Origin of the sequence: Halomonas salinarum, assembly GCF_012062845.1 — a bacterium.
GTDB classification, from domain to species: Bacteria; Pseudomonadota; Gammaproteobacteria; order Pseudomonadales; family Halomonadaceae; genus Onishia; species Onishia salinarum.
In genome coordinates this window covers 57,033-113,308 of record NZ_WWNB01000007.1, presented here as the reverse complement: position 1 = coordinate 113,308, position 56,276 = coordinate 57,033, and the positions used below count along the sequence as shown (strand labels likewise).

At 62.3% G+C, this 56,276-nt stretch carries 53 protein-coding genes and 1 pseudogene (2 of these 54 cut by a window edge); 47 read left to right on the top strand and 7 right to left on the bottom strand.

Annotated elements, in window-relative coordinates:
* From murG to lpxC, 7 genes are all read left to right on the top strand, one after another.
* On the top strand, positions 1–235 hold the end of the coding sequence (murG, locus tag HF027_RS07300; protein ID WP_245184586.1) for an undecaprenyldiphospho-muramoylpentapeptide beta-N-acetylglucosaminyltransferase. Its footprint begins 824 nt before the window's first position; only the last 235 of its 1,059 coding nucleotides appear in the window; its start codon lies off the left edge, out of view; its stop codon occupies positions 233–235.
* Positions 236–275: 40 nt separating this feature from the next.
* Positions 276–1,688, top strand: a complete 1,413-nt coding sequence (gene murC, locus HF027_RS07295) for a UDP-N-acetylmuramate--L-alanine ligase (RefSeq protein ID WP_168014385.1) — start codon at positions 276–278, stop codon at positions 1,686–1,688.
* Entirely contained in the window at positions 1,685–2,647 is a 963-nt protein-coding gene (locus tag HF027_RS07290) for a D-alanine--D-alanine ligase (protein ID WP_245184580.1), read from the top strand. The genes murC and HF027_RS07290 overlap by 4 nt, the downstream gene beginning before the upstream one ends.
* Positions 2,648–2,653: 6 nt before the next feature.
* Positions 2,654–3,364 (top strand): cell division protein FtsQ/DivIB, encoded by a 711-nt coding sequence (locus HF027_RS07285; RefSeq protein WP_168014287.1) that lies wholly within the window; start codon positions 2,654–2,656, stop codon positions 3,362–3,364.
* A gap of 213 nt (positions 3,365–3,577) precedes the next feature.
* On the top strand, positions 3,578–4,849 hold the full coding sequence (gene ftsA, locus HF027_RS07280; protein ID WP_136255373.1) for a cell division protein FtsA: 1,272 nt from the start codon (positions 3,578–3,580) through the stop codon (positions 4,847–4,849).
* Positions 4,850–4,882: 33 nt separating this feature from the next.
* Positions 4,883–6,058 carry a cell division protein FtsZ gene (gene ftsZ, locus HF027_RS07275; RefSeq protein WP_168014285.1) on the top strand — a complete coding sequence of 392 codons (1,176 nt, stop codon included), beginning with the start codon at positions 4,883–4,885 and terminating at the stop codon, positions 6,056–6,058.
* A 115-nt stretch (positions 6,059–6,173) separates the two neighbouring features.
* On the top strand, positions 6,174–7,085 hold the full coding sequence (lpxC, locus tag HF027_RS07270; protein ID WP_168014283.1) for a UDP-3-O-acyl-N-acetylglucosamine deacetylase: 912 nt from the start codon (positions 6,174–6,176) through the stop codon (positions 7,083–7,085).
* 226 nt (positions 7,086–7,311) lie between these two features.
* Here the strand turns inward: lpxC and HF027_RS07265 are convergent, their stop codons facing one another.
* On the bottom strand, positions 7,312–7,773 hold the full coding sequence (locus HF027_RS07265) for a DUF721 domain-containing protein (protein WP_168014281.1): 462 nt from the start codon (positions 7,771–7,773) through the stop codon (positions 7,312–7,314).
* A 64-nt stretch (positions 7,774–7,837) separates the two neighbouring features.
* Between HF027_RS07265 and HF027_RS07260 the strand changes: the two genes are divergently transcribed.
* The 4 genes from HF027_RS07260 to HF027_RS07245 all read left to right on the top strand — a co-directional run bounded on the left by HF027_RS07260 (position 7,838) and on the right by HF027_RS07245 (position 13,323).
* Positions 7,838–8,185, top strand: a complete 348-nt coding sequence (locus tag HF027_RS07260; protein ID WP_168014279.1) for a hypothetical protein — start codon at positions 7,838–7,840, stop codon at positions 8,183–8,185.
* A 91-nt stretch (positions 8,186–8,276) separates the two neighbouring features.
* Entirely contained in the window at positions 8,277–11,018 is a 2,742-nt protein-coding gene (gene secA / locus HF027_RS07255; protein WP_168014277.1) for a preprotein translocase subunit SecA, read from the top strand.
* A gap of 54 nt (positions 11,019–11,072) precedes the next feature.
* A complete protein-coding gene (argJ, locus tag HF027_RS07250; RefSeq protein ID WP_168014275.1) occupies positions 11,073–12,296 on the top strand; it encodes a bifunctional glutamate N-acetyltransferase/amino-acid acetyltransferase ArgJ in 1,224 nt (407 codons plus the stop codon).
* Between the two features lie 79 nt (positions 12,297–12,375).
* Positions 12,376–13,323, top strand: a complete 948-nt coding sequence (locus HF027_RS07245; RefSeq protein ID WP_168014273.1) for a Nudix family hydrolase — start codon at positions 12,376–12,378, stop codon at positions 13,321–13,323.
* Positions 13,324–13,514: 191 nt separating this feature from the next.
* Here HF027_RS07245 and HF027_RS07240 read toward each other — a convergent pair whose 3' ends face one another.
* Together HF027_RS07240 and HF027_RS07235 are read right to left on the bottom strand one after the other, a co-directional pair.
* Positions 13,515–14,429 (bottom strand): carbon-nitrogen hydrolase, encoded by a 915-nt coding sequence (locus HF027_RS07240; protein ID WP_168014271.1) that lies wholly within the window; start codon positions 14,427–14,429, stop codon positions 13,515–13,517.
* A gap of 4 nt (positions 14,430–14,433) precedes the next feature.
* Entirely contained in the window at positions 14,434–15,504 is a 1,071-nt protein-coding gene (locus tag HF027_RS07235; protein ID WP_168014269.1) for an agmatine deiminase family protein, read from the bottom strand.
* A gap of 180 nt (positions 15,505–15,684) precedes the next feature.
* Between HF027_RS07235 and HF027_RS07230 the strand changes: the two genes are divergently transcribed.
* Both HF027_RS07230 and HF027_RS07225 read left to right on the top strand, forming a co-directional pair.
* Positions 15,685–16,926, top strand: coding sequence for a lipoprotein-releasing ABC transporter permease subunit (locus HF027_RS07230; RefSeq protein WP_168014267.1), 1,242 nt, complete (start codon positions 15,685–15,687; stop codon positions 16,924–16,926).
* A gap of 8 nt (positions 16,927–16,934) precedes the next feature.
* Positions 16,935–17,660: an ABC transporter ATP-binding protein gene (locus HF027_RS07225; protein WP_245184578.1), complete on the top strand. Its 726-nt coding sequence runs from the start codon at positions 16,935–16,937 to the stop codon at positions 17,658–17,660.
* Positions 17,661–17,735: 75 nt separating this feature from the next.
* On the opposite strand, the gene HF027_RS07220 is transcribed toward HF027_RS07225, so the two are convergent.
* Positions 17,736–18,293 (bottom strand): DUF2062 domain-containing protein, encoded by a 558-nt coding sequence (locus HF027_RS07220; RefSeq protein ID WP_168014265.1) that lies wholly within the window; start codon positions 18,291–18,293, stop codon positions 17,736–17,738.
* Between the two features lie 129 nt (positions 18,294–18,422).
* On the opposite strand from HF027_RS07220, the gene HF027_RS07215 reads away from it, so the two are divergent.
* Genes HF027_RS07215 through murB form a run of 9 tightly spaced genes read left to right on the top strand, consistent with a single transcriptional unit; the run spans position 18,423 to position 27,291 of the window.
* On the top strand, positions 18,423–20,819 hold the full coding sequence (locus HF027_RS07215; RefSeq protein ID WP_245184576.1) for a DNA internalization-related competence protein ComEC/Rec2: 2,397 nt from the start codon (positions 18,423–18,425) through the stop codon (positions 20,817–20,819).
* A gap of 51 nt (positions 20,820–20,870) precedes the next feature.
* On the top strand, positions 20,871–21,533 hold the full coding sequence (locus HF027_RS07210; RefSeq protein WP_209316419.1) for a MotA/TolQ/ExbB proton channel family protein: 663 nt from the start codon (positions 20,871–20,873) through the stop codon (positions 21,531–21,533).
* Positions 21,530–21,958, top strand: coding sequence for an ExbD/TolR family protein (locus HF027_RS07205; RefSeq protein WP_168014263.1), 429 nt, complete (start codon positions 21,530–21,532; stop codon positions 21,956–21,958). The genes HF027_RS07210 and HF027_RS07205 overlap by 4 nt, the downstream gene beginning before the upstream one ends.
* Positions 21,955–23,694 (top strand): lipid A export permease/ATP-binding protein MsbA, encoded by a 1,740-nt coding sequence (gene msbA / locus HF027_RS07200; RefSeq protein ID WP_168014261.1) that lies wholly within the window; start codon positions 21,955–21,957, stop codon positions 23,692–23,694. The genes HF027_RS07205 and msbA overlap by 4 nt, the downstream gene beginning before the upstream one ends.
* Complete coding sequence (gene lpxK, locus HF027_RS07195; RefSeq protein ID WP_168014259.1) at positions 23,691–24,749, top strand: tetraacyldisaccharide 4'-kinase; 1,059 nt, start codon at positions 23,691–23,693, stop codon at positions 24,747–24,749. The genes msbA and lpxK overlap by 4 nt, the downstream gene beginning before the upstream one ends.
* A complete protein-coding gene (locus HF027_RS07190) occupies positions 24,749–24,973 on the top strand; it encodes a Trm112 family protein (RefSeq protein ID WP_168014257.1) in 225 nt (74 codons plus the stop codon). Before lpxK ends, HF027_RS07190 begins: the two co-directional genes overlap by 1 nt.
* Positions 24,970–25,794: a 3-deoxy-manno-octulosonate cytidylyltransferase gene (gene kdsB / locus HF027_RS07185; RefSeq protein WP_168014255.1), complete on the top strand. Its 825-nt coding sequence runs from the start codon at positions 24,970–24,972 to the stop codon at positions 25,792–25,794. Before HF027_RS07190 ends, kdsB begins: the two co-directional genes overlap by 4 nt.
* A 1-nt stretch (position 25,795) precedes the next feature.
* Entirely contained in the window at positions 25,796–26,272 is a 477-nt protein-coding gene (locus HF027_RS07180; protein WP_168014253.1) for a low molecular weight protein-tyrosine-phosphatase, read from the top strand.
* Positions 26,269–27,291 (top strand): UDP-N-acetylmuramate dehydrogenase, encoded by a 1,023-nt coding sequence (gene murB / locus HF027_RS07175; protein WP_168014251.1) that lies wholly within the window; start codon positions 26,269–26,271, stop codon positions 27,289–27,291. Before HF027_RS07180 ends, murB begins: the two co-directional genes overlap by 4 nt.
* Before the next feature lie 103 nt (positions 27,292–27,394).
* Here murB and rne read toward each other — a convergent pair whose 3' ends face one another.
* A complete protein-coding gene (gene rne / locus HF027_RS07170) occupies positions 27,395–30,895 on the bottom strand; it encodes a ribonuclease E (RefSeq protein ID WP_168014249.1) in 3,501 nt (1,166 codons plus the stop codon).
* 596 nt (positions 30,896–31,491) lie between these two features.
* On the opposite strand from rne, the gene HF027_RS07165 reads away from it, so the two are divergent.
* The 3 genes from HF027_RS07165 to sppA all read left to right on the top strand — a co-directional run bounded on the left by HF027_RS07165 (position 31,492) and on the right by sppA (position 34,386).
* Positions 31,492–32,439 carry an RluA family pseudouridine synthase gene (locus HF027_RS07165; RefSeq protein ID WP_168014247.1) on the top strand — a complete coding sequence of 316 codons (948 nt, stop codon included), beginning with the start codon at positions 31,492–31,494 and terminating at the stop codon, positions 32,437–32,439.
* Positions 32,440–32,492: 53 nt separating this feature from the next.
* Positions 32,493–33,143, top strand: coding sequence for an HAD family hydrolase (locus HF027_RS07160; RefSeq protein ID WP_168014245.1), 651 nt, complete (start codon positions 32,493–32,495; stop codon positions 33,141–33,143).
* Between the two features lie 160 nt (positions 33,144–33,303).
* Positions 33,304–34,386 (top strand): signal peptide peptidase SppA, encoded by a 1,083-nt coding sequence (gene sppA, locus HF027_RS07155; RefSeq protein WP_168014243.1) that lies wholly within the window; start codon positions 33,304–33,306, stop codon positions 34,384–34,386.
* 20 nt (positions 34,387–34,406) lie between these two features.
* Here the strand turns inward: sppA and HF027_RS07150 are convergent, their stop codons facing one another.
* Entirely contained in the window at positions 34,407–34,988 is a 582-nt protein-coding gene (locus HF027_RS07150; protein ID WP_168014241.1) for a Maf family protein, read from the bottom strand.
* A gap of 127 nt (positions 34,989–35,115) precedes the next feature.
* Here HF027_RS07150 and HF027_RS07145 point away from each other — a divergent pair, with 127 nt between their 5' ends.
* From HF027_RS07145 to HF027_RS07070, 16 genes are all read left to right on the top strand, one after another.
* On the top strand, positions 35,116–35,643 hold the full coding sequence (locus HF027_RS07145; protein ID WP_136255396.1) for a YceD family protein: 528 nt from the start codon (positions 35,116–35,118) through the stop codon (positions 35,641–35,643).
* A gap of 32 nt (positions 35,644–35,675) precedes the next feature.
* Positions 35,676–35,846 (top strand): 50S ribosomal protein L32, encoded by a 171-nt coding sequence (gene rpmF, locus HF027_RS07140; protein ID WP_112053312.1) that lies wholly within the window; start codon positions 35,676–35,678, stop codon positions 35,844–35,846.
* 36 nt (positions 35,847–35,882) lie between these two features.
* Complete coding sequence (plsX, locus tag HF027_RS07135; protein ID WP_168014239.1) at positions 35,883–36,965, top strand: phosphate acyltransferase PlsX; 1,083 nt, start codon at positions 35,883–35,885, stop codon at positions 36,963–36,965.
* Positions 36,966–36,985: 20 nt separating this feature from the next.
* Positions 36,986–37,939 (top strand): ACP S-malonyltransferase, encoded by a 954-nt coding sequence (fabD, locus tag HF027_RS07130; protein WP_168014237.1) that lies wholly within the window; start codon positions 36,986–36,988, stop codon positions 37,937–37,939.
* 45 nt (positions 37,940–37,984) lie between these two features.
* Positions 37,985–38,728 carry a 3-oxoacyl-ACP reductase FabG gene (fabG, locus tag HF027_RS07125; RefSeq protein WP_168014375.1) on the top strand — a complete coding sequence of 248 codons (744 nt, stop codon included), beginning with the start codon at positions 37,985–37,987 and terminating at the stop codon, positions 38,726–38,728.
* Positions 38,729–38,856: 128 nt separating this feature from the next.
* Positions 38,857–39,090 (top strand): acyl carrier protein, encoded by a 234-nt coding sequence (gene acpP / locus HF027_RS07120; RefSeq protein ID WP_136255400.1) that lies wholly within the window; start codon positions 38,857–38,859, stop codon positions 39,088–39,090.
* Positions 39,091–39,320: 230 nt separating this feature from the next.
* Positions 39,321–40,559 (top strand): beta-ketoacyl-ACP synthase II, encoded by a 1,239-nt coding sequence (gene fabF, locus HF027_RS07115; RefSeq protein ID WP_168014235.1) that lies wholly within the window; start codon positions 39,321–39,323, stop codon positions 40,557–40,559.
* 7 nt (positions 40,560–40,566) lie between these two features.
* On the top strand, positions 40,567–41,370 hold the full coding sequence (gene pabC, locus HF027_RS07110; protein ID WP_168014233.1) for an aminodeoxychorismate lyase: 804 nt from the start codon (positions 40,567–40,569) through the stop codon (positions 41,368–41,370).
* A gap of 29 nt (positions 41,371–41,399) precedes the next feature.
* The gene (gene mltG / locus HF027_RS07105; RefSeq protein WP_168014231.1) at positions 41,400–42,407 is read left to right on the top strand and encodes an endolytic transglycosylase MltG; all 1,008 of its coding nucleotides are present in this window, start codon (positions 41,400–41,402) and stop codon (positions 42,405–42,407) included.
* Positions 42,408–42,420: 13 nt separating this feature from the next.
* Complete coding sequence (gene tmk / locus HF027_RS07100; protein WP_168014229.1) at positions 42,421–43,089, top strand: dTMP kinase; 669 nt, start codon at positions 42,421–42,423, stop codon at positions 43,087–43,089.
* A complete protein-coding gene (locus HF027_RS07095; protein WP_245184574.1) occupies positions 43,086–44,081 on the top strand; it encodes a DNA polymerase III subunit delta' in 996 nt (331 codons plus the stop codon). Before tmk ends, HF027_RS07095 begins: the two co-directional genes overlap by 4 nt.
* 56 nt (positions 44,082–44,137) lie before the next feature.
* Positions 44,138–44,473: a PilZ domain-containing protein gene (locus HF027_RS07090; protein WP_136255405.1), complete on the top strand. Its 336-nt coding sequence runs from the start codon at positions 44,138–44,140 to the stop codon at positions 44,471–44,473.
* A gap of 38 nt (positions 44,474–44,511) precedes the next feature.
* On the top strand, positions 44,512–45,339 hold the full coding sequence (locus HF027_RS07085; RefSeq protein ID WP_168014227.1) for a TatD family hydrolase: 828 nt from the start codon (positions 44,512–44,514) through the stop codon (positions 45,337–45,339).
* A 42-nt stretch (positions 45,340–45,381) separates the two neighbouring features.
* On the top strand, positions 45,382–45,942 hold the full coding sequence (locus HF027_RS07080) for a DUF1285 domain-containing protein (RefSeq protein ID WP_168014225.1): 561 nt from the start codon (positions 45,382–45,384) through the stop codon (positions 45,940–45,942).
* Positions 45,939–48,185: an ATP-dependent helicase gene (locus tag HF027_RS07075; protein ID WP_168014223.1), complete on the top strand. Its 2,247-nt coding sequence runs from the start codon at positions 45,939–45,941 to the stop codon at positions 48,183–48,185. Before HF027_RS07080 ends, HF027_RS07075 begins: the two co-directional genes overlap by 4 nt.
* A gap of 55 nt (positions 48,186–48,240) precedes the next feature.
* A complete protein-coding gene (locus HF027_RS07070) occupies positions 48,241–49,074 on the top strand; it encodes a sulfurtransferase (RefSeq protein WP_168014221.1) in 834 nt (277 codons plus the stop codon).
* 297 nt (positions 49,075–49,371) lie between these two features.
* Here the strand turns inward: HF027_RS07070 and HF027_RS07065 are convergent, their stop codons facing one another.
* Positions 49,372–51,054: an electron transfer flavoprotein-ubiquinone oxidoreductase gene (locus HF027_RS07065; RefSeq protein ID WP_168014219.1), complete on the bottom strand. Its 1,683-nt coding sequence runs from the start codon at positions 51,052–51,054 to the stop codon at positions 49,372–49,374.
* A 476-nt stretch (positions 51,055–51,530) separates the two neighbouring features.
* On the opposite strand from HF027_RS07065, the gene HF027_RS07060 reads away from it, so the two are divergent.
* The 6 genes and pseudogenes from HF027_RS07060 to HF027_RS07040 form a co-directional block, all read left to right on the top strand.
* Positions 51,531–52,280: an electron transfer flavoprotein subunit beta/FixA family protein gene (locus HF027_RS07060; RefSeq protein ID WP_168014217.1), complete on the top strand. Its 750-nt coding sequence runs from the start codon at positions 51,531–51,533 to the stop codon at positions 52,278–52,280.
* Positions 52,281–52,294: 14 nt separating this feature from the next.
* Complete coding sequence (locus HF027_RS07055) at positions 52,295–53,233, top strand: electron transfer flavoprotein subunit alpha/FixB family protein (RefSeq protein ID WP_168014215.1); 939 nt, start codon at positions 52,295–52,297, stop codon at positions 53,231–53,233.
* A 92-nt stretch (positions 53,234–53,325) separates the two neighbouring features.
* Positions 53,326–53,421: pseudogene (locus HF027_RS15860) on the top strand (FAD-binding protein); the annotation flags it as partial.
* Positions 53,422–53,786: 365 nt separating this feature from the next.
* Complete coding sequence (locus HF027_RS07050; RefSeq protein ID WP_245184572.1) at positions 53,787–54,653, top strand: DUF3450 domain-containing protein; 867 nt, start codon at positions 53,787–53,789, stop codon at positions 54,651–54,653.
* Entirely contained in the window at positions 54,650–56,038 is a 1,389-nt protein-coding gene (locus HF027_RS07045; RefSeq protein WP_168014213.1) for a MotA/TolQ/ExbB proton channel family protein, read from the top strand. The genes HF027_RS07050 and HF027_RS07045 overlap by 4 nt, the downstream gene beginning before the upstream one ends.
* Positions 56,022–56,276 carry the beginning of a MotA/TolQ/ExbB proton channel family protein gene (locus HF027_RS07040; protein ID WP_168014211.1) on the top strand. 279 nt of this gene lie beyond the right edge of the window, so 255 of the gene's 534 nt are visible here — the first part of the coding sequence; it begins with the start codon at positions 56,022–56,024; its stop codon lies off the right edge, out of view. Before HF027_RS07045 ends, HF027_RS07040 begins: the two co-directional genes overlap by 17 nt.

Here is a 56,276-nt window from a genome sequence, read left to right as displayed (position 1 = left end):
GCATGCGGTGGATGACCACCAGACGGCCAATGCCCGGGTGCTGCTGGATGTCGGCGCCGGCGAACTGATGCCTCAGGCCGAAATTACGTCGTCCGCGCTTGCTGCGCGGCTCGAGGCGATTTTGGTGCCCAATACCCTAGCCATCATGGCAAGCCGCGCCCGGGCTAATGCCCGCTTGGACGCCGTCGATCGCCTGGTGGCTGGCTGCATGGAGATAGACAGTGAAATATCGTAAGCAATCCCCGCTGGCCGGCGGCGATGTCCGTGGCCCTGGCATGCGGCGTATCCGGCGCATTCATTTCGTCGGCATCGGCGGTGCTGGCATGTGTGGCATCGCTGAGGTGTTGGCCAATCAGGGGTATCAGGTCAGCGGTAGCGATCTAAAGGAATCGCCGGTGGTCGCCCATCTGCGCCAGTGCGGGATTCGCGTAGCGCTTGGGCATGCTGCCGAAAACGTTGAGACGGCCGATGTGGTGGTCGTCTCGACCGCTGTCGACCCGGCCAACCCGGAGATTCGCTGGGCCCAGGAGCACCGGGTGCCCGTGGTGCGCCGCGCCGAGATGCTTGCCGAACTGATGCGCTTTCGCCACGGCATTGCCGTGGCCGGCACCCATGGCAAGACAACGACGACCAGCATTGCCTCGACGCTACTCGCCGAGGGTGGGCTTGACCCGACCTTTGTGATTGGCGGCAAGCTGACCAGTGCCGGCACTAACGCACGGCTCGGCGAGGGCGATTATCTGGTCGCTGAAGCCGATGAGTCGGATGCGTCCTTTTTGCACCTGCAGCCGATGGTGTCGATTGTGACCAATATCGACGCCGATCACATGAGCACCTATGGCGGTGATTTTGAGCGGCTCAAGGACACCTTCGTCGAATTCCTTCACAACCTGCCGTTCTATGGGCTCGCCGTGCTGTGCCTCGACGACGATAACGTGCGGGGGCTGCTGGACCGGGTGCATCGTCAGTTTGTGACGTATGGCTTCAACGAGGACGCCGATTACCGTATTACCGAGTTCGTGCAGGATGCCGGTGAAGTGCGCTTTACCGCACTGCGCCCCGATGGCCAGCCGCCCCTCGAGGTGCGTCTTGCCATGCCGGGCGAGCACAATGCCCTCAACGCCCTGGCGGCGATCGCGGTGGCCTGCGATGCAGGTGTTTCAGATGCCGCCATCCTGAGCGGTCTGGCGAGCTTTGCAGGCGTCGGGCGTCGCTTCCAGGTACATGGCGACTTCAAGGCCCCTGATGGCGAGGGCGAGGTGATGCTGGTCGATGATTACGGCCATCATCCGCGTGAGGTGGACATGGTGATCCGTGCGATCCGCGCTGGCTGGCCCGAGCGGCGTCTGGTGATGGTCTACCAGCCGCATCGCTATTCGCGCACGCGTGATCTTTACGAGGACTTCGTGCGTGTGCTGTCGGGTGTCGATACCTTGGTACTGCTGGACGTCTATGCGGCCGGTGAGACGCCAATTCCTGGCGCCGAAGGCAAGACGCTGGCCGGTTCGATTCGCCAGCGTGGTCTCGTCGATCCGCTATTCGTCGAGCACAAGTCGGAACTGCCGGCTCTGCTCAAGCGCATACTGCGCCCCAACGATATACTGATTACCCAGGGCGCTGGTGACGTTGGCGGCATCGCCCTGGGGCTTGCCGAACAACGCCTCGAGCTCGATAAGGTGTCGCTATGACGGATGATGCAATGATGATGAGCGAGAGTGTCAGGCCTGAGCGGTATGGCCGAGTGGTAGTCGTCTATGGGGGCACATCCGCTGAGCGAGAAGTGTCGCTGATCAGCGGCAGTGCCATCCTTGCCTCTCTCAAGCGCAGTGGCGTCGACGCCATAGGCTATGACCTGGCCCTCAGTGGCTTGGCCGGCTTGCAGGCGCTGGCCCCGGACCGGGTCTTCATCGCCCTGCATGGCGGTGTGGGGGAAAACGGCACGCTTCAGGGGGCGCTGTCACTGCTTGAGATTCCTTTTACCGGCAGCGGCGTGCTGGCCTCTGCGCTGGGCATGGATAAACAGCGTACCAAGGCGATATGGCAGAATGCCGGGCTTCCCACGCCTGAGAGCCTGACACTCGATGCTACCGCTGACTGGCATGGCGTCTGCCGTTCGCTGGGGCTGCCGCTGATCGTCAAGCCCGTGCATGAGGGCTCGACGCTGGGCATCACCATTGTCGATAGTCCCGAGGCTCTCGAAGCAGCCTATCGCGATGCAGCGCGATTCGATGCGGCCGTGATGGCCGAACGCTTCGTCAAGGGGCCCGAATATACGGTGTCGCTGCTCGGAGACAGTGTACTGCCGGCGATACGGGTCGAGGTTCCCAGCGGCTTCTATGACTATGAAGCCAAGTATCTCTCCGACGAGACCCTCTACCATCTGCCTTGCGGGCTCTCCCCAGAGGATGAAAAGGCCCTGGGTGATTTGAGTCGTCGCTCTTTCCAGGCTATCGGGGCCGAGGGCTGGGGGCGCGTCGATGTGATGCGTGATGCTGAAGGGCGCTTCTGGCTGCTCGAGGTCAACACCGTGCCGGGCATGACCGATCACAGCCTGGTCCCGCAAGCGGCGGCCTACGCCGACATCGATTTTGACACCCTGGTGCTTCGCATCCTCGATAGCAGCCTCGCTGCCGCGCAGGAGTCGTAACCGGCAATGGAACGCACCCGAGGGCCCTGGCTTGGTCTCATTCTGCTCATGGTACTGCTGGTGGCCGGTGGCCGCGTGCTGTGGCTCTGGCTGGACCGCCCCATTGAGCGGGTCTCGATCCGGGGTGATCTTGAACTCGTCAGTGCCGATTACCTGCGCGAGCAGTTGGCACCGCTGGTAGAAGGGCAGTCCTGGCTGGCGCTTGATCTTGGCGAGCTACGTCAGCGGGTCAGAGATATTGGCTGGCTGGCCGAGGTCCGTGTGTCACGTCAATGGCCGGATGCGCTGACGCTGGAGCTTTTCGAGCAGCAGCCGGTGGCGCGCTGGCATGATGACGAGTTGCTCAACCCTCGCGGTGAGCCCTTTGCCTTTGGCTCGGTTGCCCCTCCAGAGGGGCTTCCTGACTTGGCCGGTCCAACGGGCAGTGGCGCCGAAGTCCTGGCCTATTACGACCGCCTGCAGCGACACTTTGCTGCGCTGGGCGTGACGGTTCGTCAGTTGCGCCTTGAGCCTCGGGGGGCCTGGCGCCTGCAGCTTGATAGCGGTGTTTGGATCATGTTGGGGCGCAGCGATCGTGATGCACGGCTCGCACGACTCGAGGCAGCTTGGCGGCGGCAATTGGGGAGTGAAGCGTCGCAAATTCGCTACATCGACCTGCGCTACCCGAATGGTGTGGCGGTTGCCTGGCACGGTGAGACGGCTCCGGTCGAGCCATGAGGAATGCATGACAACGGGTACCTTTTTTCGATGCAGCTCCCGTCACGTGGGAGTTCAGGGTGTTTCTTTTCAGAAAAAAACCGCTTATTGTGTGCGATGTTTTTATGCTGGGGTGGTGAAAGTAGGGAAGTTGTTCCTATAATTGTCCCAATATATATTTTATGCGGATTCACGGATGATCATCCGAACAGTTTCTAGGAGTATTCCCGACCCATGGCAGGACATTCCAACGCTTCTAATATGGTAGTCGGGCTGGATATCGGAACATCCAAGGTGGTGGCGATTGTCGGTCAGCCCAGCGATGATGGTGGCATTGAAATTGCCGGCATCGGTTCGCACCCCTCGCGGGGCATGAAGAAGGGGGTCGTGATCAACATCGAATCGACTGTCCAGTCGATTCAACGCGCCGTTGAAGAAGCCGAGTTGATGGCCGGCTGTGATATTCATTCGGTTTATGTGGGTATCGCCGGAAGCCACATCAGTTCGATGAATTCCGACGGCGTGGTCGCCATCAAGGACCGGGAAGTATCGTCATCTGATATTGAGCGCGTGATCGATTCAGCCCGGGCGAGGGCGATATCCGAAGGGCAGCGTGTGCTGCATGTGTTGCCTCAGGAATTTGCCATCGACACCCAGGAGGGCATTCGTGAGCCGCTGGGTATGTCGGGTGTTCGCCTGGAGGCCCGCGTTCATCTGGTCACGGCGGCGCTCAATGCCGTGCAGAATATCGAGAAATGCGTGCGTCGCTGTGGCCTGGAAGTCGACGACATCATTCTCGAGCAACTGGCATCAAGCCATGCGGTGCTTACCGAGGACGAACGTGAGCTCGGGGTTTGCATGGTGGATATTGGTGGCGGAACGACCGACATCGCGGTCTTTACTGAGGGGGCCATTCGCCATACGGCGGTGATCCCCATCGCCGGCGATCAGGTCACCAATGATATCGCCATGGCCTTGCGGACGCCGACGCAGTATGCCGAGAACATCAAGGTCAAGTATGCTTGCGCGCTGACGCAGTTGGCCGCAAGCGATGAAATGATCAAGGTACCGAGCGTGGGCGACCGTCCCGCCAGGGACCTGTCACGACAGGCGCTGGCTGAGGTGGTGGAGCCTCGCTATGAAGAATTGTTTACGCTGGTCCGCGAAGAGTTGCGTCGCAGCGGATTCGAAGACCTGGTCGCCGCTGGCGTAGTGTTGACCGGAGGCACCTCGCGCATGGAAGGCGTGGTCGAGCTGGCCGAAGAAATCTTCCACATGCCTGTGCGTATCGCCTGCCCGCAGAATGTTCGTGGGCTTGCCGATGTAGTCAGAAACCCGATTTATTCAACAGGAGTCGGTTTGCTACATTACGGAATGCGTGATGCCAGGCAGGGGCAGGGCCGGGTCGTTTCGGCGCAGCCGAAGAGGGAGGACGTCTCCCGGGGACTCAAGGAAGCGATGCCGGCCATAGACAGAATCAAAGGCTGGTTCAAAGGAAATTTCTGATACGGGCCGCATGCGGTCCAGGAGACGGGGCATATGTTCGAACTGGTTGATAACGCACCCTCAAGCAGCGCGGTCATCAAAGTGGTTGGAGTCGGTGGTGGCGGTGGTAATGCCGTCAATCACATGGTCGAGAGCAGCATCGAGGGCGTGGAGTTCATCTGTGCCAATACCGACGCTCAGGCTCTCAAGCGGGTCGCCGCCAAGACCGTTCTCCAATTGGGTAGTGAGATTACCAAAGGCCTGGGCGCGGGTGCCAATCCCGAAGTGGGTCGCCAGGCAGCAATGGAAGATCGTGAACGCATCGCCGAATTGCTGGAAGGTGCTGACATGGTGTTCATCACCGCCGGTATGGGCGGTGGTACAGGCACGGGTGGTGCACCGGTCGTCGCGCAGGTAGCCAAGGAACTTGGCATCCTGACGGTTGCCGTGGTGACTCGCCCCTTCCCCTTCGAAGGGCCCAAGCGCATGCGTGCGGCCGAAGAGGGAATGAAGGAGCTCTCCGAGCATGTTGACTCGCTGATCACCATCCCCAACGAGAAGCTGCTGTCGGTGCTTGGCAAGAGCGCTACCCTGTTGACGGCCTTCAGCGCTGCCAATGATGTCCTGCTGGGTGCCGTTCAGGGTATTGCCGAGCTCATCACCAGTCCTGGCATCATTAACGTCGACTTTGCCGACGTGCGTACCGTGATGTCCGAGATGGGTATGGCGATGATGGGGACCGGTGGTGCGACCGGTGAGAACCGTGCGCGTGAAGCGGCCGAGAAGGCTATTCGCAGCCCGTTGCTCGAGGACATCGACCTTCACGGTGCCCGCGGTATCCTGGTCAACATCACGGCCGGTCCCGACCTGTCCATTGGCGAGTTCAATGATGTCGGTGCTACCGTCCAGGAGTTTGCCTCTCAAGATGCCACCATCGTGGTGGGTACCTCCATCGACATGGAAATGTCGGATGAGCTTCGCGTCACCGTGGTGGCAGCGGGTCTCGATGGTCGTGCGCCCAAGACGGCGACTGCACCGCGAGAAGCAGCTGCATCGCGCCCCGAGGCCACAGATTATCGCACCCTGCAGCAACAGCCAGCGGTAGCGCGTCAGCAGGCCGCCAAGACGGCCGATCAGGAGGCCGCCAAGACACGCTCCGATCAGCGCCGTAACAAGGATATGGACGACTACCTGGATATCCCGGCATTCCTGCGCCGCCAGGCCGATTGAAGCAATCTATTGTTGACATAGGGTGCGCCGGGGTGATTTTTCTTTGTTGAAACGGGCGTTCGCTGGTATAGTGAACACCGTTTGATAACTACATGTCACGGCTCGGCGAATGCCCATGATTAAACAACGTACTCTCAAGAACACGATCCGCGCCACAGGCGTGGGTTTACATTCGGGTGAAAAGGTCTGTCTGACCCTTCGCCCGGCGCCTGCGAATACCGGTGTCATTTTCGTGCGTACCGATCTGAGCCCTGAGGTTCAGATTCCGGCCAGCGCCAATCTCGTTACCGATACCTCCTTGTGCACGGCGCTGTCACAGGGTGGCGTCAAGGTGGCCACGGTCGAGCACCTGATGTCGGCTTTTGCCGGTCTGGGCATCGATAACGTCTTTGTTGAGCTAAGTGCTGGTGAAGTGCCCATCATGGATGGCAGCGCGGGCCCCTTCGTCTTCCTGATTCAGTCGGCGGGTATCGAAGAACAGGCCGCGGCCAAGAAGTTCATTCGCATCAAGCGCGAAGTGGTGGTGCGCGATGGCGACAAGGAAGCCATTTTTCTCCCGCACCATGGCTTCAAGGTCTCCTTCGCCATCGATTTTGACCATCCTGTGTCGGAGCTGCGCGACCAGATGGCCGTCGTGGACTTTTCGACCACGTCTTTTGTCAAGGAAGTCTCCCGGGCGCGTACCTTTGGTTTCATGCGTGACCTGGAGTTTCTGCGCGCTCAGAACCTGGCGCTGGGCGGCAGCCTGGATAACGCAGTGGTGGTCGATGACTATCGAATCGTCAATGAGGGCGGCCTGCGTTACGACGATGAGTTCGTCAAGCACAAGGTGCTGGATGCCATTGGTGATCTCTACCAGCTTGGTCACAGTCTTATCGGCGAGTTCCGTGGCGTGAAGTCAGGCCATGCGCTCAACAACCAGCTTTGCCGCGCCATGCTGGCTCAGCCGGATGCCTGGGAGCTGGTGACCTTCGAGGATGCCAACCAGGTCGCCCCCATTTCCTACGCCTCACCCGCCATGGCTTGATATAGCCGGGGCTGCGCCCCTTCGCCGAGTTGTCGTCATGGAGGTCATTTCCGTGATTGGCACTATATCTTGACGCCGTTTCCTCTTCTGGAAGCGGCGTTTTTTTGTTTGGGGGCTTCTCTAGTGCTTTTCTGGTACTTCCGCTGTTTTCTTTCAAGGCAGATGGGGGTTGGCGTGCCAGGCGTGAAAGATTGAGGCGGCAGGTCAACAACTGAGGTGCGGTCGGCTAGCCCTGTTCGTCGGCATGAGACGCCAGGCGCTCGAGGGCGCGTTTCAATCGCGGGTCTTCTGTATCCTCGGCGCAGCTGGCGATTTCGCCAGCGGCACTGGTCGACAGTCGCCGGCTATGCCGTGGCGGGGCCTTCGGGGGGCGGACCGGGCGAACCTTTAGTGTAAACCCCAGTACGGCCTCGAACTCTGGCTGTTGTCTCAGTAGATCCAGCAGTCGGGGCTGTTCGTAACGAAGCCAGGTCAGCCAGACCGCTCGGTCAGTAATCAGGGTAAGTTTGCCATCCCGGTAGCCGCCCACGAACACATGCTCGCGTACCTCGAGCGGTAGGTGTTCACGAAGCACTGTCTGGGCTTTGTCGATCAGGCTCGCCATGCGCATCAGGCCACCAAGCTCGCCGCGGCCGCCGAGCAGCGACGTGACGGGCTGGGCGCGGAAACGCTTAACCTTTATACTCATGGGCTGCACTTTTAACGCCAATTGATAATCGGCAATCTACCATGCCCGCGAGTACTCCAACAGCATGAATGGCTCTTCCTATGCCAGCCCAGGTCGGCCCGCCGATACGGTTTCGCGCCGTCGCACCCGCTGGTGGCTGGCGGGGTTGCTGGTGGGCTGTCTGCTGCCCGCCGGTCTGGCGCAGGCCGATGGCGTCAGGTTGGTCGAGCGGGTGGTGCAGATCTGCTGGCTGGCGCCGGCGGTCATCCGCGCGGAAAGCCGCCGTCAGGCGAGTCAACGACGTTGGAGGCCCAAGCGCCATTGGCGTCCCCGCCGGTCATCGATCACGCCCCTGCCACGCAATGATCTGCGGGTCCCCGCTGCCGCTCATGATGTATTAACTCGTCGCGGTCCGCCTTCTCCAATCGTCTGACATACCCGCCTGTTGGGTAGACATGGGGCGCAATCACCTGCTCGGGGTACTGCTGCCTTAATTGGGATACTTGGTAGAGAACGGACGTTTCATGATCAATAACTTATTACGCAAAGTGGTGGGTTCCAAGAACGATCGCGAGGTCAAGCGCCTAGGCAAGGTCGTTGAAAAGATCAATGCCATGGAAGCGGATTTCGAGACCCTCGATGATGCCAGCCTACAGGCCAAGACCCGCGAGTTTCGCGATCGTCTAGCGGCAGGGGAAACGCTCGATGCGTTGCTGCCCGAAGCGTTTGCAGTGGTGCGTGAGGCCAGTAAACGCGTCATGGGCATGCGCCATTTCGATGTTCAGATGATCGGTGGTCTGGCGCTGAACACGGGTCGCATTGCCGAGATGAAGACCGGTGAGGGCAAGACGCTGGTGGCGACATTGGCCGTGTATCTGAACGCACTGCCTGCCAAGGGCGTTCATGTCGTCACGGTCAACGACTACCTGGCCCGGCGCGACGCCGAGTGGATGCGCCCGCTCTATGAGCGCCTGGACCTGACGGTCGGGTCCATCTATTCGGGGCAGGACGGTGACGACAAACGCCAGGCCTATGCCTGTGATATCACCTACGGCACCAACAACGAATTCGGCTTTGATTACCTGCGCGATAACATGGCCTTCTCGCTTGAGGACAAGGTCCAGCGAGGTCTGCACTATGCGATCGTCGATGAAGTCGACTCCATCCTCATCGATGAAGCGCGCACGCCGCTGATCATCTCCGGCCCGGTGGAAGAAAACACCGAGCTCTACAAGGTGATGAACCGTCTGTCTGCCGACTTGGTGCGTGGCGAGCAGAGTGAAGATGATGAGGTGCCGCCCGATGGTGATTTCGTTCTCGATGAGAAGCAGAAACAGGTCGAAATCACCGAAGAAGGTCACCATAAGGTTGAGGCGCTGCTGAGGAGTGAAGAGCTTCTTGGTGAGGATGAGTCGCTATATGCGGCCCAGAACCTCAATCTGCTTCAGCACATGCATTCCGCTTTGCGGGCGCGGCACCTCTACCAGCGCGATGTCGACTACATCATCGATGATGGCCAGGTGGTCATCGTCGACGAGCACACGGGGCGCAGTATGCCCGGCCGTCGCTGGTCCGAGGGTCTGCACCAGGCCGTCGAGGCCAAGGAAGGGGTCACCGTGCAGCGCGAGAGCCAGACGCTGGCCTCGACCACCTTCCAGAACTATTTCCGTCTTTACGAGAAGCTCGCCGGCATGACCGGCACCGCCGATACCGAGGCCTTCGAATTCCGCCAGATCTATGGCCTGGATGTGATGGTGATCCCGACTAATCGGCCGTTGATCCGTCGGGACCAGAATGACCTGGTCTATCTGACCGGCGAGGAGAAGTTCGAGGCGATCATCAAGGATGTGCAGGCCGAGACCGAGGCGGGTCGCCCGGTATTGGTGGGTACCGCTTCCATCGAGACATCCGAGTATCTGGCCGAACTGATGCGCAAGGCGGACATGGCCTTTAGCGTGTTGAATGCCAAGCAGCACCAGAGCGAGGCACAGATCATTGCCCAGGCCGGTCGTCCCGGTGCGGTGACCATCGCCACCAACATGGCCGGCCGCGGTACCGACATCATGTTGGGCGGTAGTTGGGAGGCCGAGGTCGCCGAACTCGATCATCCCGATGAGGCCGCGGTGCAGGCCATCAAGGATGCCTGGCAGGAACGTCACGATGCCGTGTTGGCCGCCGGTGGCCTGCATGTCATCGGCTCCGAGCGCCACGAGTCGCGCCGCATCGACAATCAGCTGCGAGGCCGTTCGGGTCGTCAGGGCGACCCCGGTTCGACCCGTTTCTTCCTGTCACTGGAAGATAACCTGATGCGCCTGTTCGGTTCCGACCGGGTTCAGCGACTGATGCAGGCGCTGGGTCTCGAACGAGGCGAGGCCATCGAACACAAGATGGTTTCCAATGCCGTCGAGCGCGCCCAGAAGAAGGTCGAGGGACGCAACTTCGATATCCGCAAGCAGTTGCTCGAGTACGATGACGTGGCCAACGACCAGCGTCGCGTGATCTACGAGCAGCGCAACGACATTCTCGAGGCCGAGGATGTCTCCGAGAACGTGTTGGGGATTCGCACCGAAGTGATGGATGAGGCCATCAGTGGTTTCGTGCCGCCGCAGAGCCTACCTGAGCAGTGGGATCTGGCGGGACTCGAGACGCACCTCAAGGCCGAGTTCAACCTTGATACGCCGGTGACCCAATGGTCGGCCGAGGATGCTCGACTCAGCGAGGAGCAGCTGCGCGAGCGCCTGCATGAGGCACATCGCAAGCTGTATGAGGACAAGGTGGCTGCCGTCGGTGAGCCATTGATGCGGCGTTTCGAAAAGCAGGTGATGCTCCAGGTGCTGGACACCCGCTGGAAAGAGCACCTCCAGTCGATGGACCACCTGCGTCGTGGCATTCACCTGCGCGGCTATGCCCAGAAAAACCCCAAGCAGGAATACAAGCGTGAAGCCTTTGAACTCTTCCAGGGGCTGCTTGGCAACATCAAATCCGACATCACCCGCATCCTGAGCCATGTTCAGGTGCACCGTCAGGAAGAAGTCGAGGAGCTTGAACAGCAGCGGCGTGAAACCTTGGCCCGCGAGCAGGCTGGCGTCGCCACTCGGCATGACGAAGCCACAGCGAGCACTGCTGAAGCGTCAGCCGACCAGCCAGCGGCAGAGGGTGCTGACGGGCGGCCGGTACGGCGTGAAGGCCCCAAAGTCGGCCGCAATGATCCCTGTCCCTGCGGCTCCGGCAAGAAGTACAAGCAGTGCCACGGCACACTGAGCTGATAGAGGCCGGCGGCGTGAAGCGCCGCCGGCCTGCCACGAACGAGGAGTAGATGCATGGCAGTGGGTGAAGCGGTCTTTCCGCAGATGCCGGTGATAGAAGGGCTGCGCCTGGGCACCACCAGTGCGGGTATCAAGAAACCGGGGCGTCGCGATCTGGTGGTAATCGAGGTGCCTGAGGGGGCAAGTGTCGCTGGTACTTTCACCCTCAATGCTTTCTGCGCGGCGCCGGTACAGGTAGCCAAACGCCATCTGGCGGCCCGTTGTGAAAAGGACCTGGCACCGCGTTATTTCGTGATCAATACCGGCAATGCCAATGCGGGTACCGGGGCGCTTGGCCTGCGCGATGCCATCTCTAGCTGTGACGAGCTGGCACGTCTGACCGGCGTCGAGGGCGAGGCGGTATTGCCGTTCTCCACCGGCGTGATCGGCGAGCCGTTACCCATGGAGCGCTTGCTGGGGGCACTGCCTCAGGCACTTGAGGCACTGAGTGAAAACGGCTGGGACGCCGCTGCCGAGGGTATCCTGACCACCGATACGCGTCCCAAGGGTGCCACGCGTACGATCACCATCGATGGCGAGACGGTGACCATCGCCGGTATCAGCAAGGGGTCGGGCATGATCCAGCCCAACATGGCGACCATGCTTGGGTTCGTGGCCACCGACGCCGCTATTTCTCAGGCGCGGCTTGAGTCGTTGTTGCAAGACGGCGTTGGCCGTTCTTTCAACTGCATTACCGTGGACAGCGACACTTCCACCAACGATGCCTGCATGCTGGTGGCCACGGGCCGTGGTCCGAGAATCGAAAGCAGTGCGGCCCTCGAGGCGTTTCGTGTTGCGCTCGATGAGGTATTGGTCGAGCTGGCGCAGGCGATTATCCGTGATGGTGAGGGAGCGACCAAGTTCGTGACCCTCGATGTCGAAGAGGCCACCTCTCGCCGGGAAGCCCTGGACGTGGCCTTTACAGTGGCACATTCACCACTGGTCAAGACCGCCCTGTATGCCTCTGATGCCAACTGGGGCCGTATTCTGGCTGCTGTCGGGCGTGCGCCCGTCGAGAACTTCGACGTTGAGCGTATCGTCATCGACCTGGGCGATGTGCGCCTGGTCGAAGAGGGTGGCCGTGCCGCCGGCTACACGGAAGAAGCCGGCAGTGACGTGATGGCGAGGGAAGATATTCGCATCCGCATTCGTCTGGGACGCGGGGAGGCCAGCGCCACTGTCTGGACCTCCGACCTGTCCCATGACTATGTCTCCATCAATGCCGATTATCGCAGCTAGGTCTGACTGGTTGTCGCCATGGCGCGCCTGGGCGCGTCATGGGTTACGCGTTCTTCATGTTTGAAAGGTAATACACACAATGGTCAAGAGAAGGGTACATGTGGCTGCCGCCGCCATCGTCAGCGAGGATAAGGTTCAGGTGTTGATCGCCCGCCGCCCCTCCAATGTCGATCAGGGCGGCCTGTGGGAGTTTCCTGGCGGCAAGCTGGCCCCCTATGAAACTGGCTTCGAGGCCCTGAAGCGCGAGCTGCATGAGGAGCTTGGCGTCGAGATTCATCGCGCTCAGCCGCTGATTCGGGTGAATCACGAATATCCCGACAAGCATATTCTGCTCGATGTGTGGCAGGTCCATGCCTTCGCCGGCGAACCGTTCGGCCGCGAGGGTCAGGCCGTGCGCTGGGTCAACAAGGAAGACCTCTTCAACTATCCCTTCCCGGCGGCCAACTTGCCGATCCTGCGGGCGGTGATCCTGCCCACCGAGTGTCTGATCACCGGCGAAGAAGACGACGACGATGTTTTCTTCACCAAGCTCGAGCGGGCATTGGTCGAGGATCAGGTGCGTCTGGTGCAGCTGCGTGCCAAGCAGCTCGATCGGAAAGCGTATCTGGCCCGCGCCGAAGGGGCTCTGGCGCTGTGCCGCAAGCATGGTGCTCGCCTTCAGCTCAATGGCGAGCCCGAGCTTTTGCATGAGATCGACGCTGATGGCATTCACCTGACCAGCGAGCGATTGATGAACCTCGAGCGTCGCCCGCTGGCTCAGGGCAAGTGGCAGTCGGCCTCGACTCACAATCAGGAACAGCTGGATCAGGCTGGCCGCATCGGTTGCGACTTCGTGACGCTGTCGCCGCTACGCACCACGCCGACCCACCCTGAGACGGCGCCGCTTGGCTGGCACGATTTTCAGCAACTGGTCGAAACGGCTGCCATGCCGGTTTTCGCGCTGGGGGGCATGACGCGCCACGATGCCAACCACGCCCGCGGCGTGGGATCCCAGGGGATCGCCTCGATTCGTGACTTCTGGAAGTAACTCTGGTCTCAAGTAAGACTCAGTCGGCCTACGCCTGAAGCTCAGTTCTTGTTTAAGGGCTTGCTTCAGGGTTGATTGCGCTCAGTTGGCGATAGCCAGTTGTCGAGTGCCAAAAACAAACGCCCCCGCCAGGATGCCTGGCGGGGGCGTTTGTTTGATCGGGCGCGGTGTAGCTCCTGGTGCCTGGGCGTTTAGTCCCTGAAGCGCCGCGTCAGGTCGCCGTAAGCATCAATGCGGCGGTCGCGGAGGAAGGGCCAGATACGACGGGTGTCCTCGGCACGATCCATGTCGACCTCGACCAGCAGTCGCTGGCTTTCTTCGCCGGCATGGGCCAACAGCTCGCCTTGGGGGCCGCAGATGAAGCTGCCACCCCAGAAGTCGATACCCTGACTGATGCCGCTGAGATCGGGTTCGTGGCCGACGCGATTGGCGACCACGACCGGCAGGCCGTTAGCTACCCCATGCGCGCGCTGGATCAGGGTCCAGGCATCTTTCTGACGGATCTTCTCATCGGCCTCATCCGAGGGCGTCCAGCCGATGGCGGTGGGGTAGAGTAAAAGCTCAGCACCGGCGAGCGCCATCAGTCGGGCCGCTTCCGGGTACCATTGATCCCAGCAGACGAGAAGGCCCAGACGCCCCACTGAGGTGTCGATGGGGGCGAAGCCGCCCAATGGCTCAAGGGCGTTGACGCCTTCGGCATCTCCCGGGGTGAAATAGAACTTTTCATAGAAGCCGGGATCATCGGGTATGTGCATCTTGCGGTAGTGTCCAACGGCTCCTTGCGCCCGGTCATAGACCACGGCGGTGTTGTGGTAGAGCCCGGCGGCTCGCCGCTCGAACAGCGAGCCCACCAGCACGATGTCGAGTTCGGCGGCCAGCGCGGCCAATCGGCGGCCGGTGGGGCCATCCAAAGGCTCGGCCAGGTCGAAGACGGCCGGGTCTTCGTACTGGCAGAAATAGTGACTGGCATGCAGTTCCTGGAGCAACACAAGCTCTGCGCCTTCTGCCGCAAGCGCGCGGACACCCGCCTCGGTTTCGTTCAGGCTCTTGGTCTTGTCGGGCCAGGCCTGCTGTTGGACCAGGCCAACGGTGAGCGTCTTGTTCATATGATCACTCCTGAAGGTCGTCGGCGTCGTCAAAGAGAGAGGCACTCAGGCTACCCTTGGGCAGCTGCATGGTCAGGCAGTGCAGGCTGCCGTGCTGGCGGATGACCTCGCGACAATCGATGGGGATCAGATCGCGCTCGGGAAAAGCCGTTGCCAGGGCGCTAAGCGCCACGCTATCAGCCGCATCGCCATAGGTCGGCACCAGTACGGCACCGTTGATGATCAGAAAATTGGCGTAGGTGGCTGGCAGGCGATGGCCGTCTTCGGGGTCGCAGCAGGGTCGCGGCCAGGGCAGGGCGATCAGCCGGTACGGCGTGCCGTCAGCCTGTCGCAATGCTCTCAGCTCATCTTCCATGGCGGCCAGTGCTGCGTAATGAGTGTCCGTGGGGTCGTCACAGCGCACGTAGGCGATGGTCTGTGGGTCACAGAAGCGTGCCAGGGTGTCGACATGACTATCGGTATCATCGCCCTCCAGGTGCCCATGTGCGAGCCACAGTACGCGATGCGCGCCGAGATCTTCGGCCAGCCGTGACTCTATCGCCGCCCGGTCGAGTGTCGGGTTGCGGTTCTCGTTGAGCAGGCAGGCTTCAGTGGTCAGAAGGGTGCCCTGACCATCGCTCTCGATGGCGCCACCTTCGAGGATCCATTCACGGGAGATGAGAGGGACGGCGAACACACCCTGCTCCGCCAGGGCCTGGTTCAGGGCGTTATCCTGCGTGGCGGGAAACTTGCCCCCCCAACCGGTAAAGCGATAGTCCAGAAGGGTGAGGTGTCCGTCGCGCTCGATGCCAATGGGGCCATGATCCCGTGCCCAGGTGTCATCGCTTGATACGACACGGAGACTAAGCCGGGTACCAGGCACGCCGAGTTGCTTAAAGGTCGCCGCAAGGCGCGTACGGGTGGCGTCATCGGCCACACTGATCAGCACGCCTTGATAGCGGGCGATGGCGATCACCATGTGCTCGAGTGTGGCTTCGATACGTGACAGCATGGAGGCCCAGTCGCTGTGAGCACTCGGCCAGGTCAGTTGCACGGCATCCTGTGGGTGCCATTCGGGGAACAAGCGGTTAGCCATCGCAGTCTTCTCACGGGTATGCTCGTCGGGGCCTTGCCCCGGGGACGGCGCAATGTAGGGGCAGCGCTACCGGGATGCAAGGGCTACGCCCAAAGAGAACCGCCTTGCTGTTGGTGTCGCACATGCGTCGCCAGGCAAAAAACCGTACCATGAGCGCCCGCTGACAAGGAACCGATCGCGATGCTCGACCGTCTGCCAATTATGCTTGGACTGCGCTACGTGCGCGCCAAGCGACGCAATCACTTTATTTCCTTTATTTCCCTGACTTCGATGCTTGGGTTGATGCTCGGCGTCGCCGTGCTGATCCTGGTGCTGTCGGTGATGAACGGTTTCGATCACGAGCTGAGGTCTCGGGTGCTGGGCATGGTGCCCCACACCCGCATCGAGGCACCGTCGGGCATGACCGACTGGCAGCCGCTGGCCGAGCGGTTGACGCAGCGTGAACGGGTCATTGGGGCGGCGCCCTATGTGCAGCAGCAAGGCATGTTCTCGATCGGCGGGCGCAACGAAGGGGCCATGGTCAATGGCATTGCCCCTGACGCCGAAGCCAAGGTATCGATCATCGATGAGAACATGGTTCAGGGCAGCCTCGATGACCTGAAAGCCGGGGAGTGGAATGTCGTGCTCGGTGAACTGCTGGCCAAACGGCTGGGCGTCGGGGTCGGTGATCGTGTCACCCTACTGGTTCCCGAAGCGTCGATTACCCCGGGCGGCGTTTTCCCGCGACTCAAGCGTTTCAATGTCAGCGGCATGTTCAGTGTCGGCGCCGACCTGGATGCCAGCCTTGCCTATGCGCATATCGACGACATGCAGACCCTGGCACGAATGGGGGATGCCGTAGGAGGACTGCGGCTGGAGTTCGATGATCTGTTCGCCGCCCATGGCGAGACACGCGAGATCATCGACGAGCTGGGGCCCAATTATCGCGGTATTGATTGGACGCGGACCCACGGCAACCTCTTCCAGGCGATCCAGATGGAGAAGCGCATGATTGGGTTGCTCCTGACCGTGATCATCGCGGTGGCCGCCTTCAACATCGTCTCGACACTGGTCATGGTGGTGACCGACAAGAAGGCGGATATTGCCATCCTGCGCACCATCGGCGCGACGCCTGGCTCGATCATGGGCATCTTCATCGTGCAGGGGCTGGCGATTGGTATCATCGGCATCCTGATGGGGCTTGGCATCGGGGTAACGCTGGCGCTGACAATTGCCGATCTCATCGCCTGGTTCGAGTCGGCCACCGGTATCCACTTCCTGGACGCTAATGTCTATTTCATCAGCTACCTGCCGTCCCGCCTGAACTGGTCCGATGTGGGGGTGATCACCACGGCGGCCTTCGTGCTGACCTTCCTGTCCACCCTGTACCCGGCCTGGCGTGCCTCGCGCATCCAGCCGGCCGATGTGCTGCGCTACGAATGAGGCCCTCGATGAGCAAGGAGACAATCATGACCGAGGAGCGTGCCGCCCCCAAGGCGGGGCAGGTGCTGCTCGAGTGCCAGGGACTGACGAGGACCTATCACGAAGGGCCTCAGGATGTGACGGTGCTCGAGAACCTGGATCTTGACGTGCGTGCCGGCGAACGCGTGGCGGTGGTAGGCAGCTCGGGATCAGGCAAGACCACACTGCTTAACCTCCTGGGTGGCCTGGACCGTCCCACTGTTGGAACCGTCAAGGTGGCCGGGCAATCATTGGCTGAACTAGGCGAGAGCCAGCTGGGACGTTTTCGCAACCGCCACATCGGTTTCGTCTATCAGTTCCATCACTTGTTGGCTGAGCTCACAGCCCTGGAAAACGCGGCGCTGCCCCTGATCGTGCGTGGCCAGTCGCGCAAGGACGCCTGTAGGCGTGCCGCCCAGATCCTCGAGCGCGTCGGCATGGCCAAGCGAGGTGACCACAAGCCGGGGGAGCTGTCCGGGGGAGAGCGTCAGCGGGTGGCGATTGCAAGGGCATTGATTACCGACCCAAGCCTGGTGCTGATGGACGAGCCTACCGGCAATCTTGATCAGACAACCGCGGCCAGCATCCTTGCGATGATGGACGATCTAGCAAGGACTACTGCCTGTGCCTTCGTGGTGGTGACCCATGACACCGGTCTCGCGGCGCATCAGGACCGGGTGATGAAACTGGATAACGGCCAACTGACCCTCGATTAGACCGCTTTGGGGACGGTGGCGGCCTTGCTGATGCTGATCAGTGGAGGATCAGCGCAAGCCATGCGGCCGGCGCCGTCACCGGTACTCTTCATCGCGGCCTTTTCCGGAGTGCGTGGCCCGCAGGCGACGCTTCTTGCGGCGGCTCCAGCTACGCGAGACCTGCCAGCGCCAGATCAGGCGAATGCTTGCGTTTGCGGCAAGGCCAGCCACCACCGCCGCGACCAGCGAGCCAAGCGCCAGCGCTGGCAGGATGTCGACCAGCTGCTCGGCTACCCACTGAGTGGACAGAGTGTCTGGCGCCGCCCGAGGCGGAGTGGATAGCAGCCAGGTGCCCAGGCGATAGTTGCCGTAGAAGATGATCGGAATGGTCAGCGGATTGGTGATCCACACCAGGCCAATCGAGAGAGGAAGGTTGCAGCGCAGCAGGCAGGCCCCGCCAGCGGCGAACACCATTTGGAAGGGAATCGGGAGCAGGGCGCAGAATATGCCGACCATGAAGGCATTGGCGACAGCACGGCGTGACAGCATCCATAGTGAGGCATCGCCGATCAAATGGCGCATGAAACGCAGCGAGCGATTACCCTTGAGGGCATCGGGATGGGGCATGTAGCGCTGTAGGAAGCGGCGCGGCATGGCAGGCTCGCAGGCGATGGATGGTATGGATCACGCAATCCGTCGCCATTATCCATACAAGGCATGTCTCTCGCCACGGCTTCGGCCGTGACGAGGGGATGGCAGGGCCAGGGAGGGCCGCAGACTGTCATGTATACCGCCATGCGCAGCGGTCTTGGTATGCCCTTGGCGCTTGCCGCCATGGCAGGCGCCGGACTCGCCATCCAGGCTCCTGGTGGACTCTTTGCAGCCTGGGGAATCGCCGGGCTTCTCCTGCTTGTGTACCTTCCGCGCTCACGATTGGCGTTATTGCTCCTTGTCGTGGCAACGCTGGTTGGCACGGCACTCCTGCTTGCGCGAGGCGCCGAGCTGCCGCGAGGCCTGATAGGAGAGGATCTGCGGCTCGAGGGACGGGTCACCGCCTACCAAGCGGGTCAGCCGGCGAGTCGCCTGCGTTTGACCGTTGATGATTGTCATCCGTTGAACCCCGGCCTGCCGGCTTGTGACGCGCTCAATGAGGTACGCCTGTCGGTCTATGGGGGCAAAGCTTTGGCGGTAGGAGAGCGCTGGCGCCTGACGGCCCGATTGCGTCCGCCGTCAGGCTTCTCCAACCCGGGCACGTTCGATTATCGCGCCTGGTTGTGGCGCGAGGGGCTGGGGGCGACAGGTTACGTGCGCCATGCACCGCCCCCTGAACGCATGGGCGCCGCGCCCGATTCGCTGCGCCAAACGGCCCTTTCGTTTCTCGACAGCCATTACCCTGAAGGTGTGGGCCGTCGCTGGCTGGCAGCCCTGACGCTTGGCGCTGATGAGCGGCTCAATGATGATGATTGGGCGCTCTTGAATGCCAGCGGCACCACGCATCTGGTGGTGGTGTCGGGTCTTCATGTAGGACTGGTCGCGACCTGTGTGCTGTGGCTGATGCGTGGGGTGGCCCGATGCGTGACGCCGGGACGTTGGCGCATGGCCATCTGGCCCTGGGTGCTGGCCGGTGCGGCGGCAAGCGGCTATGCCTGGCTTTCTGGTCTCGAGCCGCCTGCGTTTCGCGCCCTGATCATGACCCTGGTCGGCCTCTGGGTCGCTTGCGGTCGCCATGCCCCCGGTCCTTGGCAAGCCTGGTGGCTGGCGCTTTCGATGGTCGTGCTGGTTGATCCTCTCTCACTATGGCGGCCTGGCCTGTGGCTGTCGTTTCTGGCGGTCGCCTGGCTGATCATGATCTGGCAGGGGCGGACCCGACCCCAGGGGCTGAAAGGGTGGGCCTGGGCGCTGATTCGCACCCAGCTTCTGCTTTCACCGATGATGGCCGCTGCCGTGGTGATCGCCTTCGGGCGGCTGGCCCCGTCCGCGCCTTTCATCAACCTGCTGGCGGTGCCTTGGGTCAGTATGCTGATGGTGCCATTGGGCCTTTTGGGCTGGGCATTGAGCATGGTGCCGGCACTGGCCTATGCCTGTTGGGGGGTGTTCGAGGCGCTGGCGGTCGTGTTGCATGCCGGCTTGAACGAGGCGGTTGTGGCCATTCCCCAGCAGGTGCTGCCGATCTGGCAGCGGTTACCGGTGGCGCTGTGCCTTTCGGGTCTTGCCCTGGTCTGGGGGTTGCCGGCCTTGTCGCGGTCGCTGAGGGGGGCGAGTTCACTATTGTTGATGGTCGTCCCTTTCAGCCTCGATGCACCGACGCCGGTGGCGGGGAGTCTGCGTGTGCACGTCTACGATGTCGGCCAGGGGCAGGCGATCGAGCTCAGGACATATCCCCACCCTGGCCACGCGGCTGATCCCGGTAACGGCAATCGAGATCGCATGCTGGATGCCCTTGAAGACGGTGCCCACGAGGACCTACGGGAAACGCGCGTCTTGTACGATACCGGACCACGCTTTGTCTCTGGCTTCATGCCGCTGGCCGGTCTCTGGCCCGCCGGACAGATGTTCTCACGAGTTATCGTCAGTCACGGTGATCAGGATCATGCCGGTGGCGTGGCGGCGCTTGCCGAGCATAGGGTAGGTGAGTGGTTAGCGCCGAGAGGGGAGCGCATCGGGCATTCATCTAAGGCCTGTGTCGCCGGACAGCGCTGGACAAGTGGCGGTGTCGTCTTCCAGGTACTCTGGCCGCCGGCAGGTCCGCTCGATTCGCTGTCCGCGAACGATCGTTCCTGTGTGCTGCTGGTACGTCTTGGTGATCAGGCGATCTTGATCACCGGTGACGCCGGGCGAGCGGTGGAACATCGTTTACTGCCTAGCTTGCCCGAGCAGATCGATGTACTGATCGCCGGGCATCATGGCAGCCTCACCAGTTCCGGGCCGGCCTTCGTGGCGGCGACGAACCCTTCTCAGGTCATCTTCAGCGCGGGTCGCGACAATCGCTTCGGTCACCCGGCTCCAGAGGTGGTGCGCCGTTTTCGCAGACAAGGCAGCTGTCTTTGGAATACTGCGCTCGACGGGGCGGTGACACTCACCATGACGCCGGGCGTGACGCCCGTGCTGATGGCGGAACGCCAGCCGAGCTGGCGCCGTGGTGTCGATGGCGGCTGCCATGGGGTAGAATCGCGTCCCTAGACTGACGGCCGATGGCGTCTCCGGCGGTCATGGCATTAGGGAGACTCTTGTATGGATATGCTCGGCGCTCTGGAAGTCGGTGGTTGGCTGATGTTGCCGCTACTGGGTTGTTCTCTGGTGGCTACCGTGATCATTATCGAGCGGCTTTGGACGCTGCGGGCCTCACGCATCGCACCGGCGGGGCTGGGGGGCGAGGTCTGTGCTCTGGTCGCCGAAGGGCAGGTCAACCTTTACTGGCTGGAAAGCCATTCACCGCTTGGGGGGGTGCTGGCCGCCGGACTTCGCAATACCCGCCTCGGACATGATCAGGTGCGCGCTCGCCTGCAGCAGGCCGCCGTCGCGGTGATCCACGATATGGAACGCTTCCTGAGCCCGCTGGGCACCATCGCCGCGATCACCCCTCTGATCGGCTTGCTGGGTACCGTGATCGGAATGATCGAGGTCTTCTCGGTGCTGGTCAGTGCGGAAGGCCCGGGGCGCACCGCAGACCTTGCCGGCGGGATTTCCCAGGCGCTGGTAACGACCGCCGCCGGCCTGACGGTGGCGATTCCGGCGCTGATGTTTCATCGCTTCTTCCAGCGTCGGGTCGAAGATATCACCGTTCGCATGGAAGAGCAGGCCAGTCAGCTGGTGGACTTTCTGGCGCACCACCCGGGCGAGCTGAATCTGACCGAGCGTGACGAGGCGTCCGGTCGAGGAGTGCGCAGCGCATGAAGTTTCCGCGCCGTCGCCGGGATCCGGTGGAAATCAATCTGACACCCTTGATCGATGTGGTGTTTCTGCTGTTGATCTTCTTCATGGTGTCGACCACCTTCGAAACCCGCCAGGCACTTGAAATCGAACTCCCCGAAAGCACCAGTGCCGCGCCGGCCGATACCGCGCCTGTGGTGCTTTCGATCACCGCCGCCGGTGACTATCAGCTTGGCGATACAACCGTCGAACAGGATGACCTGGCGACGGCACTGTCGTCCCGGGCAGAAGATGCCAGGGCCCATGGCCTGGTCATCGAAGCCGATGGGAGAGTCGCTCACAGCCGCGTGGTGGCCGCTCTCGACCAGGCGTCCGCTCAGGGCATTACCCGTGTACGTATCGCCACCCGCAAGGCAACCGATCCTACCAATCAAGCGGAGACACTGTGACCTACGATTCAGGATGGGCTCTCTACAAACGCCTGCTCGACTATGTCAGGCCCTATTGGCGCTCCTTCATGCTGGCTGTGGTCGGCTATGCCATCTATGCGGCGTCAAGCACGGCCCTCGCCGAGATGATGAAGCGCTTGATCGATGGCATCCAGAATCCGGATGCGGCGTTTCGACTCTTCCTGCCGCTTTTCGTGGTCGGCATGTTCGCCGCTCGCGGGCTGGGGACCTTTCTCGGCACCTACTTCATGAGTCAGGTAGCTCGTAATGTGGTGCATGCGCTGCGCTGCGATGTCTTCAACCACATGCTGCATCTGCCGGGACGCTTCTTCGACGAGCACTCCAGCGGTCAGCTGGTCTCGCGGGTGACCTATCACGTCGAGCAGGTCACAGGCGCCGCCAGCAACGCCATCACCGTAATTCTGCGTGAAGGTCTCTTCGTGATCGGTCTGCTCAGCTACCTGCTGTGGACCAATGCAATGCTGACGCTGGTGTTCTTGACGGTCACGCCGCTGATTGCGCTGGTGGTCAGCTACGCCAGTAAGCGCTTCCGGCGCCTGTCCCAGCGTATCCAGCGTTCCATGGGTGATGTCACGCATGTGGCGTCGGAGGCATTGTCCGGGTATCGGGTAGTACGCACTCATGGGGCCGAAGCCTATGAAAAGCGTCGCTTCGCTCAGGCAAGCGATGAAAATCGTCGCCAGAGCATGAAGGAAGCGCTGACCAAGGGCATCAGCACGCCGGTGATTCAGCTGTTGGTGGCGCTGGCGCTGGCGGGGCTTGTCTGGCTCGCCATGTCACCGGCATTGCTTGATGACATGACGCCAGGCGAATTCGTGGCCTTTATCACCGCGGCTTCATTGATGGCCAAGCCTGTGCGCCAGTTGACCGACGTCAACAGTGCGATTCAGAAGGGCATCGCCGCCTCCGGCGAGCTGTTCGGCCTGATCGAGGAGCCGACTGAACCCGATCAGGGAACGACCGAGCCGGAGCGGCTGAAAGGGCGAGTACGCTTCGATGACGTGCGCTTCAGTTATGCCGACGGCGAGAATGAGGTGCTCAAGGGCATTCAGCTTGAGGTAGCGCCCGGTGAGATGATTGCGATCGTTGGGCGTTCCGGCAGCGGTAAATCGACGCTGGTCAATCTGTTGCCGCGTTTCTATCGACCCACGCAAGGCGCGATTACGCTCGATGGCGTGGCGCTGGATGACTTCAAGCTGTCGCCACTACGGCGCCAGATCGCACTGGTCTCCCAGCAGGTGACCCTCTTCAACACCACCATTGGTCAGAACATTGCCTATGGTGTCGATGACCCCGATCAGGACGCTATCGAAGCCGCGGCCCGTGCCGCCTTTGCCCATGATTTCATCATGGAGATGCCTAAAGGGTATGACACGCCGGTAGGCGACAATGGGGTGATGCTCTCCGGTGGCCAGCGACAGCGGCTGGCGATCGCGCGTGCAATCTTCAAGGATGCGCCGCTGCTGGTGCTCGATGAGGCGACCTCGGCGCTGGATAGCGAGTCTGAGCGCTATATTCAACAGGCGCTTGAAGAGGTGTGTCGCGGGCGCACTACCTTTGTTATCGCTCATAGGCTCTCTACCATCGAGCGTGCGGATCGCATCCTGGTGATGGAGCAGGGCGAGGTCGTCGAGCAGGGCAGTCATGCGGAATTGATCGCCAGAGGTGGCGCTTACGCAGCCTTGCACCAGCTGCAGTTTCAGGACGCGCCATGAAACGGTGGCGTCGGTTCACTGAACGTCTTGGTGAGGCACTCTTGAATGCCTGGTACGGCGATGCCGCCTGGCTTTCTCTGCTGAGACCGCTAGAGGCAATCTATTGCCGCCAGGTGACGCGTCGTCTGGCCGAGGCACGGTCTGGCAGACGAGCGGTTCATCAGCTGAGCGTGCCGGTCATCGTGGTCGGCAACCTGACCCTTGGCGGTACCGGCAAGTCACCGCTGGTGGCGTGGTTGGCAAGATATCTTGGCGAGCAGGGCTATCGCCCGGGCATTCTGTCGCGTGGCTATCGCGGCAAGAGCGCCGATTATCCGCTGCGGGTCACTGAGACGACGCCAGTCGAGATCTGTGGTGATGAGCCCTTGATGCTGGCGGCGCAGACGGGTGTGCCGGTGATGGTCGATCCCAGGCGGGCCCGCGGAGCCGAGCGACTACTCGATGAGGGCTGCGATATTCTGATCAGTGATGATGGCCTTCAGCATCTGGCGCTTGGCCGTGATATGGAGCTGGTGGTGGTCGACGGTCAGCGGGGCTTTGGCAATGGTCGCTGCCTGCCCGCCGGTCCGTTGCGCGAACCGCTCTCGAGGCTAGCAAGCATTGATGCGCTGGTGGTCAATGGCGCCGACCCCGATGCGATAGCTGGTGGTCAGGGGGCGGCGCAGCGCTATCAGATGACGCTTGCGCCAGTGGTCTGGCGTCGTCTCAGCGACGATGTGCGTCTGCCGCTGTCGCCCTTGCCCTTCGCCTCCCGGGTTCACGGTCTGGCGGGCATCGGCAATCCGCCGCGCTTCTTCGCTACTCTCGAGGGGCTGGGGCTCGAGGTGATGCCGCATCCCAAGCCCGACCACCATCGCTTTACGTCCCAGGACCTGTCCTTTGATGATGAAGCGCCGGTGATAATGACCGCCAAAGACGCCGTCAAGTGCCGAGGCTTCGCCGATACGCGCTGCTGGGCGCTGGACGTCGAAGCCCGGCCTTCATCAGGCTTCATCGAATGGTTTGCCATCCAACTCGACGCGCTGACGCGTGTCCCGCAAGGGGAAAGACAATGATGGATAAGGAATTGCTGGCCATGCTGGTCTGTCCGCAGTGCCAGGGCAAGCTCAAGTACGACCGTGAAAACGCCGAGCTCAAGTGTCACTTCGATGGCTTGGCGTTCCCGATCCGTGATGATATCCCGGTCATGTTGACCGAGGAAGCCCGGGTCATGGGCGTCGACGAGAAACTGGGCAAGTCTGGCGCGCCGAATCGCGGCGAGGCAGGAGGGCCGGCATGAGCGATTTCGTCGCGGTGATCCCGGCGCGCTTCGCCTCCAGTCGCCTGCCCGGCAAGCCGTTGCTCGATATCGCCGGCGAGCCGATGGTGGTGCGAGTCTGGCGCCAGGCGCTTGCCAGCCAGGCCAGCCGGGTGGTGGTTGCCACCGACGATACGCGCATTCGTGAGGTGGCCGAAGCGGCGGGCGCCGAGGTGGTGATGACCGCCGCCGATCATCCCTCCGGCACCGACCGACTCGCCGAGGTGGCTAAGCGCCTGGGGCTCGCCGAGGATGCCATCCTGGTCAATGTCCAGGGCGACGAGCCGCTGCTGCCGCCAAGCCTGATCGATCAGGTAGCCACTCGACTCGAAGAAGACACTGAGGCCTCCATCGCGACCCTGGGCGAGCCGATCAGCGATGTCGACATGCTGTTCAACCCCAACGTGGTCAAGGTGGTGCGTGATTTCACGGGTCGCGCGCTATATTTCTCGCGCGCACCCATCCCGTGGGATAGAGAGAGCTTCGCTAGCCGGCCGGCACTGCTCGAACACGATGCCTGGCTACGCCATATCGGGCTCTATGCCTATCGTGCCAGCTTCCTGGCCGCCTATCGCCACTGGGCGCCCGCGCCGCTGGAGCAGCTCGAGCAGCTCGAGCAGCTGCGTGCCCTGCAGCACGGCCATCGTATTCAGGTCGCCCTTGCCAGCGAGCCGCATCCCGCAGGTGTGGATACCGAAGACGATCTTGAACGCGTGCGAGCGCTGTTTGCCGATGCCGCCATGCCGCCAGTATCCGATAGCAGGTCACATGAAGGCACTCAACCCGACCACAAGGAGCGCTGAGATGCGCGTGCTGTTTGTCTGTCTTGGCAATATCTGTCGTTCACCGACCGCCGAGGGCATACTGAGACATAAACTTGAGGAGGCAGGGCTTGCTGGGCGTGTGACCATCGATTCCTGCGGTACCGGCGACTGGCATGTGGGCAAGGCGCCGGATCGCCGCGCTACTGCGGCCGCCGCGAGCCGCGGGATTGACCTCAGCGCTATCAGGGCACGCCAGCTCGACCGAGCCGATTTCGAGCGCTTCGATTATTTGCTGGCCATGGATCACGGCAACTTGGCCGACCTTTCGGCCATGCGCCCCAAGGGCTGTGATGCTCATGTAGGGCTGTTCCTCGATTTCGCCGGGCGAGAAGGAGAAGCCGTGCCTGATCCTTACTATGGCGCTGAAGATGGCTTCGGTGAGGTGCTTGACTTGGTTGAGGCTGCCGCCGATGGATTGGTCGAGGATCTGCGTAAGCGGCTGGGCGCTGCGTCGTGAGTCTCGTCTGGCACGCGCATCACGATCTCAGCAGGGCCAATACGCTTGGCTTGCCTTGTGTGGCCGAGCGCTTCGCGGCGCCTTCGACCCCTGATGAGCTCGCCGCGATCCTGGCTGATGCCCGTGAGGCGGGTTGGTCGATCACGGTCCTGGGTGGGGGCAGTAACCTGATCCTGGGCGACTGGTTGCCTGGCTTGGTGATCCGCCCTGAATTCGCCGGCTTCCGCTGCGAGACGCTCGATGATCAGCGGGTGAGGGTGCATGTCGATGCCGGCATGAACTGGCATGAGCTGGTCATGACCCTCGCCGGGCAGGGCCTGTGGGGGATCGAGAATCTGGCACTGATTCCCGGCCAGTGTGGTGCAGCCCCGATCCAGAATATCGGTGCCTATGGCGCCGAACTCGCGGATGTCCTGGAGCGCGTGCATCTGGTCTATCTGGCCGATGGTCGTGAGCAGGTGCTCGAGGCCGTCGACTGCACTTTTGGCTACCGTGATAGCATCTTCAAGAGAGCCCTGGATGGCCAGGTGGTAATTACCCGCCTGGAGCTTTGTCTGACCACTCAAGCATCTCCACGCCTGGGGTATGGCGACCTGCAAAGCCGTGTGGGCGCTGATCCCACACCGCTGCAAGTGGCCAAGGCTGTCTGCGCGCTTCGCCGAGAGAAGCTTCCCGACCCCACAGTGCTTGCCAATGCCGGCAGTTTCTTCAAGAACCCGGTGGTTGAGGCCGGTCTGATGCAACGGCTACTCGAGCACTATCCTGACATGCCGCACTTTTCTCAGCCCGGTGGCCATTACAAGCTGGCGGCCGGCTGGCTGATCGATCAGTGTGGGCTCAAGGGGTGTCGCGAGGGCGCCTTCGGCGTGCATGACCGCCAGGCACTGGTGCTGGTCCATCATGGTGGGGGAGATGCCGAGGGCCTGATTGACTTTGCGAACAGCATTGCCGCTAAGGTCAAGACACACTTTGGCGTGGAACTGGAACGGGAGCCCCGGATGGTAGGGTTCATCGAATAAGCAGAAGCCAGATTTCTTGCACAAAAAACGCCCGCGGACCGAGTCCGCGGGCGTTTTTTTGGCTACCTGTCAGTGATGGCCCGGGTCTCCCCGGGCCTGCCGATCAGGACTGGCTATCTTCCGTCTTGCCTTGTTGCTCACGACGACGGATCTCGCGCGGGTCGTTGTGAGCGCGGCGACGGCGACGCGCCTTGGGCTGCTGGGCATCGGCTTCTGACGCCTCGGCCTTCGGCGCTTCCTGCTTCGGCGCTTCCTGCTTCGGCGCTTCCTGCTTCGGGGCTTCCTGCTTTGGTGCCTCGGCTTTCGGCGCTTCCTGCTTCGGAGCCTCTTGCTTCGGGGCCTCGGCCTTCGGGGCTTCCTGCTTCGGCGCTTCCTGTTTCGGGGCTTCCTGCTTTGGTGCCTCGGCTTTCGGGGCTTCCTGCTTCGGGGCTTCCTGCTTTGGTGCCTCGGCTTTCGGCGCTTCCTGCTTCGGCGCTTCGGCTTTCGGGGCTTCCTGCTTCGGGGCTTCCTGCTTCGGCGCTTCCTGTTTCGGGGCTTCCTGCTTTGGTGCCTCGGCTTTCGGCGCTTCCTGCTTCGGGGCTTCCTGCTTTGGTGCCTCGGCTTTCGGCGTTTCCTGCTTCGGCGCTTCGGCTTTCGGGGCTTCCTGCTTCGGGGCTTCCTGCTTCGGAGCCTCTGCTTTTGGAGCCTCTGCTTTTGGAGCCTCTGCTTTTGGAGCCTCTGCTTTCGGGGCCTCCTGCTTCGGGGCCTCTTGCTTCGGGGCCTCTTGCTTCGGCGCCTCTTGCTTCGGCGCTTCCTGCTTCGAGGCCTCTTGCTTCGGCGCTTCCTGCTTCGGAGCCTCTGCTTTCGGTGCCTCTTGCTTCGGCGCTTCCTGCTTCGGGGCCTCTGCCTTGGGCGCTTCCTGCTTCGGGGCCTCTGCCTTGGGCGCTTCCTGCTTCGGAGCCTCTGCTTTCGGTGCCTCTTGCTTCGGCGCTTCCTGCTTCGGGGCCTCTGCCTTGGGCGCTTCCTGCTTCGGGGCCTCTGCCTTGGGCGCTTCCTGCTTCGGGGCCTCTGCCTTGGGCGCTTCCTGCTTCGGAGCCTCTGCTTTCGGTGCCTCTTGCTTCGGCGCTTCTTGCTTCGGGGCCTCTTGCTTCGGTGCCTCGGCTTTTGGCGCTTCCTGTTCAGGCGCTGACTCAGCCTGCTGTGCTTCCGCTTGCAGACGTTTTTGTTCCGCTTCGGCCTGCGGGTTTAGCGCCTGCTTGCGCGTCCGGTTACGCGGATTGTTGCGCGTGCGCTTGGGTTTGCCATCGCTCTTGGCGATTTCCTTGGCAGGTTGGTCGACCTGGTTAGACTTATCGGCCGGCTGAGGCTTCTTCTCGGACTGCTGGGGCTTGTCCTTGCGCTCACCCTGGTTGGGTTTCTTGTCACCTTGCGTGTTATTGCCCTGGGGCTTGTCGTTCTGGCCTTTGTCGTTCTGGGGCTTGTCGCTCTGGGGCTTGTCATTCTGGGGCTTCTCACCCTGGCCCTTGGCAGAAGGCTTCTGCTGACGACGATCGTCATCCTGGCGTCCGCGGCCGCGATTGCCGCCCTGGCGGTTGCCGTCGCTGCGACCCTCTGCCTTGGTATCACGGTTATCACTGTTGCCGTCGCCACGGTTATCAGGCTTCTTGTTGCCTTGATTGCGGTTGTCGTCACGGCCGCGGCGGTTATTATTGCCCCCGCGTCCACCTCGACCGCCACGGTTGGTGCGATCCTGGCGTGATTCGCTGTCCTGATCGTCGCTGCGATCGCTGGCCTGAGACGTTTCCGTCTGCTGCTTATTGCCGCTGGTTTGGGTGCCGGTCTGGCTACCTGCTTGCGTGTCCGTCGACGCGGAGGAGCTTTCGCCGCTGCCGAGCAGCTTGCTGATGCCCTTGAACAAGCGAGAGATGACACCGCTTTCCTCGACGATCGCTGCCTTGGCTGTCGACGTGGGCGCCTTGGTTTCGGGAGCCGCAGGCTCTTCCTTCAGTGAAGAAGGGGCGGGTGCCGTGTGGACGACACTCTTGACCGCGGCTTCGGCGCGCTGCACCGGTTTGGCGATGCTTTCATCCTGTTCCTTGCCGACATCGCTATCGGTGGGCAGCTCGTAGCTGGATTTGATCGAGTCGTCATCGTCGACGTGGTCATCGCGAAGGCGCTGAACGTCGTAGTGAGGTGTGTCCATCTCCGGGTTGGGCAGTACCAGCAGACGCACACCCTGGCGGCGCTCGATTTCGGCGAGTACAGCACGCTTTTCATTGAGCAGATAGGTAGCAACCGGTACCGGCAGGATGGCGCGGATCTGGGCGCTGCGCTCCTTCATCGCCTCTTCTTCGAGCAGGCGCATGACGGAAAGTGACAGCGAGCGCACGTCACGGATGGTGCCTTGCCCGTCGCAGCGCGGGCAGACGCCGCCGCTGGTCTCGCCAAGTGATGGGCGCAGACGCTGGCGCGACATCTCCATCAGGCCGAAGCGTGAGATGCGGCCGATCTGGACGCGGGCGCGATCGAGCTTGAGGGCATCGCGCATGCGATTCTCGACTTCACGCTGGTTACGCGCCGGGCTCATGTCGATGAAATCGATGACCACCAGGCCGCCGATATCGCGCAGGCGCAGCTGACGAGCGATCTCGTCGGCCGCCTCGCTGTTGGTCTGCAGCGCGGTTTCCTCGATGTCGCTACCGCGGGTCGCGCGCGCCGAGTTGATGTCGATCGAGACCAGTGCCTCGGTATGGTCGATGACGATCGAGCCGCCCGAGGGCAGTTTTACTTCACGCTGATAAGCCGTCTCGATCTGGGATTCGATCTGGAAACGCGAGAACAACGGCACTTCGTCGGCGTAAAGCTTGATCTTCTGCTGGTAGGAGGGCATGACCTGACGGATGAAAGCCAGGGCTTCTTCATGCACCTCGGGGCTGTCGATCAAGACCTCGCCGATATCGTTGCGCAGGTAGTCGCGCATGGCGCGGATGATGACGTTGGATTCCCGATAGATCAGGAAGGGCGCGGGGCGCTTGCCGGCTTCCTCGGTAATCGATTCCCACACCTGTGCCAGGTAGTCCAGATCCCACTGCAGCTCTTCGGAAGAGCGGCCGATACCCGCCGTGCGCACGATCACACCCATCTTGTCAGGCAGGGTGAGCTGGCCCATGGCCTCTTTTAGCTGTGCCCGCTCTTCGCCTTCGATGCGGCGAGAGATGCCGCCGGCGCGAGGATTGTTGGGCATCAGGACCAGAAAGCGGCCGGCCAGGCTGATAAAGGTGGTCAGAGCGGCGCCCTTGTTGCCGCGCTCCTCTTTATCGACCTGAACAATGACTTCCTGGCCTTCCTTGAGTACTTCCTTGATATTGGGGCGCCCACTGGGCTCCTTGCTGAAGTACTCGCGGGAGATCTCCTTGAGGGGCAGGAAACCGTGGCGGTCAGCGCCGAAGTCGACGAAGGCGGCTTCAAGGGAGGGTTCTACGCGGGTGATCTTGCCGCGATAGATATTGGCTTTCTTCTGTTCCCGGGCACCGGACTCGATGTCCAGATCGTACAGGCGTTGTCCATCGACCAGTGCGACCCGCAGCTCTTCTGGCTGGGTCGCGTTGATGAGCATCCGTTTCATGTTGTCTCGCTTGCAGTCGCGCACCGGATGGCGCCCTTAAGCGGTCGACGAAGGCGAACCTCTGGGTGCTGCGTGCTTGTGCTCAGCGCATGTCGCGGATGCGTGTGCGCCCGGCTCGGGCAGTGGGTAGGTCCCATGGCTGTTCGAGCGTGATCATGTTGAGTACGCGACGGTGGCGAGACATGTTTCGGCGGGCATAACGCCCTGCCGGCCCCGCTGACAACCGCCAGACACCTGGCATACATCGATTCGCCAACGCCGGCCTCCGGCTCGCTATTGAGTATTCCCGTGGCCTGCGGGTCGTCCCGTCTTGGGGTACGGCCCGGGGTCCGGGCGTGGCGTTCAAGTTTCGCTTTCTTCTTACAGTGGCGCCGCAACCCTGATTCGAGCAGTCGTCTTGGCGGCCAGATTCGTGTCGCTCTGGCCTGCTTGTCTAATGTGCAGGCGCGTTTTGAGGCGCTATTGGCCCTATTCGAACGAGTTGGAAATATACCAGCAATGCCCAAAAGCAGCAATTGGCGCAGCAATGGCGTGGGTGCGGTAGAATGGGCGGATTAATTGAACGCAAGACACGATCAGTCGAGACGGAGTAACGAATGGCCGAGGGGCGAGAAGTACAGTGGATTGAGGTCACCGAGGGCCAGGTAGGGCAGCGAATCGATAATTTCCTGCGTACCCGACTGAAAGGAGCGCCTAAAGCGCTGATATACAAGATCGTTCGCAAGGGCGAGGTCAGGGTCAACAAGAAACGGGTCAAGGTAGATTATCGGCTCGAACTCAATGACTTGGTGCGGGTCCCACCGCTGCGACTGGCGCCGGAAGTGGCGGTGCGTGAGGTGAGTGACAACCTGCGCAACTTGCTGGCCGGCAGTGTGTTGGTCGAGGGGCCGGGGTGGCTGGTGATCAACAAGCCTTCAGGACTTGCCGTTCACGGTGGCAGTGGCGTCAAGATTGGTCTGATCGAGGCTTTGCGTCAGGTGCGCGAGGATCTGGATTTCCTTGAACTGGTGCATCGTCTGGATCGCGATACCTCGGGTTGTCTGCTGCTGGCCAAATCCCGCCCCGCCCTGTTATCCCTTAATGAGTCCCTCAAGGGGCGCAAGATGGATAAACAGTATCTGGCGTTGGTGGCGGGGCGCTGGCCGGCTCGGCGTGACTACGTTAGCGCTCGCCTGGATCGCTTCGAGGCCGGTAACGGCGAGCGCCGAGTGCGCGTCGACCCGGCCGGAAAAGTCTCTCGTACCCGCTTTGGCGTGCGGGAGACCTTTGCCAACGCCACATTGATCGAAGCTGAGCCGGTTACCGGGCGTACCCACCAGATTCGCGTCCACGCCGCTCATGCCGGTCATCCGCTTCTGGGTGATGACAAGTACGGTACGCGAAGTGGGGAGGCGCTGGCCGGCCGATTGGGGTTGGGTCGCCTTTTCCTGCATGCCGCGTCACTGACCTTTCCGGAGCCTGACAGTGGGCGCCCTGTGCACGTCAAGGCGCCGTTGGGCGAGGAGCTCAATGCCGTGTTGGAGCGGGCGCGCCAGCAATCCTGAAACAGAGGTCTGTATCTTCATGTGGGCAAATCGGTAAGCGACAAGGGTAGGTTATGCGTTATCGACTAGTGATCTTTGATTGGGATGGCACCCTGATGGATTCCGAGGCGCGAATTGTCGCCTGCATGCAGGCGGCGGCAAGGGATGCAGGCTGGGGCGAGTTGCGCGGTGAGGCGGTCAGCGACATTATCGGTCTCGGTCTGCCGGAAGCCATTGCTCGGATGTGCCCGGGTATTACGGCTGAACAGGCCGAGCGGTTGCGTGAACGCTATGCCCATCATTTTGTGGCTGCCGAGGCCGAGCCGTTGTCATTTTTCCCTGGCGTCGAAGCCGGGGTGGCAAGGCTTCGTGAGTACCCTGAGGCGAGACTGGCGGTCGCTACCGGCAAGAGTCGTCGCGGGCTTGATCGGGTCTTTGCCGAAAGCGGCAGCGGCGCCTGGTTTCATGCCAGTCGCACTGCCGATGAGACACACTCCAAGCCGCATCCACGCATGCTGGAAGAGCTTCTTGCAGAGTTCGGGGTTCCGGTGGAAGAAGCCGTCATGGTGGGCGACACCGAATACGACCTGGAGATGGCCAGGGGGCTGTCGATGGACCGTGTGGCCATGACTTATGGTGTGCACGCCCCCCAGCGGCTGGCGGCCAGTCAACCCACGTTTACTACCGACAGTTTCGCCGGGCTGATCGACTGGCTAACCCATTGAACGCTGGCCTACCGACCCGCCCGTGCTGATGGCTCTACCCGCTGGCCGCTTGTGATACCGATGACAGTCGCTGTCGCTGTTCATTCGGCTTTGCGATGACGCCAGTGCCATGATGCCCTTATGGTGAAATACCCCCTTTTTGATCCCGAGCAGGATGCCCATGAGTGACGATAAACCGCAGGATCGCTGGACCCAAGGGCCGGAGTTGAGCCCGGAAGAGGCAAGGCGTGTTGAACAGACGGCCGCTGAGGGACAGGGGGGCGAAGACGGTGACGATGCTGAGACGCTGCGAGAGCGCCAGCGTCTGGCCCAGCTCGAGATGATGGATCGCTGGATTGGTGGCGTGCTCTCGGAGCAACGCCGTTCGCGTCGCTGGAAGCTGTTCTTTCGTTTTCTGTTCGCGGCCCTGATCCTTACGATGATTGGAACGACCTTTTACAGCCTCTACCGGGCGGCGCAGCCTGCGGTGGTGGCCGGGCAGCACCTGGGGGTCGTCGAGGTCGAAGGCGTCATTGATAGTCAGTCACGGGCTAACGCCGAGCGCATCATCAAGGGCCTGAGGCGGGCCTGGGAGGCCCCGAGTGCGCAAGCCGTGGTGCTGCATATCAATAGCCCGGGTGGCAGTCCTGTTCAGTCGCAACGTATCTATGACGAGATCAGGCGACTAAGAGGACAGGGGAATAAACCTATCATTGCGGTCGTTGAGGACATCGGTGCCAGCGGCGCCTATTATATCGCCGCCGCTGCCGACGAGATCGTTGCCGCGCCGGCGAGCCTGGTGGGGTCGATCGGGGTCATCTTCTCGGGCTTTGGTCTGGAGGAGGCCATCAGTCGATTAGGGGTGGAGCGTCGGGTCTTCACGGCCGGCGACAACAAGGCTTTCCTGGATCCCTTCAAGGATATTTCACCCGAGCAGCGCGCGTTCTGGCAGGGCGTGCTCGATACCACGCACCGCCAGTTCATCGAAGACGTCAAAGCGGGGCGCGGTGATCGCCTGGCCGATGACCCTGCGCTGTTCTCGGGGCTGGTATGGACGGGGCAGCAGGCCCTCGATCTGGGGCTTGTGGATCGCCTGGACACGCTCGAAGGCGTCGCTCGCAAGCGGCTGGAGACACCGCGGATCAAGGATTACACCCCAGGACTTGATCCCCTCGATCGTCTTACACGGCGATTCGGGCAAGTGGCAGCCGAATGGATGGGGTTGCCACAGGCCCAATCGCCGGTCCGCTATCAGGCTTATTGAGGCTTTTCAGGAGCTGGTTGCTACCCCAGAGGGTCAAGGTCAGCGTCCCGCAGCATGGCACACAGGCGAATCAACGGCAGGCCGATTAGACTATTGGGATCGTCGCCCTCAAGGCGTTCGAAGAGGGCGACGCCCAGGCCCTCCATGCGAAAGCTGCCGGCGCTGTCGAGCGGTTGCTCACGGGCGACGTAGCGGGCGATCTCGTCCTCTCCGAGGCGGCGAAACAGCACATCGAAGGTCTCGTGAGCCAGCCAGTGACGCCCGCCGGCGGTATCGAGCAGCGCCAGGCCGGTCATGAAGCGCACGCGCTGGCCCGAAAAGCGGGCCAGCTGGGCGCGGGCCGCGTCTTCGCTGCCGGGCTTGCCGAGAATCTCACCGTCGAATACCGCGACCTGGTCGGAGCCGATGATCAGGTGATGCGAAAAGGTCTCGGCCAGGCGACTGGCCTTTTCGAGCGCCAGTCGATGGACCAAAGCCTCAGGGGATTCGCCGGGGCGGGGCGTCTCGTCGATCTCAGGCTTCGCCCAGGTGAAGGGTAAGCCCAAGCGCTCGAGCAGTTGTCGGCGCCAGGGGGAGCTCGATGCGAGAATCAAGCGGGTCATGGAGTCTCCTGAGGGATGTGAAAGCGCGTGGTGTTAGGCGGGTAAGTCTGCCCCGCGAAGCGAGAGAGGTACAGCCTTGCCATGATGCTTTGACACCCGGCGGGGGAGTGCCTATCATTGCGCGCCTATGTTGACCACACGACTTCCCTTGAAGGTTGAGCCCCATAAGCTCGCCGCCAACGCCGAACATCTCGAAGGCCTTCTGGCCCTCGACAAGTTTGCGCGCCTAGCTGAAGATGCCGGGCCCCAGCAGGGCGATTGTCAAGTCTGGCTTGACTTCGCCGTCGACACTCAAGGGCGTCGAGTGATTGAGGGTCGGTTAGAAGCCGATGTTCAGCTGCCCTGCCGGCGCTGTATGGAGCCAATACCGACTCACGTCAGTAGCGAGTTCCTGCTGGGTGTGGTCAGCAGCGATGCGCTTGCCGCCGAGCTGCCGAGCACCCATGAGCCGGTAGTGGTAGAAGAAGAACAGCTGAATCTCCTGTCGGTGATCGAGGATGAATTGATCCTCAGTCTGCCGCAGGTGATTTACCACGACGAGTCGCAGTGTCGCGTCTCGTCAGACCAGCTGAGCAGCGGCGACGCGTCCGAGGCCTCGGCAACGCCTGCTGATAGCCCTTTTGATGTGCTGCGCACCTTGAAAGGCAAACCCTGATAGATCATCGATGCACTCTGGAGTGAAATCCCATGGCAGTTCAAAAGAGCCGTAAGACCCGTTCCAAGCGTGGCATGCGTCGTGCCCACGACTCACTGACCGCACCGACCCTGTCCCAGGACAAGGAAACCGGCACCACTCATCGTCGTCACCATGTGGCAGCCGACGGTTTCTATCGTGGTCGCCAGGTCGTCGAAGCGTAAATCAGTGCTTCGGCTGGCGGCGCTCAGCTTATTGACGTGAGAATCGCCATCGACGCGATGGGCGGGGACTTCGGTCCCCGTGCCACCGTGTCGGCCTCCGTCCGGGCCCTGCAAGCCCATCCCCATTTGCATCTGTGCCTATTTGGCCAGCAGCCTGCCCTTGATGACGCCCTCGCGCACCTGTCGCGAAATGATGCGTCTATACTTTCCCGTTTGACCCTGCACCACTGCCCAGATGTTATCGCCGAGGATGCCAAGCCCTCGAGCGCCCTGCGCGGATCCAAGGATTCGAGCCTTTCCAGGATGCTCGACTTTGTGGCCACCGGTGATGCTCATGCGGCTGTATCCGCAGGCAATACGGGTGCCTTGATGGCGTTGTCGCGTCGCGCCTTGGGTACCGTTGCGGGTATTCCGCGTCCGGCGATCAGCACTGCCGTGCCGACACGCGGCAAGGGGCGTTGCTATCTGCTGGATCTTGGCGCCAACGTCGAGGCCGATGCTGAGCGGCTGGTCGATTTCGCGCTGATGGGCGAAGTCATGGCGAGATGTATCGATGGCCTGGAAAAGCCCCGGATCGCACTGCTCAATGTGGGAATCGAGGGTACCAAGGGCACTGCCAGTGTGCGCGAGGCGGATGCACGTTTACGTGATTTTCCGCATCTGGATTATCGTGGGTTTATCGAAGGCGATGGTATCTACTCTGGCCTTGTAGATGTGGTAGTGTGCGACGGTTTCGTTGGCAATGCCGTGCTCAAGGCGAGCGAAGGGCTGGCGAAGATGTTGATTCAGCGGGTTCAGCAGACCTTTGAGGCGCACTGGAGTAGTCGCCTTGTGGGGCTTCTGGCACGCCCAGCGCTTAGGCGTCTGCGCGGCGAGTTGAATCCGGTTCGATACAATGGCGCCAGTCTGTTGGGGCTTAATGGCATCGTGGTCAAGAGTCATGGTGGGGCCGATGCCACCGGCTTTGCCCATGCCATTTCGCGAGCCATCAAGGAAGTCAGCGAAGACTTGCCGTCGCAGCTGGCTCATGAGCTTGGGGAAAGACGTCCTGTTATCGCGTCGGTCGCGTGCGGCCGACGCGATAGCGGGATGGACGCCCGCTGTCGGACCAACGAATAGAAGACGTAAAGGTGAAAGTCATGACGCAATCCCTGGCTCTCGTGTTCCCAGGGCAGGGCTCCCAGCAGGTAGGTATGATGCGGGAGCTGGCCGAGCGATACAGTGTGGTGCGAACCACCTTCGAAGAGGCCTCCGACGCTCTAGGCTATGATCTGTGGCATGTTGTCCAGGAAGGGCCTGCCGAGAATCTGGATGCTACTGCTTGCACGCAGCCTGCGTTGCTGACGGCCAGTGTTGCCATCTGGCGCGTCTGGCAGGAACTTGAAGGCCCGCGCCCCGGCAGCATGGCTGGGCATAGCCTTGGCGAATACAGTGCCATGGTATGTGCTGGTGTATTGCCCTTTGCTGAAGGCGTGCGACTGGTCAAGCTTCGTGGTGAAGCGATGCAGGAAGCGGTGCCGGCGGGCACGGGTGGCATGGCGGCTATTCTTGGGCTGGATGACACGGCTGTTGAGCAGGCCTGTCGTGAGGCAGCCCAAGGTGAGGTGGTCGCCGCGGTCAATTACAATGCGCCGGGACAGGTCGTGATTGCTGGCGGCAAGGCGGCAGTGGATCGTGCCATTGCCCTCTGTCAGCAGGCGGGTGCTAAACGTGCGCTGCCGCTGCCAGTGTCGGTTCCCTCGCACTGCGATCTTATGCGCCCAGCCGCCGACCGTCTGGCGAGTGCCATGCAAGACATCGACATGCGCCCGCCACGCTATACCGTGGTGCAGAACGTTGACGCTCAGGCGCACGCCGATGTTGATACCCTGCGTACCCGGCTGGTCGAGCAGCTTTATCAGCCGGTACGCTGGACCTCCTGCATTGAGGCCATGGCGGGGCAGGGAGCTGAAGTGTTTATCGAGTGTGGTCCCGGCAAGGTGTTGACCGGTCTTGGCAAGCGTATCAATCGTTCCGTCAAGGGCCTGGCCGTCAACGATCCGGACAGTCTTGAAAGCGCACTCGAACTGGCGCGCAGCGCCGCTACCGAATAAGGTGGTGGTGCGTCCCCACAAGAAGACAGTAATAATGCGGATTGGATTATGAGCGAATCTAGAGTAGCCCTGGTAACGGGTGCCAGCCGTGGCATCGGTCGCGCTATCGCCCTTGAACTCGGTCGCCAGGGACGTATCGTCATTGGTACGGCCACCAGTGATAATGGTGCCAATGCCATTGATGCCTATCTCAAGGAGCAGGGCATTACGGGGGGTGGTCGCAAGCTCGATGTTACCGATCAGGGCAGCATCGATATGTTGCTCAAATCGGTCGGCGAGGAGTTTGGGGCCCCGACCATTCTGGTCAACAATGCCGGGATCACCCGTGACAACCTATTGATGCGCATGAAAGAAGACGAATGGGATGATGTCATTGACACTAACCTCAAGTCGCTTTATCGCGTTACCAAATCATGCATACGAGGCATGACCAAAGCGCGCTTCGGTCGTGTGGTCAGCATTAGCTCCGTTGTCGCGACGATGGGCAATTTGGGGCAGAGCAACTATGCTGCGGCGAAGGCCGGGATGGAGGGCTTTTCTCGTGCGTTGGCGCGTGAAGTTGCGTCGCGTAACATCACCGTCAACAATGTAGCTCCTGGTTTCATTGCGACCGACATGACGGAGTCGCTGCCGCAGGCGCAGAAAGATGCATTGCTTGCACAGATTCCGCTGACCCGACTCGGTCAGCCCGAAGAGATTGCCGCGGCCGTGGGCTTTTTGACGAGTGATGCTGCTGGCTATATCACCGGCGAGACACTGCAGGTCAACGGCGGCATGAACATGCGCTGACGGCTTGGCCGCCACTCATGTTGCGAAGGCCCCTAGCGGTCTATACACTACCCCGCAGCTTTTTGGGCTTGCGGATTTTATCCGGCTGTAAGTTAACGGCTATCTTGAACGACTGGAGTGAGTAACTAATGAGCACCATCGAAGAGCGCGTGAAGAAGGTTGTGGCCGAGCGGCTGAACGTCAAGGAAGAAGACATCCAGAACACCTCTTCCTTTACCGAAGATCTCGGTGCCGATTCTCTTGATACCGTCGAGTTGGTGATGGCGCTTGAAGAGGAGTTCGATACCGAAATTCCCGACGAAGAAGCCGAGAAGATCACCACCGTTCAGGAAGCGATCGATTACGTCAACGCTAACCAGTAAGCGAGCGTTGTGATCGCGGCCTCAATGGTCGCCAGGTCCACGTAAGTGACCTGAAGCGGGAGCCACCCTGGCTAGCGATGGGTGGCTCCCGTTTTTTTTGGTGGCATGGTCTGTGATGCCGACCAGGTTCGGGAGTCTCGGGTGGAGACACACCCCCGGGGAGTTCAGGTATAATTCCCGTAACGTCGGTATGCTGCGGCATGCTACCTGAATAGTCTGGAGGGAAGCTGATGCCTCGTAGAAGGGTCGTGGTGACTGGGCTTGGTCTGGTAACGCCAGTAGGGAACACGGTCGATGAGAGCTGGGCGAACATTGTCGCCGGCAAGAGCGGTATTTCCGCCATTGATCATTTCGATACCAGTGGGTTCAACACGCGCTTCGGTGGGTCGATCAAGGACTTCGATATCAGTCCTTATCTGAACCCCAAGGATGCGCGCAAGATGGACCTGTTCATCCAGTACGGCATTGCTGCCGGTGGGCAGGCTATCAGCGATGCCGGGCTTGAGTGCACGGAATCCAATGCGCACCGGGTCGGTGTGGCGATTGGCTCCGGTATCGGCGGATTGCCGATGATCGAGCATAACCACAATGCCCTCCAGAAGGGCGGTGCCCGGCGCATTTCACCATTCTTTGTGCCCGGTTCGATCATCAACATGATCTCCGGCAACCTGGCGATCCAGCATGGCTTCCGTGGCCCCAATATCGCCATCACCACGGCCTGCACGACCGGCACCCATAATATCGGCTATAGCGCGCGCACCATTGCCTATGGAGATGCCGATGTCATGGTCTGTGGTGGGGCGGAAATGGCGACTACGCCGCTGGGGCTTGGTGGTTTCTCGGCGGCGCGCGCGCTGTCGACACGCAACGATGACCCTGAGTCGGCCAGCCGCCCCTGGGATCAGGATCGCGACGGCTTCGTGCTGTCTGATGGCGCCGGTGTGATGGTGCTTGAGGAGTACGAGCACGCCAAGGCCCGCGGTGCGACCATCTATGCAGAGCTTTCCGGCTTTGGCATGAGTGATGATGCTTACCACATGACGGCGCCGCCGGAAGATGGCAGCGGTGCGGCCATGTCGATGCGTAACGCCGTCAACGATGCCGGCATCGATCCCACCAACATCGATTACATCAACGCACATGGCACCTCCACGCCGGCTGGTGATCTGGCAGAGAGTCGTGCCGTTGAAAAGGTGATGGGCGAGGGCGCCAAGTCCGTGGCCGTGAGTTCCACCAAGTCGATGATCGGCCATCTCTTGGGTGCTGCCGGTGCCGTCGAGGCGGTGTTCTGTGTGCTCGCAATTCGCGATCAGGTGGCGCCCCCCACGATCAACCTGGACAACCCCCAGGAAGGCTGTGATCTCGACTATGTGCCACACACCGCCCGCGAGATGAAGATCGACACCACCCTGTCGAATTCCTTTGGCTTTGGCGGCACCAACGGCTCACTGATCTTTACCCGGGTCTGAGCGGACAATGAATGAGGCTGCGTTGCCGCCGGATGATCGTGGCCTAGCCTATGGCGATGGCGTCTTCGAAACCGTGCTGGTTCGCGATGGACGCCCTGTGCTGTGGGAAGAGCACCTGGCACGACTGGCGCGAGGCTGCACCCAGCTGGGTTTTTCTCCGCCTTGCCGTGACGAACTTGATGTCTTGCCGGGCAAGGCGCCGCAAGGGCTCAGCGTGCTCAAGCTGATCGTGACCCGCGGCAGTGGCGGGCGGGGCTACCTGGCCCCGGCTGACCCAGCGCCGCGTCTGCTGGTACAGCATCTGCCGTTCGCCCCCGCCGAGACACGTTGGCGTGAAGGGGTGAGGGTGCGTCTGTGTGCCTTGCAGTTGGGGATTCAGCCGCTACTTGCCGGACTCAAGCACCTCAACCGCCTGGAGAATGTGCTGGCTCGCAAGGAGTGGTCTGATGCCGCTGTCGCCGAGGGTCTGCTTTGCGATAGCGATGGCCACCTCATCGAGGCTACCTGCATGAATCTCTTCTGGCTGCGTAATGGCCGCCTGGAAACGCCAAAGCTTGATCGCTGTGGGGTTGCAGGCACCCTGCGCCAGGCTCTGCTGGCCGAGCATTCGATCAGCGAAGTCGAGGCCGGTCCATCGCGACTCCAGGAGGTCGAGGCCCTGTGGCTCGGCAATTCCCTGCAAGGGTTATGGCCTGTGACCCGGCTCGATGACAGCGAAGGCCGTGCGCTTATCACCTGGGCGATTGGCGAGAGGCATCGTCGATTGCAGAACGACGCCCAGCGCCTGCTGGGTTATCCGCTGCTGCCTTGATGCCGGTAGCAGTTTCCTGAGGAGACACCATGCGAGTGGGTAAAATTCTGCTGGCCCTGGCGGCCGTCACGGTTGCGCTGGCGATCGGCGGTTATCGTTACTGGGAAAGCCGGTTGGCCGCACCGATCAACGTCGATGAGCCGACCCTCTATGAAGTGCCGGCAGGCGCCGGGTACCACCAGGTGGTGCTGGACCTTTCCCGTCGCGGCATTCTTGATGACCCTTGGGCGTTTCGCCTGCTGACACGCCTCGATCCGGCGTCCGTGCCGAGTCTCAGGGTTGGCGAGTACCGACTCGAACCCGGCATGACCGGTCGTGAGGCCCTGGCACGTTTGGGAAGCGATCAGGTGGTGACCTACCCGCTGACCATTCCCGAAGGTTGGACCTTCGCCGAGATGCGTGCACGTCTTGATGAGGCCGATAAGCTTACGCACGAGAGCGAAGGCATGAGTGATGCCGAGATCATGGCCGCCCTGGGGCGTGAGGGCGAGCATCCCGAAGGCTGGTTCTTCCCCGATACCTACCGCTATCACAAGGGCGTCAGTGATCTCGATATCCTGCGTCGAGCCCATGAACGCATGGAGGCGATTCTCGAGGACGTCTGGGAAGGGCGCGATCCTGACCGGGAACTGCCTATCGATAATCCCTATGAAGCGTTGATCATGGCGTCGTTGATCGAGCGCGAGACCGGTGCCAGCGAAGAACGTCGTGCCATCGCCGGGGTCTTTGCACGTCGAATGGAGCGCGGCATGCGTCTTCAAACCGACCCTACCGTGATCTATGGCATGGGGGAGGATTATGACGGCAATATCACTCGGGCGGATCTGCGTGAGGCAACGCCCTATAACACCTATGTGATTGATGGATTGCCGCCGACCCCGATTGCCATGCCGGGACGAGCGGCCCTCGAAGCGGCGGTGGACCCCAAGCCTGGCGATACGCTGTATTTCGTGGCGCGTGGTGACGGTACCCATCAGTTCTCGCGCACCCTACGCGAGCACAATGCCGCCGTGCGGCGCTACATTCTCAACCGCTGACGCCAGGAGCGCTATGAATACCCGCGGACGCTTTATCACGCTGGAAGGCGGCGAAGGCGTAGGCAAGACCACCAATGTCGACCTGGTGTGTCGCTTCCTTGGCGAGCGCGGCATCGAGGTGGTGCGGACCCGTGAGCCGGGGGGTACACCAAGGGCTGAGGCCATCCGCGACCTGTTGCTCGATCCTCACATCGACGAGCCCCTGGACGATGATGCCGAATTGCTGCTGGTGTTTGCCGCCCGCGCCCAGCATCTGGCGCGCTGCATCCGGCCAGCGCTTGCGCGCGGGGCCTGGGTGGTCTGTGATCGCTTTACTGATGCGACCTTCGCTTATCAGGGCGGTGGCCGCGGTCTCGACGCATCGCGCATTGCGACTCTGGAGAAGCTGGTACAAGGTGACTTGACGCCTGACCTGACGCTTCTGCTCGATATGCCCGCCGATGCCGCCCAGCGCCGGCTGGCCTCACGCATTGACGGTCAGGGCGGCCAGCGTGATCGTTTCGAGCGCGAGCGTTTTGATTTTTTCACCCGCGTTAGAGAGGCCTACCTCGCTCGAGCAGAAGGTGCGCCCGAGCGGGTTGCCGTGATCGATGCCGGCCAGTCGCTTGAGGATGTGCAGGCATCGATCATGTCGGCGCTCGAGCGCCAGTTGGGTCAGGCGTCGGCCGAGGAGGGCGCATGAGCGCCGAAGCCATGCCGGTGCCACTGCCCTGGCAGCAAGGGCTCTGGCAGCATCTGGTCACGCTTCAGGACACGGGGCGGCTGCCCCATGCGTTGCTGCTATCCGGCCCGAAGGGCGTCGGCCCCCAGGCGCTGGCCGAGGCGCTTATCGCCCGCACCCTCTGCCATCATCCCGGGCAGGTCGCCTGCGGCCATTGCCATAGCTGCGCTATGTTGGCCTCGGGTTACCATCCGGACCTGAAGCGGGTGGGGCCGGCTGAGAAAGGTCGCCAGATTCGTATCGACCCCATCCGCGAGGTCAATGCGTTCGTCAACCAGACGGCTCAGCAGGGTGGTCATCGAGTGATCGTGATCGAACCCGCCGAGGCGATGAACGTGGCGGCTGCCAATGCGCTGCTCAAGAGTCTCGAGGAGCCTGGCGAACGCACCCTGTTCGTGCTGTTGGCGGAGATTCCCTCGCGGCTGATGCCCACTGTACGCTCGCGCTGCCAGCACTGGCGGTTGGCCACGCCCGAACCGCAGGCGTGCCAGCCCTGGCTCGTCGAGACGCTGGGTGATCATCAGGATGCGGCCTTCTGGCTGCAGGTGGCGGGCGGGCTACCGCTGCTGGCCCGCGATCTGGCGACCGGCGAGGCCCGTCAGTTGCGTCAGACCCTTCACGAGTTGTTCGATGCCCTGGTGCGAGGCGCCGAGCCGGTGGCCGAGGCCTCGCGACTGGCCGGCCAGTCGGTGGAAGCCATCCTGTGGTACGGTATCGGCTGGCTGGAAGATCTGATTCGCTTGGGCCTTTCCGGCGATGACCGGGCGCTTCGCAATCCGGATCTTCTGCCGCTATACCGCCAGGCGGTCAAGAATGCCCGGGTACGCGATTGGTTTCGCCTGCTCGACTTCGCCCGCGAGCAGCGCCGATTGCTGGCGGCCGGGGGGAACCCCAATCCACAGCTGGTGCTGGAAGCCTGGCTCGTGCGCTGGTCGGCGTTGCTGCGCTCATAGCGCCCCTGCGATGCTATATTTCGTCTAGGGCCACATTGCCATCTTGAGGAGCCGCTATGGCCGGTCAGAAAGCGCTGTCACTGACGATTCAGGATCTGCCGACTCTGCTGTCGGCCTATATGCCTTCTCTGGTGAGAGGCGGTATCTTCGTGCCAACCCGTGAGCGCTATACGCTCGATCAGGAAATTCTGCTGCTGCTCACCCTGCCCGGTGACGAAGAGCGCTACCCGGTGACGGGGCAAGTGGTCTGGGTGTCGCCTCCCGGTGTCTCGGGCCGGCGGGTGCCAGGGGTTGGCCTGCATTTTCGTGCCGAAGATCAGAGCGTACGCGACCGTATCGAGACGCTGCTGGCCGGCCAGCTCGACAAGGGTGCCACCACCTATACGCTGTAGCATCTTCCCGTTTTCCCCTTTTCCTGACCGAGTGATCCATGTTTGTCGATTCCCACTGCCATCTCGACCGCCTTGACCTGAGTGCCCATGGTGGTGATCTGAACGCTGCCCTCGAGGCTGCCCGCGCGCGTCATGTGCGCCAGTTCCTGGCGATCGCCGTGACCCTTGAAGATGTGTCCGGCCTTGCCGAGATCGCCCGCGACCATGAAGACGTCGTGATATCTGCCGGCGTGCATCCGCTGCATAGCGTGGCCGAAGAGCCGACGGTGGCCGCCATCAAGGACTGTGCTGAACGCTATGAGGCGGTCGCCATCGGCGAGACCGGGCTGGACTATCATTACGACGGTGTCGCCCAAGAGGTGCAGTACGAGCGCTTTCGCCGCCATCTGGTGGCGGCCAACGAGCTCGAATTGCCGGTGATCATTCATACCCGCGAGGCCCGCGAGGACACGCTTTCGCTGATCCGCGAGCACACCGATCCCGCCATTGGCGGTGTCTTGCACTGTTTTACCGAGGACCTGGATATGGCCCGTGAGGCAGTGCGTCACGGCTTCTTCATTTCGTTGTCCGGCATCGTGACGTTTCGTAATGCCAAGGCGATCCGCGAGCTTGCCAGCAAGGTGCCGTTGGATCGGCTGCTGATCGAGACCGATAGCCCCTATCTGGCGCCGGTGCCACACCGCGGCAAGCCCAATGAGCCGCAGTGGGTCGTCGAGGTGGCTGAGTGCATTGCAAAGGAGCGCGGTATCAGTGTCGACGAGGTCGCCATGCAGACCACGGCCAACTTCTATCGACTGTTCAAGGCCGCCGTACCGGCGGCACCGACTGACGTGCGAGAGTCGCTGGCAGAATCCGGCCTGATATGACCGTCTTGTCGAGTCTGTCGCCGCCGACGAGGAGGAGACCTTATGCCGATCGATTACCCGCCGCTAGCGCCGCTTCTTGAGTACATCGAAGGCGAGGGTGCCATCCCGCCGCTCGAGGATTGGCACCCGCCGCTATCCGGAGAGATGAACCTGTGCATCCGTGCCGATGGCCGCTGGTGGCATGAAGGCGAGTCCATCACGCGGGGGCGATTGGTCCGCCTGCTGTCGACCCTTCTGCGTCGCGAGGAAGACGGCGAGCATTACCTGCTGACGCCGGTAGAAAAATGGCGCATCGAGGTCGAGGATTGTCCCTTTCAGGTTGTCGATGCCGACCATCATGACGGTGTCTGGACCCTGATCACCAACGTCGGCGATTGCCTGACCCTTAACGAGCATCACCGGCTACGGTTGGATCACGATATCCCGTCTGTGCCGGTGCGCTTCGGCTTGTCGGCGCGGCTGCATCGTAACGTCTATTACCGGTTGATCGAGCAGGCCCAGACCCGCGAGATCTCTGGGGCCGAGCCCCCCGCGCAGGAGCTCGGCCTCGAGAGTGCTGGTGTCTGGCAACCGCTGGGGCGTTTTTCCGAGGAGGGCGCGTGAGGCTGACCCCGGAGCAGCAAGCGGTGGTTTGCCACCCGGGCGGTCATGCTCGGGTGGCCGCCGTGGCCGGTGCCGGCAAGACCACCACCCTGGTGGCAAGGGTGCTGCACCTGCTTGCCTCGGGCGCTCCGCCCAAGCGCATGCTGGTGCTGATGTTCAATCGCGCCGCCCGCGAGGATTTTACCGCCAAGCTCGTCGCCCAGGCGCCGGCCGGCATGGCGCTCCCCGATGTTCGCACCTTCCACTCCCTAGGGCATCGCCTGACCCAGAGCCTGACCCGTTGGGGTGTGCTGACACCGCGACAACTGCTGGCCGCCGACTGGCAGCGCGAGCGGCTGCTCCGTCAGGCCCTGCAGCAGACCCTATCAGGCGACCAGACGCGCCTGGAAGATGCGCTGGAGCCCGAGCGTCTGGAGGCCTTCGGCCACTTCTGCGAGTTGGTTAAGGCCGAGCTGGCCGATCCCGGCGAGCTGCACGAGCGCCTCGATTATGGCGTTGATACCGGGCACTTCGTCGAGGCCTTCGATACCGTCGAGACTCTGCTCGCCGACCATCGGCAGATGACCTACGCCGATCTTTTGTATCGCCCGCTCAAGGCGCTGGAGCGAGAGCCGGCGCTCAAGGCGCGGGTGCAGGGGTTTCTCGATCAGGTGATCATCGACGAGTATCAGGACATCAACGCCGCCCAGCAGCGGCTGCTGGCCCTGCTGGCCGGCGACACCGCTGCGGTGATGGCGGTCGGCGATGCCAATCAGTGCATCTACGAATGGCGCGGGGCCCGCCCCGACACCATGCTCGACGACTTCACGGCCACCTTCGGCGAGGCCCGGGACTACCCGCTGTCGACCACCTTTCGTCATGGCCATGCCCTGGCACTGGCCGCCAACCATGCCATCGCCGCCAATCGGCGGCGCCCGGATCAGCTGTGCCTGGCCACGCCCGACAATTCAACCACAACGCTTCAGGTGGCGCAGGGAGGCGCTTATCTCGCCGAGGCGCTCATCGATTGGCAGCGTCAGGGGCGGTCGCTCGCCGAGAGTTGCGTGCTGGTGCGCAGCTGGGCGCTGTCGGTCTCGGTGCAGCTGACCCTGCTGCGGGCCGGCATTCCCTTCCGGCTATCCCGCGACGACCGCTTCGTGTTTCGGCTGCCGCTGGTCCAGGCCCTGGCCGGCTATCTGATGCTGGCGCGCCGCCCCGAGTTGCTCAAGGACCCCGGACATCTCGAGTTGCTGCTCGCCCAGCCCACCCCCTTCGTGGCGCGGGAACGGCTCGGCGCCCTGGCGCTGCGCCTGGCTGAGAGCCAGTGCTGGCCGGATCGCCAGGATCCGCTGCTGCAGAGCCTGAAGCCCCTGCAGCGCCGCAACCTCAAGCGGCGCTGGGAGCTGCTCTGTGAGCTGCCGCGCCTGGCAGCCTGGCCGCCGGCCAGGCTGCTGACGCATGTGGTTGAGCGCCTGGATGCCGAGAAGGTGCTGAAGCGGGCTGCGGCGCGTCGCGAGAAGGGCGAGGAGGACGTGCGCCTGCTCGACGTGCTGATCGAGCAGGCCGGCGAACTCGCCCATGACCCCGACGCCTTCATCGCCCTGCTGCGCGAGCCCGTCAAGAGCCGCGAGGATGGCGTGCTGATCACCACCGTACATGGCGCCAAGGGGCTGGAGTGGCCGCTGGTCGCCCTGTGGGGCGCCAACGAGGAAGATTTCCCTCACTATAGCCGCGAGAATCCGCTCAGTGACGAGCGGCTCGAGGAGGAGCGTCGGCTCTTCTACGTGGCCATCACTCGTGCCCGAGAGCAACTGCTGATGCTCCACGACGGCGGTGAGCATCGCCCCAGCCGCTTCATCGACGAGACCGCCTGGCAGGACTGCCAGCGCCTCGCCGAGGCGCTTAACAAGCAGAGTGATTCACAGGCTGATCGCGTCGCTGAACTGCCGGCACCTCTGGCGGTCGAGCAGCCGGCATTGGCCGAGCGCTATCTGGCGGCTCAAGGGCGCGCCCTGCCGGTGACGGCCCGAGCCGAGTCGCTGGACGCTCAGGCCACGGGCGGGGGGATGAGTGCCTCCGCTCGCCTGTTTCGCGTCGGTCAGCGCCTGCGCCATGCGGTGTTCGGTGAGGGCGAGGTGGACCTCGTCGAAGGCGATCCGCACGATCCGGTCATCGAGGTGCGCTTCGCCCAGGCCGGCAAGCGCCGCCTGATCGCCAACCGAGCGCCCATCGAGCCGCTGTCGTCAGCGTCGTCGTCCGACTAGCGTCGGCGCCTATCAGCCAAGGAGGTTATCGCCACATGAGCCCGGGAGAGCCCGCATGACGTCACCCCTGATCGATAGCACCGCCCTCGCCGCCGCCCTGGCCTCATCACGCCCGCCGCTGCTGCTCGATTGCCGAGCCCGCCTCGATGACGCCAGCGCCGGGCGCGCCCTGTGGCGAGCCGGTCACCTGCCGGGCAGCCGGCACCTGGCCCTGGAGCATGACCTTTCCGGGCCGGCGGGGGAGGGCGGTCGCCATCCATTGCCGACTCCTGAGGCCTTTAGGGCGGTGATCCGGCGTCTGGGTATCCGCCCGGAGCTACCAGTGGTGGTCTACGACGACATGGGTGGCCAGCTCGCCGCCGCGCGAGCCTGGTGGATGCTGGCCTGCTGGGCGGGGCATCCCGAGGTACGCGTGCTGGATGGCGGTCTTGCCGCCTGGCAGGCCAATAGGGGGCTGCTTGAAGAAGGCGAAACGCCGGCGCCCAGCGACTGGCAGCCGAGCCTCGACGAAAGCGCGTGGGTCACGGCCGACGAGATCATGCCGGGTCGCTCGGCATTGCTGGATGCTCGAGCCGCACCTCGCTTTCGCGGAGAGGTCGAACCCATCGATCCGGTGGCCGGCCATATCCCCGGCGCTCGCTGTCGCCCCAGCGCCGACAACCTGGACGCCGATGGATACTTCAAGCCGGCCGAGCGACTCGTCACCGAGCTGGCGGACATCGATGATCAGGCGTCCGACGGCCTGATCGCCTATTGTGGCTCCGGGGTCACCGCCTGCCACGATATCCTCGCCTATGCGATCGCCGGCCTCGCGGTGCCGCGCCTCTACGCCGGGTCCTGGAGCGACTGGATTCGTGACCCCGACCGACCCATCGCCACCGGCGACTGAGCTCGGCGACGCCCGCAAGACGTAAGAAAAAACGCCCCGCAGGCCGAGTGCCTGCGGGGCGTTTTCTTGGTACCCGCTCTGGGCGGCATGGACAAGCAAGGCGAGCGATTTCGACAGAGCGCCGTCGCGTAGCGCGACGGGTAGCGCGAATCGACAGGGATGTCGATTCAGAGGCGGCAAGAGGGACCTTGTTCCGCCTCGAGCGCGTCAGCTGGCTCGCGAAGTGTCGGGGTTTCGCCCTGGTGCAAGCGAGCCGTTGCTTGTCGATGACATGACCCCGCTTGAGCAGGGCTTCCCTCACATGTTCGGATAGTTCGGCCCGCCGCCGCCCTCCGGCGCCACCCAGGTGATGTTCTGGGCCGGGTCCTTGATGTCGCAGGTCTTGCAGTGCACGCAGTTCTGGAAGTTGATCTGGAACTTGGGCGCGCCGGCCTCGTCTTCGACGATCTCGTAGACCCCGGCCGGGCAGTAGCGCTGAGCGGGCTCGGCGTACTCCGGCAGGTTGACCCGCACCGGCAGCTCAGGGTCACTGAGACGCAGGTGGCAGGGCTGGTCTTCTTCGTGGTTGGTGTTGGACAGAAACACCGAGGAGGACTTGTCGAAGGACAGCTTGCCATCGGGCTTCGGGTACTCGATCTTCTCGCAGTCGGCGGCCTTCTTGAGGGTCGCATGATCCGCGGTGGTGTCGTGGACGTTGGGCAGCCTGCCGCCCAGCAGCTGGTCGAGAAAGTTGTAGGCGCCGCCACCAACGGTGCCGTACTTGTGGATCGCCGGGCCGAAGCTCGCGCTTTCCTTGAGCTCCTGATACGCCCAGCTCGCTTCCCATTTCTCTGTGAAAGCAGAGAGTTCACGGCCGCCCTCGTCATCCTGCGCGAGGGCCTCGAAGACGCTTTCGGCCGCCACCAGGCCGGACTTCATGGCGGTATGCAGGCCCTTGATCTTGGCGAAATTGAGGGTGCCGGCGTCGCAGCCGATCAAGAGGCCGCCGGGAAAGGTCATCTTCGGCAGGCAGTTGAGGCCGCCCTTGGTGATGGCGCGGGCCCCATAGGCCACGCGCTTGCCGCCCTCCAGGTACTGCTTGAGCACCGGGTGGTGCTTCATGCGCTGAAACTCGTCGAAGGGCGACAGATAGGGATTCTGGTAGGAAAGATCCATGATCAGGCCGACCACCACCTGCTGGTTCTCGGCGTGGTAGAGGAACCAGCCGCCGTGGGTCGACTTGTCCAGCGGCCAGCCGGAGCCATGCAGCACCAGGCCGGGTTCGTGCTGCTCGGCCGGCACGTCCCACAGCTCCTTGAGGCCGATGCCATAATGCTGGGGGTCCTTGCCGGCATCCAGGTCGAAGGTGTCGATCAGACGCTTGCCGAGATGGCCGCGCGCCCCCTCGGCGAACAGGGTGTACTTGGCCCGCAGTTCCATGCCCGGCATGTGGCCGTCCTTGGGCTCGCCGTCGGCGCCCACGCCCATGTCGCCGACCAGGATGCCGCGCACGGTGCCGTCTGCGTCATGCAGGGTCTCCTGGGCGGCGAAGCCCGGGAAAATCTCGACGCCGAGCTCCTCGGCCTGCTCGGCGAGCCAGCGGCACAGGTTGCCGGCGCTGATCACATAGCGCGTCTGATCATCGCCGGAGTGCCGGCCACCGGTATTATGCATGCTCTTGGGCACCAGGGCGTTGGGCAGCTGCTGGGCCTTGTCGGCATCCTTGAGGAGATAGAGCTCGTCGCGAACGGCCGGGGTAGTCAGCGGGGCGCCGCGGCTTTCCCAGTCGGGAAAGAGCTCGGCCAGTGCCCGAGGCTCGAAGACGGCACCCGAGAGGATGTGGGCACCGACCTCGGAGCCCTTTTCCACCACGCACACCGTCAGCTCCTGCTCGGCCTCGTTCGCCTGCTGCATCAGGCGACAGGCGGCGGACAGGCCGGAGGGACCAGCGCCGACGATGACCACGTCGAAGTCCATGTATTCGCGTTCTTGCTCTTCCACTTGATCTCTCCTCTTGTTCGATGCCGCTACCAGCCTGCTCGCGGACATCGCGCTAGATAATGATGCCTATTGTGCGGGATTAGAGGCCGATCGGGTAGCCGCCTTGGCCGGGATGAAAGGATTTTAAACGGTCGTTTGCTTCCGTGTCTTGCCCATGATAAGCATACTCACTGGAAAGTGTCGCATGGCGGGGTTTGACGGATGCTGATGGTTGTCCATGACGACGCCCTGCGGCGACAATGATGCCGACTGGAAACGCATCAAATACCGGCCGGTTTGGGGTCATTTAGGCCGCCGACATTGTGGCGACACGGCCCCTGTGGCAGATTACGCACCTGCCCGGGATCTGTCGGTTGATCATGCACTTAACGAAAGAATCTAACGACCTGCCCATCGGTGATAACGGGGCGGCCGATGCATGATCGCGCCATCCCCGACTCACGCCTCACGAGGCCCCCAGCGAAAGCGAGGACACCATGAAAGTATTGGTCGCGGTCAAACGCGTCATCGATTACAACGTCAAGATCCGCGTCAAGCCGGATCACTCCGACGTCGATCTTACCAACGTCAAGATGGCGATGAACCCCTTCTGCGAGATCGCCGTGGAAGAAGCGGTCCGCCTCAAGGAAAAGGGCGTGGCCACTGAAGTGGTCGCCGTGACTGTGGGGCCCAAGGCGGCTCAGGAACAGCTGCGTACGGCCATGGCGCTGGGCGCCGACCGTGCCATCCACGTCCAGAGCGACGACAAGGTCGAGTCGCTGGCGGTCGCCAAGCTGCTCAAGGGCGTGGTCGACGAGGAGCAGCCGGGACTGGTGATCCTCGGCAAGCAGGCCATCGATACCGACAACAACCAGACCGGCCAGATGCTGGCTGCGCTTTCCGGTCTTCCTCAGGGCACCTTCGCCTCCGAGGTGGATATCCAGGGCGAGAAAGTCTCGGTGATCCGCGAGATCGATGGCGGTCTGCAGACGGTTGAATTGTCGCTGCCGGCGATCGTGACGACTGACCTGCGCCTCAACGAGCCACGCTACGCCAAACTTCCTGACATCATGAAGGCCAAGAAGAAGCCGCTGGCCGTCAAGACGCCAGAGGACTATGGCGTGGCAACCGCCAGCAAGGTCAGCCTGGTCAAGGTCGAGGCCCCGGCCGAGCGCAAGGGCGGCGTCAAGGTGGGCTCGGTGGATGAGCTGGTCGACAAACTCAAGAACGAAGCCAAAGTGCTTTGAAAGGAGCTGATCTCATGAGCATTCTGGTACTCGCCGATCATCACGATGGGCAACTCGCCGGTACCACCGCCCACGTGGTCGCCGCGGCGCAGGAAATTGCCAATGCTGGCGGTGGTGACATCGACGTGCTGGTCGCCGGTGAAGGTGTGACCGCTGTTGCCGAGTCCGCGGCCAAGCTCGAGGGCGTAAGCCGGGTACGGGTGGCGGACCACGCCGTCTATGCCCACCAGCTGGCGGAGCCGCTCGGTGCGCTGCTGGTTGAACTGGCCGGCGACTATAGCCACGTGTTGGCCAGCGCCTCGACCACCGGCAAGAACGTCATGCCGCGCCTGGCCGCCCTGAAGGATGTGTCCCAGCTCTCCGACGTCATCGGCGTCGAAAGCGCCGACACCTTCAGCCGTCCCATCTATGCCGGCAACGCCATCGCCACCGTCAAGAGTGACGATGCCCTCAAGGTCATCACCGTGCGCGCGACCGGCTTCGATGCCGTGAATGGCGAGGGCAATGCCAGCATCGAGGCGGTCGAGACGGTGGTGGAAAATAGCCAGTCAACTTTCATCAAGGAAGACCTGGCCCAGAGCGACCGGCCCGAACTTGGTGCCGCGAAAGTGGTCATCTCCGGTGGTCGTGGCATGGGCAATGGCGAGAACTTCAAACTGCTCGACGGTATCGCCGACAAGCTGGGTGCCGCTATCGGTGCCTCGCGTGCTGCGGTGGATGCGGGCTATGTGCCCAACGATATGCAGGTTGGCCAGACGGGCAAGATTGTCGCCCCGGACCTGTATATCGCGGTGGGCATCAGTGGTGCCATCCAGCACCTGGCCGGCATGAAGGACTCCAAGGTGATTGTCGCCATCAACCAGGATGACGAAGCGCCGATCTTTCAGGTAGCGGATTATGGCCTGGTCGGTGATCTGTTCCAGGTGCTGCCGGAGCTAGAGAGCAAGCTGTGATGAACGCGCGGTCTTTCAGGTAGCGCCTTCGATAGTCTGCGGCTTGGTCGGTGATCTGTTCCAGGTGCTGCCGGAGCTAGAGAACAAGCTGTGATGAACGCGCGGTCTTTCAGGTAGCGCCTTCGATAGTCTGCGGCTTGGTCGGTGATCTGTTCCAAGTGCTGCCGGAGCTAGAGAGCAAGCTGTGATGAACGCGCGGTCTTTCAGGTAGCGCCTTCGATAGTCTGCAGCCTGGTCGGTGATCTGTTCCAGGTGTTGCCGGAGCTCGAAAGCAAGCTGTAAGGCGATGAGTGTCAGTGGTTGCTGAAAGCTGCCAAGCGCTAAATCATTGCCGCTGATCAAGCATCTACGACCGGCCTTCCTTCGGGGAGGCCGGTTTTTTTATGCACAGTTAATGAAGAGGATGAGTAGCCGCTAGGTGCTGAGGGTGATCAAATCATGCTCGTTATTGATAATTGTTGCTATTTGAGGTAGCGTTTCATCCACTCGCGGCAAGGATCAATGGGAGAGCGTGGTGCGACATACCCCCAAACGGTGGCGAACGAGATGGATCTTGGCGCTTGCGCTGGCAATGCCGACCATACCTGCCTTGGCTAATGAAAGGCTTCTCGATGAGACCCTTTCTGCCGAGCAGTCGCAGGCTGCCCTGCAGGCGCGTATCGATGCCGCTGACGAGAACACTCGTGCCGATATCAAGGCGCTGCGTCAGAAGCAGGCGGAACTGCGTCAGCTGACTGCCTACAACCGTGACATGGCCCCGCGCCTGGACCAGCAGGCGGCTACGCTGGATGATCGCGAAGCGGCGCTCGATGCCTTGGGCGACACCCGCGAGGCGCTGCCGGGGATGCTCCACGACCTGGTCAAGCGACTGCGCCAGTGGGTCGAGGCGGATTTGCCGTTTCTCAAGCAGGAGCGAATGGCGCGGGTGGATAGCCTTGAGTCCCTGCTCGCTAACGCCGAGGTGAGTTATGGCGAAGCGCTTGAGCGCGTGCTGGCAGCCTGGCGAACTGAGCTCGACTATGGGCGAGAACTCGATGCCTGGCGCGGGCTTCTTGATGCGGCCTCGCCGAGTGGCCGCCCAACTATGTCATCAAGCGGTTCCATGCCGTCCGGCGAGTCCACGTCGGCAGGCGAACCGCTCTCCCAGGAAGTCGATTATCTGCGTGTCGGTCGCGTCGGACTCTATTACCTGACACCGGATGGGCGTGAGGGGGGCGTGTGGAAGACCACCGCCATGGACTGGGAGCCACTCGATAGCAACGAGCGTGCTGAGGTCGACAAGGGGCTTCGTATCGCCCACGACCAGCGTGCTCCAGAGTTGCTGACGCTACCCGTGTCCCAGCCCATCAGTGCCAATGCGCTTGCGTCAGGCGAGCAGACAGACGAGGACTCGCGTTCGGGCGAGGAGGGCGAAACATGAAGCGCTTGTTACGCTTAAGCGTTGCCGTCATCACGCTCGGGATGATGCAGGCGGCTATCGCCCAGCCAGCCGAGGCCCAGGATCAAGCCCAACAGGCCACCGGCTCGCCGATCCAGACGCTGAAGGCCGAGCGCCAAGCCGCTGAGGCAAGGGATAGAGCGCGTCTCTCGGCACTAATCGAGGATAGTGATGCCCTGTCGGCGCGCTTGTCCGAGGTTTCGTCGCAACTGGAAGAGGCTCGCGCGCATCGCGAGCGGCTCGATGCCCGCAAGGCCGAACTCGATGCCCGCCGCGAGGCTCTGGCTGAAAAGCGCCGGCAGGCGGGCGGTGAGATGGAGGCCATCGCCGGTACGCTGGAAAGCCAGACCAATGCCCTGCGGGATGATCTTTCAGACAGCTTCTTGACCGTGGGTGAGGTCAGTCTGCCGCCAAAAATGGGCAGTGATGCCTTGCCGCGTCTTGAGCATCTCGAGGCACTGGCCGACAGCCTGATGTCGCTTACCCAGGCAAGTGGGAAGGTTGAGCGATTGACTGCCCCGGTCGCCGATGCCGGCGGTGAGCGAAAGCGTCGGGAGGTCATTCGTGTCGGCGATATACTGGCGTTGAGCGAAGGTCAACTGCTGCGCCGCCCAGGCCCGGATGGTCCGCTCTCGATGAGCGCCCATACCCCGCGCGCTGCTTCAGAGACGCTTAAAGACTTCCAGGCGGGTCGTGAAGACCAGGTGGTGATGGACCCGTCCCAGGGCCAGGTGATGGAGGTGATTGCCCAGCAGCCGAGCCTACTCGAGCGTTTCCATCAGGGGGGCGCGGTCGGTTATGTGGTCGTGACCCTGGGCGTGTTGGGACTACTGGCGGCACTGGCTCAGTATGCCTACCTGATCCGGGTCAGCCTGGCCGTGCGCCGCCAGCTCGCCGATTTGAATCATCCCGCGAATAACAATCCACTGGGTCGGGTGATTCGCCGCCTCGCGTCGCTGTCGCGTGATCATGCACCGGAAGCGCTGGAGGCACGCCTCGACGAGGCGCTGCTCGCCGAGCAGCCCCGTCTGGAGCGGGGTCAGCCGCTGGTCAAGCTGCTCGCTGCGGTGGCGCCGCTGCTCGGCCTGTTGGGCACGGTGACGGGCATGATCGGCACCTTCCAGGCGATCACGGTGTTTGGTACCGGTGATCCGCAGATGATGGCCGGTGGTATCAGTCAGGCATTGGTGACCACGGTGCTTGGCCTGATCACTGCCGTTCCGCTGTTGTTCGCTCATACGGCGCTTGCCAGCCGCAGCCGCCACCTGGTCGGCGTGATCGAAGGTCGCGCCAGTGCCGCCCTGGCGGAACGTCTTGAGCCTCTTGCTGCAGATGATGAACGAGAGAGCCATGCCAGCCTGGCTTGAACCACTGAGTTGGTTGTTCCGTGCCGGTGGGCCGGTGCTGGTGGCCATCGCCTTGGTCGCGGTGGTGCTGTTCAGTCTGGCACTCGAGCGCTGGTGGTATTTTCGTCTCACGTATCGGCGGGCACGGCGGTCATTGATCAGGCGTTGGGTGGCGCGAGAAGAGCATGTCAGCTGGAGTGCTCGCACCTTGCGGGAGGCCTGGACCCGCGAGCTGATCGCGCGGTTACGTCGCCCCTTG

What these genes read in the sequence shown, in the direction of transcription:
- murC (WP_168014385.1), top strand. Translation starts at nt 276, where the DNA reads ATGCGGCGTATCCGGCGCATTCATTTCGTCGGCATCGGCGGTGCTGGC.
- HF027_RS07290 (WP_245184580.1), top strand. Translation starts at nt 1,685, where the DNA reads ATGACGGATGATGCAATGATGATGAGCGAGAGTGTCAGGCCTGAGCGG.
- HF027_RS07285 (WP_168014287.1), top strand. Translation starts at nt 2,654, where the DNA reads ATGGAACGCACCCGAGGGCCCTGGCTTGGTCTCATTCTGCTCATGGTA.
- ftsA (WP_136255373.1), top strand. Translation starts at nt 3,578, where the DNA reads ATGGCAGGACATTCCAACGCTTCTAATATGGTAGTCGGGCTGGATATC.
- ftsZ (WP_168014285.1), top strand. Translation starts at nt 4,883, where the DNA reads ATGTTCGAACTGGTTGATAACGCACCCTCAAGCAGCGCGGTCATCAAA.
- lpxC (WP_168014283.1), top strand. Translation starts at nt 6,174, where the DNA reads ATGATTAAACAACGTACTCTCAAGAACACGATCCGCGCCACAGGCGTG.
- HF027_RS07265 (WP_168014281.1), bottom strand. Translation starts at nt 7,773, where the DNA reads ATGAGTATAAAGGTTAAGCGTTTCCGCGCCCAGCCCGTCACGTCGCTG.
- HF027_RS07260 (WP_168014279.1), top strand. Translation starts at nt 7,838, where the DNA reads ATGAATGGCTCTTCCTATGCCAGCCCAGGTCGGCCCGCCGATACGGTT.
- secA (WP_168014277.1), top strand. Translation starts at nt 8,277, where the DNA reads ATGATCAATAACTTATTACGCAAAGTGGTGGGTTCCAAGAACGATCGC.
- argJ (WP_168014275.1), top strand. Translation starts at nt 11,073, where the DNA reads ATGGCAGTGGGTGAAGCGGTCTTTCCGCAGATGCCGGTGATAGAAGGG.
- HF027_RS07245 (WP_168014273.1), top strand. Translation starts at nt 12,376, where the DNA reads ATGGTCAAGAGAAGGGTACATGTGGCTGCCGCCGCCATCGTCAGCGAG.
- HF027_RS07240 (WP_168014271.1), bottom strand. Translation starts at nt 14,429, where the DNA reads ATGAACAAGACGCTCACCGTTGGCCTGGTCCAACAGCAGGCCTGGCCC.
- HF027_RS07235 (WP_168014269.1), bottom strand. Translation starts at nt 15,504, where the DNA reads ATGGCTAACCGCTTGTTCCCCGAATGGCACCCACAGGATGCCGTGCAA.
- HF027_RS07230 (WP_168014267.1), top strand. Translation starts at nt 15,685, where the DNA reads ATGCTCGACCGTCTGCCAATTATGCTTGGACTGCGCTACGTGCGCGCC.
- HF027_RS07225 (WP_245184578.1), top strand. Translation starts at nt 16,935, where the DNA reads ATGAGCAAGGAGACAATCATGACCGAGGAGCGTGCCGCCCCCAAGGCG.
- HF027_RS07220 (WP_168014265.1), bottom strand. Translation starts at nt 18,293, where the DNA reads ATGCCGCGCCGCTTCCTACAGCGCTACATGCCCCATCCCGATGCCCTC.
- HF027_RS07215 (WP_245184576.1), top strand. Translation starts at nt 18,423, where the DNA reads ATGTATACCGCCATGCGCAGCGGTCTTGGTATGCCCTTGGCGCTTGCC.
- HF027_RS07210 (WP_209316419.1), top strand. Translation starts at nt 20,871, where the DNA reads ATGGATATGCTCGGCGCTCTGGAAGTCGGTGGTTGGCTGATGTTGCCG.
- HF027_RS07205 (WP_168014263.1), top strand. Translation starts at nt 21,530, where the DNA reads ATGAAGTTTCCGCGCCGTCGCCGGGATCCGGTGGAAATCAATCTGACA.
- lpxK (WP_168014259.1), top strand. Translation starts at nt 23,691, where the DNA reads ATGAAACGGTGGCGTCGGTTCACTGAACGTCTTGGTGAGGCACTCTTG.
- HF027_RS07190 (WP_168014257.1), top strand. Translation starts at nt 24,749, where the DNA reads ATGGATAAGGAATTGCTGGCCATGCTGGTCTGTCCGCAGTGCCAGGGC.
- kdsB (WP_168014255.1), top strand. Translation starts at nt 24,970, where the DNA reads ATGAGCGATTTCGTCGCGGTGATCCCGGCGCGCTTCGCCTCCAGTCGC.
- HF027_RS07180 (WP_168014253.1), top strand. Translation starts at nt 25,796, where the DNA reads ATGCGCGTGCTGTTTGTCTGTCTTGGCAATATCTGTCGTTCACCGACC.
- rne (WP_168014249.1), bottom strand. Translation starts at nt 30,895, where the DNA reads ATGAAACGGATGCTCATCAACGCGACCCAGCCAGAAGAGCTGCGGGTC.
- HF027_RS07165 (WP_168014247.1), top strand. Translation starts at nt 31,492, where the DNA reads ATGGCCGAGGGGCGAGAAGTACAGTGGATTGAGGTCACCGAGGGCCAG.
- HF027_RS07160 (WP_168014245.1), top strand. Translation starts at nt 32,493, where the DNA reads ATGCGTTATCGACTAGTGATCTTTGATTGGGATGGCACCCTGATGGAT.
- sppA (WP_168014243.1), top strand. Translation starts at nt 33,304, where the DNA reads ATGAGTGACGATAAACCGCAGGATCGCTGGACCCAAGGGCCGGAGTTG.
- HF027_RS07150 (WP_168014241.1), bottom strand. Translation starts at nt 34,988, where the DNA reads ATGACCCGCTTGATTCTCGCATCGAGCTCCCCCTGGCGCCGACAACTG.
- HF027_RS07145 (WP_136255396.1), top strand. Translation starts at nt 35,116, where the DNA reads ATGTTGACCACACGACTTCCCTTGAAGGTTGAGCCCCATAAGCTCGCC.
- rpmF (WP_112053312.1), top strand. Translation starts at nt 35,676, where the DNA reads ATGGCAGTTCAAAAGAGCCGTAAGACCCGTTCCAAGCGTGGCATGCGT.
- fabD (WP_168014237.1), top strand. Translation starts at nt 36,986, where the DNA reads ATGACGCAATCCCTGGCTCTCGTGTTCCCAGGGCAGGGCTCCCAGCAG.
- acpP (WP_136255400.1), top strand. Translation starts at nt 38,857, where the DNA reads ATGAGCACCATCGAAGAGCGCGTGAAGAAGGTTGTGGCCGAGCGGCTG.
- fabF (WP_168014235.1), top strand. Translation starts at nt 39,321, where the DNA reads ATGCCTCGTAGAAGGGTCGTGGTGACTGGGCTTGGTCTGGTAACGCCA.
- pabC (WP_168014233.1), top strand. Translation starts at nt 40,567, where the DNA reads ATGAATGAGGCTGCGTTGCCGCCGGATGATCGTGGCCTAGCCTATGGC.
- mltG (WP_168014231.1), top strand. Translation starts at nt 41,400, where the DNA reads ATGCGAGTGGGTAAAATTCTGCTGGCCCTGGCGGCCGTCACGGTTGCG.
- tmk (WP_168014229.1), top strand. Translation starts at nt 42,421, where the DNA reads ATGAATACCCGCGGACGCTTTATCACGCTGGAAGGCGGCGAAGGCGTA.
- HF027_RS07095 (WP_245184574.1), top strand. Translation starts at nt 43,086, where the DNA reads ATGAGCGCCGAAGCCATGCCGGTGCCACTGCCCTGGCAGCAAGGGCTC.
- HF027_RS07090 (WP_136255405.1), top strand. Translation starts at nt 44,138, where the DNA reads ATGGCCGGTCAGAAAGCGCTGTCACTGACGATTCAGGATCTGCCGACT.
- HF027_RS07085 (WP_168014227.1), top strand. Translation starts at nt 44,512, where the DNA reads ATGTTTGTCGATTCCCACTGCCATCTCGACCGCCTTGACCTGAGTGCC.
- HF027_RS07080 (WP_168014225.1), top strand. Translation starts at nt 45,382, where the DNA reads ATGCCGATCGATTACCCGCCGCTAGCGCCGCTTCTTGAGTACATCGAA.
- HF027_RS07070 (WP_168014221.1), top strand. Translation starts at nt 48,241, where the DNA reads ATGACGTCACCCCTGATCGATAGCACCGCCCTCGCCGCCGCCCTGGCC.
- HF027_RS07060 (WP_168014217.1), top strand. Translation starts at nt 51,531, where the DNA reads ATGAAAGTATTGGTCGCGGTCAAACGCGTCATCGATTACAACGTCAAG.
- HF027_RS07055 (WP_168014215.1), top strand. Translation starts at nt 52,295, where the DNA reads ATGAGCATTCTGGTACTCGCCGATCATCACGATGGGCAACTCGCCGGT.
- HF027_RS07045 (WP_168014213.1), top strand. Translation starts at nt 54,650, where the DNA reads ATGAAGCGCTTGTTACGCTTAAGCGTTGCCGTCATCACGCTCGGGATG.